We start from the raw sequence: 57671 nt of genomic DNA on the forward strand, positions 1-57671 counted from the left end.
TGACGACGGCCGCGAAGGCATGGGATTCCCTGACAGACAAGTGCGTCAGTTGTCCCACGCGCTGCATCTCCGAACGCGACAAGAAGGCCATGATGTTTGACGAGCCCTTTTATCGATTGTAAGAAATTATAAAACATCACGAAGTGGCGCGGACCGTTCAGGGAACGAGCCCTACGATATATTATTGAAGTCGTAGGGCGTGTTTCCCAAACGCGCCGAACCGCTAATGTATGTTTCGATTTTAACGTGCCGCGGTACTATGCAATTCAGACGCGGGAGGCGGAAAAATGAGGACCGATACGGTTATTAAACACGAAGGTTTTCATGCTTTGTTCGATACGCTCTGGGTCGTGGAGACGGAATGTTTTATCGCTCTTTTGAAAAGAGACAACTTTGATTGTACGGAGTGGAGAAAAGGGCTCTGGGAAAATATAAGCGTTGAGGAACTTTCGGAGAAAGCAATGGAGTATATCAGCAACAAGCAAGGAAAGTAGCGGTTGTATTTTGACTTTTCCCCCATCATGCCGGATCGGAGCCGACATCAGGAATGCTTCGAAAACACTGGATGTCCGCTTTCGGAATGACCGGAAAATCCCGTGAAAAAACTCGAAGCAAAGTGAGCTGGTCCGAGTTGGCATATGATTTGCTAAACGAGATAAGAACGGATTTTCGGAATTATCGGGGCGGTTTCCGTCCCGTCATCTACTGGTTAATCCGGAGTAAATTTGGATATCGCAGAGCGAATATATTCTGAGCTGAAATCAGAAAATGCAAACATCTGGTATATAGCAGATAAATTTGGTTCAAAGGTAATGATCAAAGCGCCCGAGATTTCATTAAAAGCAATATTGCGGGGCTGCAGGTTATCTTTCATTTTTGGTAGAGACGATACTGCAGAGACAGTATTTATTCATGCGGGAATAAAGATTTATGATGATGTGGAGCACCCGCTGATTGTGACGGGCGTACTAAGATTTCGCGATGAGCATCTTTCATTAGAAACGATATTGAAGAATGAATCGACCCCTTTGCAGCTTTTCAATGAACTCGATGTTTGTGTAGCAACCGGTAAAATCACATTCGCAAAAGATGACCCGCAAAGAATATTATCATGGCTAAGTGCTATTGACAGTTTGTATAGTGGCGCGTTTAATCAAAGTGCTATCGCTTCCTTAGATCGCTTTGATGAATCTATAAATAAAGAACATGACGGCAATACTTCTCTATCAATCAATGTAGATGAAATAAAACCCATAATTTCCGAGTGGGTCATAATGAATAACCATTTTTTTGGTGAAAAAGAACATTACCAGATAAATGTTGATAATGCTGATGAGGGTTTTGTTTTAGAAAGTCAGATTTGGTACTCGCTTGATTCAGTTTTTGGCAATTATCTGTACAAAGGACCGCAAATCATTAAAAATGGGAAACCGCGCGAGCTAACAGATGTTCTGGCCTATCATGAATTAGGCCTCTTTCTAATAGAGTCTAAAACAGCTGCTGTCTTTTCCGCGCGAGAGAACAAGTCCGTTGAAAAGAAGATTGCAAGCATTCAAAAGCAGATAGTTAAAGGGATCAAACAAGTTGTAGGAGCCTGTAAAGCGCTGAAAGATAATTACACCGTATATGATTCACACGGTGAGGTAATTGAGCTGAACAGAAAGATAATTCCCCATTGTATAGTCCTTGTTTCAGAAATATTGCATTCAGGTGATTGGACTATCATTGATAAACATATGATAGATGCTGCAAAGAAGAACAACGTGTTTCTTCATGTTATGGACCTAGCAGAATTTATTCTGCTTCTGAAGGCCAGTTCAGGGAAAAAAGAAGTTTTTGATTACAACTTAATGAAGCGTTTCGAACAATGGGTCCAACATAGAACCATACATATGCGTAGTAGATTGAAGACTGATTCAAAATAGACGTTGATCCAACCTGCGCCTCGACTGCGACGCGCTAAAAGCGGCGCGTCAGGCGCGCGTGTTGGGCAGAAGGGTGAAATATGAAGATGAATCATGGCTTCTCTTGGCAATATGACGAATTTAAGCAAGTAGGCACGGACTACAGTAGCAAAGCCGCAGTGGAAATCTACGATTCGAGCCATGCAGACTTCCGCGACATGGAGGCCGAAAGCATAAAAATCCTCGATTCGCTTGAAATCAAGGGAGGCAATGGGCTGATCGATTTTGGATCTGGAACAGGCACTTTTGCCATTCAAGCGGCGCGACGCTGTGCCAGAGTGTATGCCATTGATGTTTCAAAGGCTATGATCGACCGCGCGGCGGCCAAGGCAATCAAGGCTGGAACATCGAATATTGAGTTTCACCATGCTGGGTTCCTGACCTACGAGCATAATGATTCACCAGTTGACGCCGTCGTGACGACGTTTGCCTTCCATCATCTTCCAGATTTTGGAAGGGCATCGCGCTAAAGCGAGTTAATAGCATGTTGAAGCTTGGCGGCCAGCTTTACATCCATGATGTCATCTTGGAGGAGACCAATGCGCTCGAGAATATCGTGGCATTGATTGATAAGCTGGCGATAGCAGGAGGGAAGCTGCTGCGAGAGGATACCGAAAGGCATTTCAGGGACGAGTATTCGACGTATGACTGGGTGATGGACGGCCTTTTGTCACGAGCTGGTTTCATGATCAAGAGTAAGCACATAGATGATGGGATACTCGGGACTTACATATGCACCAAAAACTAAAAATGCCCAACAAAGCACTGCACCGGACGACAATTCCGCTGCGCTCCATTGCCGCCGGTGAGCTTGGTCGTTATAGAAAAGGAGATGAGGACTATGCCTGTAATACGCTTGGATATTGGCAAACAATCAATTAATGCGGAGCAGAAAAAACAGTTGATTGAAAAACTTACCGAGGCAGCGGTTGAGATTACGCACATTCCCCAAAACGCATTTTCCGTGATCATTCACGAACATGATGACGCAAATTATGGGGTCGGCGGCGTCACGCTTGATAAAGTAAGAAAAATATGATATCTCTGATAGTGGGCTCTATTCGACAACGGGACATCAATTCCTATTTCAAGTTCCGGGTCTTGCAGAGGCTACGGTGATAATCGAAAAAGACCCTTTTATCGTTCGTGGGTTGATTGCAAAAAATGGATAAAGGAATGGATACCCGAAAAGTAAAAGACAGTCTAAATCGTTTGCTTCGGTATCTCCCGGTCAGGATGCCGACCACAGGGTGGTCATTTGCTCACAAAGCGCCTGCTTGTGTGGTAAGTCCTGAAAACAGAACATGGACATGCATGTTCGGCTATATAAACAGGATCGTCCGAGGCGAACCAGTCTGTTTTTCCTCTGAAAATACCGGATGCAGTGGTGCATCATGTTACTTAGGATTCAAGACGCCATCGAAGGATGCAGGTAGCTTTCTGGCGCAAAAAGAAAAGTTCAAGAAAGATGCGGCTCTCGGAAATGCTTTTTACGAACATATCGGCGCCCATGCTTCGGAAACTAAATTCATAATTTGGGGTACCATTGACAACAGCGATGAGGATGCGGAAATTGAAGTTGTCAATTTATGGGTGGATGCCGTCAATCTGGCCGGGCTTGTAACATTATCCAATTATGACCGCCCTAATAACGATAACGTAAGTGTGCCTTTTGCATCAGGTTGCCAAAGTATCTGGACTATCCCCTATAAAGAGAAGCACGCGGAAGAATCAAAAGGCATTGTCGGGTGCATGGATCCGGCTATGAGAAAATATCTGCCTTCGGATGTCGTTTCTTTCTCAGTACCAACGAAACGGTTTGTAGAAATGACAGAGAATATATCAGGAAGTTTTCTGGAACAGAGTGGATGGAAAAACTTGATGGATGAGAAAGTTCATAGCTCGGGTAGAGCACGGCGCAACCCGACATAATGATCCCAACCACGCCGTCGAGAGGGTCGCTGAGAAACGCGCCCCTCACGGCGGCGTTATGCCGGCAAGGAGAGGAAAATATGAGTTCGTACGAACAATATGAGAAGGAATGCAATAGAATCAGAGGAAAAAACAAGCTCTTATTAAAGCACTTTCAAAAATGGCTGTCAGGCAGCAAGCTTTCAAGTACGACCGTAAAAAAGCATGTTTCAAACGTCGATTTTTATATTAATGAGTTCCTTTTATATGAAGATACCATTGAAGCCGCCGAGGGCGCCGGCAGCATAGGCATGTTTCTGGGCTATTGGTTCATACGAAAAGCGATGTGGGCGAGCACAGCGGCTATCAAAGCAAATGCCGCGAGTTTGACGAAATTTTATCAGTTTATGCTTGAAACAAACAAAATAACCGGCGAAGCCCTTGAGCAACTTAAATGCAGAATAAAGGATGGCATGCCGGAATGGCTTGGGAGAATGGAAAGATATGATGATCCCAATATAGAAGACCCTGAAGAAATCTGGGGAAGATAGGAAAGACCTGGACCCAACACCAAGCCGGGAATAAGCGCCGCGAAGTTTAAGCAAGGCGCTCCGCGGCGCGTTCGGAGGATTAAACATGAAAGACTATGCAAGCAAAATTGCGGATTTCTGGCCTGCTATAATACGAGCCTGGCAAGAGAACGTGAATAGACATCCGGTTATCGAATGCAACTTGCATGAACGTAAGGTATTGGCATATCCCGCGAAGGAATACATCAATTCACTGTCGGAAAGGACCCGTTTGAAAACATTACGGCAATATGAGCAAATGACCGCCCAAGGCGGAATGATGGTTTTTATAAATGATTATGAAAAGAAAATTCTCCGGTCGTATATTTTCAACTCGGAAGATATAGAGCTGGAAACGCGACCGAATAGGAAGGCTGACAGGAAATGAACGTTAAAAAGGTATACGAAGAGACAAATGCCGCATTGGTGGAGCTCGCTGGTGAAGAAGCTCCGATTGAAATGCCGGGGCAAGGAACGGACCATGATAAGGTTCAATAACTCCTTGATGAGTATGCAAGACGACTCAAGAAGATGCGCTGGCGCTACATACTATACCGTGATAACAGAAGGATACCGGAGTTGATATGCCGGTATCTTGGAAAAATACTTACGGAAGATGAACGCAAAAAATCGAACAAGGGGATATTTCACCGGAAGCATTAGACCTCGCGGACAGTTCCGCATGGCGCGGACCGTTCGGGGAACGGTCCCTACGATAATTATTATGGTGTTGTAGGGCGCGTTCCCCGAGCCCCGTTAGAAGACAGGTCGCGGCCCGCGTCCGCGGCCTCTAACGGGGCGAGCGCGCCGCACGTTTGATTTTATCAGGAGCGAACATTCTCAATGAAAATCCTCGAATACGCCGATCTCGATGTCGCGAAGGTGAAGCGGCAGTACGAAAAAACAATCGACTTTCTCTCGAAGGACGATTTCCGCTCGGCGGATGTGAAGAAACTATCTGAACAGGGGCTGTATCGCGCGAAGCTCGATGATTCGAATCGCCTGCTGTTTAAAATCATGTTCTTTAACGGCGAACGCTACGCCCTGATTCTCGAAACGGTGCTGAACCACGCGTACGAGAAGTCGAAGTTCCTGCGCGGCGTCAGGATCGATGAAACGAAGATATTATCGGTCGATCAGGCGGAAAGCGCTGCCGGGGACGCGCCGAAGCTTCGGTATGTCAATCCCGGCGTGAAGCGTTTCCATTTTCTGGACAAGGCGATTTCGTTCGATCCGGAGCAGCAGGAGGTCTACCGGCTGTCCGCGCCGCTCATCATCATCGGTCCGGCGGGCAGCGGCAAGACGGCGCTGACGCTTGAAAAGATGAAGCGCCTGCATGGCAGAATTCTGTACGTCACGCTTTCCAAATATCTCGCGGACAACTCACGCAGCCTCTATTATTCCCATCATTACGAGAACGAGTCACAGGACTTGTCGTTTCTGTCCTTCCGGGAGCTGATCGAGACCATGCGCGTACCCGAGGGCAGGGAGGTGTCGTACCGGGCTTTCGCGGAATGGTTGTTTAAAATCCCCAGGCAGCAGCGGGTCGCGGACGCGCACCGGCTGTACGAGGAGTTTCGGGGCGTCCTGACCGGCTCGGTCGTGGATGCGGCGTGGCTCGGCAGAGAGGAGTATCTCGGCCTGGGGGTGAAGCAGTCCATCTTTCTCGACGAAGAGCGGGAGCTCGTGTATACGCTTTTTGAGAAATATCTCGCCTGGCTCAAAGCCGCCGGTCTGTACGATCCGAACATCCTCGCGCACGGGTACCTTGCGCACGCGCGGCCGGAGTACGATTTTATCGTTGTTGACGAGGTGCAGGACATCACCAATATCCAACTCCAGCTGATCCTGAAAGGCCTCAAGCGGCCGGAGGACTTCATCCTCTGCGGCGATTCCAATCAGGTAGTGCACCCGAACTTCTTTTCCTGGAGCGGCCTCAAGTCCATGCTCTACCTGTCCGAAGCGCTCGAATCCGGCAAGGTAACGAGGATTCTCCAGTCGAATTTCCGGAACGCGACGACCGTAACGGCGCTGGCGAACAAGCTGCTCATGATCAAGCAGAGGCGCTTCGGCTCGCTCGACCGCGAGAGCAATTACCTCATGAACAGTGTGTCGGACACTGTCGGCGAGGTAGTGTTCGTGAAGGACACGGAGCGGGCCAAACGCGAGCTTTCCCGGACCACGCGGAGGTCCACGAAGTACGCCGTGTTGGTCATGCGCGACGAGGACAAGGCCGCGGCCCGGCAGTTCTTCGACACCCCGCTCCTGTTCAGCATCCACGAGGCGAAAGGGCTGGAGTACGAGAACGTCATTCTGGTAAACTTCATCACCTTTGAGCGCAAGAGCTTCAGCGAGATTGTTGAGGGAATCGGGGAGCAGGACCTCGCCGGCGACCTCGAATACCGGCGGGCCCGGGACAAGACGGACAAAGCGCACGAGGTTTATAAGTTTTTCATCAATTCACTTTATGTCGCCATCACTCGCGCCGTGAACAGGATTTTCCTGATCGAAGGAGATACGGGCCATCCGCTCATCTCTCTCCTCGGTATTCGGAACGCGCGCGAAAACGTCGTGGTCGAGGAGAAACAATCAACGATCGAAGAATGGCAGGCCGAGGCCCGGCGGCTCGAGCAGCAGGGAAGGCAGGAGCAGGCGGACGAGATAAGACGGAACATCCTGAAGACCCAGCCGGTGCCGTGGGAAATCTGCACATCCGGCCGCGTTGAGGAGTTGCTCGTCCGCGCGCGGGACCCGAAGGAGGTCTCTCAAAAGCCGCGGAAGACGCTGTTCGAGTATGCGTTGTTTTATGGCGAGCCGCGCATGATTCTCCTGCTCAAACAATCGGGCTTTGACAAGGCAAAGCCGTTGTATATGGATGAATATGGTCTTCAGAGATTGCAGAGTCAGAACTACAGCCAGCAGCGCAAGGGGTTATATGCGCGGTATTTTCAGGAATACGAGGGGAAATTCTATCAGGGTATCCTGAAGCAGTGCGAGACCTACGGCGTTGATCATCGAACGATGTTCAATACGACGACGCTGATGCTGGCCGCGTCGGCGGGCAACGATTCGCTGATAAGCGAGCTTCTCGCCCGGGGAGCGAACGTCGAGCTTACGGACAACTACGGTCGCACCGCATGGCAGCACGCGCTTGCGCGGGCGGCCTATAAAAAGAATTACGCTGTTGAGCAGTTTCCGCGTGTGCATGAGCTTCTGGCGCCCGGAAGCGTCAGCCTCAAGGCGGAGGACCGTCTGATAAAGATCGACGCAAGCCAGGGAGAATTTTTATTGTATCAACTCTTCTTCTCCGTCCTGCACGACCAATTGCTTTCCTCCAGCTACATCGACTGGGTGGCGCTCACCGCGGTAAAGCTGGCGGAAATGGCCGACTCCTTGCCGGATAGCGTGACCCCGGCATACCGCAGAAAGCGGCAGTATCTCTCGTCTCTCCTGTCAAAAAACGAAACCGACAGCGCGAATCCTTACGGACGCAAACTTTTCAAGAGGTTCAGGCAGGGGTATTATATCCTGAATCCGAAACTTGCCGTTCTTCACAAGGATGAGTGGGCGCCCCTGTACCGGTACGCGGGCCTCGACCTTTTGGAGAAATCGGGTAAAGTTGTGGATGAAAAATTCGGGGTGCTGACCGATATGCTTCACGCGTGGGAAAGCGGACCCGAGGCGGCTCGGTCCGTGGAACAGCAATGACTGAGCTTTGCAGGCGCATGCGGGAAAGGCTAACATGCTTTCAGCGCTTTCAGAACATCAAAAGCGTGATATGTCCCTGAAGAATATGGTTCGGACCGTTCGGGGAACGGTCCCTGCGATTATTATAATGGTGTCGTAGGGCGCGTTCCCCGAACGCGCCGCACCTATTTGCGATAATGGAGATCACCATGGCGGAATTTCCGCAACGCAAACCAATGCGTCTCGCAACGTTTGATTATAAAGGTCCTGACCATGTTTACTTTATCACGGTCTGCGCGTACGACAAACAACCATTTTTCGCGGATCATGGCGTAGCAACAGTCATAGTGGACGAAATCAAACATCGTCAGGCTCTTGGTGAAATTAAAGCATATTGTCACTGCCTGATGCCGGATCATTTGCATCTTCTGTTATCGTTCGGAATGAAGTACGATAAGACTCTTCAAAATTGGGTTTCCGTGTTCAAGCGGTTCACGTCGCGTGAAGTGAAGGTCGCTTTCGGCATCAGCCATCTGTGGCAGCGGAATTTCCATGATCATGTGATACGCTGTAGGAGTTCCCCGAACGGTCCGAACGAACTGACCGATAAGGCGCAGTACATTTTGAACAATCCCGTGCGGAAGATGATGGTTGCCTCGTGGGAGGAATATCCGTATTGCGGGAGGATGGATGCATTGCCGTTGTGATGTGTGTTGATTGAAACGGCATGGTGCGGACCGTTCGGGGAACGGTCCCTACGGGATTGTAATTTTAATTGTAGGGCGCGTTCCCCGAACGCGCCGAACCACGTTGCAGGTTGAGGAAAAACATGACCGGAAAATTGTATGTAATCGGAGTCGGGCCGGGTGATCCTGAACTTATGACGCTGAAGGCTGTCAGAATACTGAAAGAGACGCCGTGTATTTTTGTGCCGAAAGGCCGCGAAGAAGGGTCGAGCCTTGCGCTGTCGATCGTGCGGAAGGAGCTTTCGTTGGAGGGCAAGGAGCTTGTTGAATTACACTTTCCCATGATGAAAACCGCCCCTCATCCTGGCCCTCTCCCCGGCGGGGAGAGGGAAAATGTGGATGGCCCTATCCTACGGGGGGAGAGGGAGTTCTCGCCGGCTCATGAGCTTGATTCCAAATGGAATGAAGCCGTTCATGCCATCGTTTCCGTGCTTGAACAAGGGAGTGACGCGGCCTTCATCACCATCGGCGATCCCGGGATATACAGCACATTCTTTTATCTTTATGATAAACTGCTTGAGCGCATACCCGCGCTTGCCATCGAGATTATTCCCGGCATATCTTCCATAAACGCGGCTGCTGCACGGGCCGGGCTCTCTCTGGGTCTCGGCAATGAACGGATCGCCATTCTGCCGGCAAATTATCTGGATAGCCTGGAGGAAACGCTGGAGAAGTTCGATACCGTGGTGCTCATGAAGGTCAGCAAAGTGTTCAATACGGTCAGGGATATGCTGAACAGGATGAACCGTGCGGCACAGGCGACCTATGTGGTGCGGGCAGGCATGGACGATGAACGGGTGTATAAGGACATTGGTCAGGTGAACGAGGAGGATACGAATTATTTCTCCCTCATGATCGTGAGGAAACGATGAACGCAAAGATCATTTTTGTAGGCGCAGGACCGGGAGACCCGGAACTTATCACCGTGAAGGGCAGGAAGGCGCTCGACAGCGCAGACGTGGTGATCTATGCAGGCAGCCTGGTGAACCCCGCGCTGCTCGACGGCATCAAGGCCGAGATCCACGATTCAGCGAACATGGACCTCGGCGCGATCATTGCGATCATGCGCACGGCCGTGGAGAACGGCAGATCGGTCGTCCGGCTGCATACGGGAGATACGTCGTTCTTCAGCGCCATATCAGAGCAGATCGAACGGCTCCGTGAGCTGAATATACCGTATGAGGTCATCCCGGGAGTGTCATCGGCCATGGCCGGCGCCGCGGTCCTCGGGCAGGAGCTGACCATCCCCGAGATAAGCCAGACCGTCATCTTTACCCGGATGGAGGGCAGGACCCCGGTCCCGGCCCTTGAGCGGCTCGGTTCGCTGGCATCGCACCGCGCAACCATGGCGATCTTCCTGAGCGTCGGCATGATCGAGAAGGTGCGGGACGAGCTGCTGCAGGGGTATCCACCGGATACGCCTGTGGTGATCATCGAGAAGGCAACCTGGCCGGACCAGAAGGTCATCAGGGGCGCGCTGACGGACATTGTTTTTCTGGTGAAGGACGCAGGCATCAGGAAGACGGCGCTGATCTATGTGGGGGAATCACTCCGGGCATCGGAGGCGTCGCTCGGAAAAGAGTCGAAGCTGTACCATAAGGATTTTAAGCATGAGTACCGGAAGTGAAGTGAGTCCGGAGTGATGAGTTCGGAGTGCGGAGTGAGAAAAACAGCGATCATCTATATAACTGATAATGGACTGAAGCTTGCGGAGCGGCTGAAGTCATTCTCACCTGGCGCGGAGATCGCGAAATACGCGCCGGACGTTGTCGAAGACTTGTGGCGGAGGAGCGAGGAGCTGGTGTTCATCATGGCCTCCGGCATCGTTGTGCGGACCATTGCGCCGCTGCTTAAGGACAAGCGGACCGATCCCGCGGTCGTTGTGCTGGATGAGGCGGGGAGATATGCAGTAAGCCTGGCAGGCGGCCACCTCGGCGGAGCGAACGAACTGGCGCGCGAGATCGCGGCGTTCCTGGGCAGCGAGGCGGTCATTACCACTGCGTCGGATGTGAACGGTCTACCGCCGCTCGATCTCTGGGCGCGGGAACATGATTTGGTCATCGAGGACTGGAGCATGCTTCCCCTGATCGGAACGCGGTTCGTGAACAACGGCGCGCTGCGGGTGTATGAGCAGCAGGGATCAGGGGTCGGGGGGCAGGGGTCAGAAATTAAACTACCCGATGAGTTCCTGCGCGTAGCGGAGCCGCGGTTCGCGGACGTGATCATCTCGAACCAACAGAATGCCTATGCAGGGCCTTCGTTATGCGCTGTCGCGGGAGACGACTGTTCCATCGAAACCTGCCGGGTGAAGGGCCAGCTCTATCTCAGGCCCCGAAACCTTGTCGTCGGCATCGGGTGCAACAGCGGAACGTCGCAGGAGGAGATCGAGGATGCGGTACGAAGCGTGCTCGATAGCGGCAATCTGTCGTTCCTGTCCCTGGGCTGTATCGCGACGATCGATATCAAGGGCAGCGAGCCGGGACTCAGTGCGTTCGCTCGAAAATATGACCTCCCGCTGCACGTATTCAGAAGTGCCGAGCTGAACGGCGTGGAAGGGATAGAAAGATCCGAGGTTGTATTCAAAGCGACAGGCGCGAATGCTGTCGCCGAACCTGCGGCGCTGCTTGCCGCCGGGACGAATGACCTGCTGGTGCGAAAGCAGAAGAAAGGAAACGTGACCGTGGCAGTTTCAGCGAAGACGTCAGGAGTCAGGAGTCAGCAGTCAGAAGAAAGAGGCAGGATATTCATTGTCGGGACCGGGCCGGGCAGCCTGGAGCATATCACGCCCGCTGCCAGGGACGCGATCAAAAGGTCTGATGTCATCGTGGGCTACGGAACCTATCTCGATCTCATCAAGGAACTCCTTAAGGACAAGGAAGTCGTGTCTACCGGAATGACGCAGGAAGTCGACCGGTGCCGGAAAGCGGTAGAACTGGCTCAGGCCGGAAAGACCGTTTCCGTGATCAGCGGTGGTGACCCCGGAGTATATGCCATGGCCGGGCTCATTTTTGAGATTCTGAAAGCTGAAGATGGGAAGGTGCGAGGTTGGGAAGATGAGAAAACGGAGCAAAGTAAGACGATCCCAACGTCTCAATTTCGCAACTTCTCAACCTTGCTGCCTTCAGTTGAAGTGATCCCCGGCATTTCCGCGCTGAATGCCGCTGCCTCGCGTCTCGGCGCTCCCCTGATGCATGATTTTGCCTGCATCAGCCTGTCGGACCGCCTGACGCCCTGGGAAATGATCGAGAGGCGTCTTGAGGCTGCCGCAGCAGCGGACTTCGTTATCGTCCTGTACAATCCCCGGAGCAAAGGCCGGGCCGGCCATCTCAACCGGGCGCGGGAGATCATCCTGAAGCACCGGGATGCGAAAACAGCCGTGGGCCTCGTGAAGGGCGCGATGCGGGAGCAGGAGACGGTCATCGTGACGGACCTTGAGAACATGCAGGACACTGACGTCGATATGCAGACGACCGTGATCATCGGCAACTCGAAAACATTTGTGTGGAACGATTTCATGATAACACCGAGAGGGTATGACGTGTGAGTGCGGAGTTCCCCCGATTGAGGCATTCGAGGGCAAGCTGCGTGCGGAGATCGGAGATCGAAGTTTGGAAAAAAAAAATATTGCTTTCCTCTGGGACGAGTCGTTCCTTTGGGGGCTTATGGCGTACAAGGCCCTGATGAGTGCCGGGCTTCCCTTTACCCTGGTAAGGGCGGAAGACGTTAGAAATGGCTGCCTGGACCGGCATACCGCTCTGTTCGTTCCGGGCGGGTGGGCCTCGAACAAGGTGAAGACCCTGGGTCAGGACGGCGTTGAAGCGATTAAAAGGTTCATCCATGACGGCGGCGCGTACCTTGGATTTTGCGGCGGGGCAGGGCTTGCAACCATGGACGGCATCGGTCTCGTGCCGGTCACGAGAAGGCCGACGAAAGAGCGCGTCCCGAGCTTCAGCGGCAGAATCAAATTGAAGGTGAATAACCATCCTCTTTGGGAGGGCATTCCTGAAGGTGAAGGCGTTAATTCCGAACTTGTCTTCCACGCCTGGTGGCCGTCTCAGTTTGTCATCGACGGCCAAAGCGTGAACGTTCTTGCGACCTATGGCGAAGCAATGCCTGATTCCTTCAGCTCTGATGTGAACGTAGGCGACGCTGAAGCCGTCGGCTCTTGGCCTGAACTTGAGCGCGTCTACCAGATCCATCTCGACCCGATGCGCCTGCTTGGTGAACCCGCCGTAATTGAAGGATCGTTCGGAAAGGGAAGGGTTTTGCTTTCACTCGTTCATTTCGATACGCCGTGCGATCTGAACGGTGTAGCGATGCTGCGGAATATCTGGAATTATTTTGGCTGCGAGCAGATCGTTCTCCGCGATATTCCGGCGGCTTACGAAAATGAACCCCGCCCCGTGGTTTTCCATGAGCCTCTTCTGTCGGAGTTTGAGTGGGCGGTGAATGGTCTGATCGAGTTCGGCCAACGGAACTTTCTCTGGTTCTGGAGGAATCCCATGCTTCTGCAGTGGAGGCGTGGGGTGCGGGGGCTCGAATACTGCACGCTCTCTGTCATGGTAAAAGAGCTCGCTGAAATTTTAAGAAGACAGAGGACAGATGACAGGCCACAGACAATCAATGAGCAACTGGAAAGGACCGGAGAATTGCTCCTGCCATTCGTGGATAAGGCGAAACATCTCCTGATACGGGAACGGTTTGCCATGCAGAATGCCCCTATAACCTATGAACGGTGCGATGACCTTGAAATCCAGACTCTCAGGGAAGAACTCTTCTCCCGCTCAAAGAGCCACGGCGGACTGTTTAAAGAGGTCATTGACGAGGTTGATCGATTACTGTATAGCGCGATGACTCTGCGCTGAAAAGTCGGGAGTATGGCAAGGCAGGAGCGGGCAAGGCAGGCGAAGTTACCTGTCCACACCCTTAAAGAGATCCATCCGGCAGTGTGAAAAAAATGAAGTAGTGGAAAGCTCCGGCTACGAAATTTTGGACACCGCTTCGATCCGGGCCGTATACCGCGCCGCGCCCATGCCTTCTGTTCATGGATGGATCGAAGTGCCGATAGCGTATGTTCTGAAGTAAACAGGAAGACAACCAATCCGACTCCGGACAAAAACATGAAAGACCGAACAATCACCTGCCCGATATGTAAAAAAGAAGCACCCTGGAACGGGAATGGATCCAGGCCGTTCTGCTCTGAGCGATGCAGGCTGATCGACCTGGGGAAATGGGCCTCGGACGAGTACCGTATCGCCGGCGCACGGGGAGAAATACCCGACGCAGACCGGGAAGAAAAAAATAATACAGAAGAGTAGATTATTTCTTTAAAATATACTACAATAGAACAAATACAAAGACCAACAAGCGATTTACCAACAGGAGGCTGCGCAGGATGGAAGTCCGGTGTGGAAAGTGCAACAAGCTTTTCCGTGTCTCGGATGATAAGATAACCGGAACAGGGATCAAATTCCCGTGTACGCGTTGTGGCGCATATGTCAGGATCACGCATGAGGATTTTGAGCAGTATATCCTTTCCCATGGCGCTGTTTCCGTTCTCGACCTGTTCGAACAGAAGCCCATACCCGCTGCGGCGCCTTTATCGTCGGAAGCAGCGGAACCTGCTGCCAGGGAAACTGCCCCTCCAGAGAAGGAATCACACACTTTTGACCTTACCGCTCAGACCACCCATGAGGATGCGCTGGAAGAAAATGCCCCGTTTTTTACCGAACCGGATCATGTAGCTCCTGCAGCGGCACCGGAGCCCGAGCCGGCTGTTGAAATTAAGCTTGAGCCTCTGATGCAATCGAAACCAAAGACCGTACCTTCTGTTGAATCTCAACCTGAGCCAAAGCCGGAGCCGTTTTTCGTCCCGAAGCAAAAAGCCAAGCCCACACCTGAAAGAGAAACCCTGCCTGAACCTGACAGACCAACACCTCCTGTTTCACCTCCGCCGGCAACTCCGATCCAACCGGCCGTACCTCAGAAAGAATACACCCGTTCCACTGCTCCGCCGGATTCTCCTGCGACGGAACGAATAGTGAAGGAACCCGTGTATGCTGCGACAACCTCCCATTCGGGAAGAATGTTTTTTATCGTAATCGGAACGTTAATCATACTCGGTCTGGCAGGGTATGGTGTTTTTGTCACTCTTCAACCATCTCCTCAAAAGGTGGAGGTGAAAGACGCGGCGAGTGAGATGGTCTCGATAGAAGGGCTGCAGATCGTAAACCCGGTCGGATCCGTGGACGCGAATGGGGACCTGCTTGTCTCAGGCACCATCGAGAATGCCACGGAAAAGGAGAGGACCGCCTGGCATGTGGTTTTAGAGGTCTATGATGCCCAGGGAGCCGTCCTTTCAAAAATCAGGCTCTTGAACGGCAACCAGATCTACAACCAGCGTGATTACGACATCCTGGCCAAGCGAGGCGCGAACGTTCAGGAATTAAAAGTGAAGATCCTGATGGGGAAAGGCAGTGTCATTCCCCCGAAGGGGAGCGTTAACTTCGAAGTGCGTTATTTACAGCCCCTGCCGGGTATCGCAAGCTTCGTTGCACAGGCGCTCCCATTTGATCCCGTCAAATTGCAGAAAGAAATTGCAGAGGAAACAAAGTAGCATGGATGCATATGACGCCGCATTACGCTCTGAACGGGATCGTTTTTCTTTCCGCTTCTGCCCGTTAACTCATCCCCGGTTATCCTCTCTACCCCCACTGTTTTATTTTTTGCGATAAGAGCAATCATTCAAGCCCGAATATCGGGGGGGCCGGGGCTGCGATGGCGGGCACGTCGGGCAGAGGGACCGGGCGCCTATTCGCGCAAGAAGGTTTTCAAACACGTCATCGCTGAAGCGAGAAGCTGTCCTGACAAAAAACATATTGAAAATTCAGTCAAGTTAATGTATTGTACTACCTTATTTAACGCCATCGAAGCATCGACGATACGGTTATTGACAGCGGTCACCGGCAGCAAAATCGGCAGCTGTGTTATGAAAAATAAATAGTGATGGTCATAATGGCCGGAAGGAGATCAGATGAGCAGCATTAACAAGAATTACCTTTTTACCTCGGAATCGGTAACCGAGGGTCATCCGGACAAAATAGCCGACCAGATTTCAGATGCGGTCCTTGACGCGCTGTTGGAGCAGGACCCGATGAGCCGCGTGGCCTGCGAGACGCTCCTGACCACCGGTCTCGCCATGGTAGCGGGCGAGATCACCACAAAGGGATATGTGGAGATCCCGGACATCGTACGGAAGACCATCAGGGACATTGGCTACACCCGGGCAAAGTACGGGTTCGATTCCGAGACCTGCGCGGTCATCACCTCGGTCCACTCTCAGTCGCCTGATATCGCCATGGGCGTTGACACCGGCGGCGCCGGAGACCAGGGCCTCATGTTCGGCTATGCCTGCGATGAAACGCCGGAACTGATGCCGATGACCATCATGCTCGCGCATAAGCTCACCCGCCGACTTTCGGAAGTGCGAAAGAAGGAGATCCTTCCCTATCTGAGGCCGGACGGAAAGTCCCAAGTGACCATCGAATATCGGGAAGGCAAACCCTACAGGCTTCACACGATCGTGGTCTCATCCCAGCACAGTCCCGATGTCGGGCTCAAGCAACTGCGCAGGGAGATCATCGAGAAGGTGATCCTTCCGGTGCTTCCCAAGAAACTGCTCGATGAAAAAACCATTATCTATCACATTAATCCCACGGGCAGGTTTGTGACCGGCGGTCCCATGGGCGACACCGGCCTCACGGGCCGCAAGATCATCGTGGACACCTACGGCGGCGTCGGCAGCCACGGCGGCGGCTGCTTCTCGGGCAAGGACCCGACGAAGGTCGACCGATCCGCATCATACATGGCTCGTTATGTTGCGAAGAACATCGTGGCAGCCGGTCTCTGCACGGAGGTAGAGGTGCAACTGGCCTATGCCATCGGCGTTCCCCATCCGGTCTCCATCCATGTGGACGATTTCGGAACCGGCAAGATCCATCATGACAAACTGGTCAAGATCATCAGGAAAAACTTTGACATGACGCCCAAGGGTATCGTGAAAACGCTGAACCTCAGGCGGCCAATATATAAAAAGACCGCGGCATATGGACACTTTGGCCGGACCGAGCCTGAGTTTACCTGGGAAAAGACGGACAAAGCGGCGAAACTCAAAAAGGAAGCGGGGCTTTAACGTCAGTTCGGAGTGGGGAGTTCCCCCGATAGAAACATTCGGGGGCAGGCTGCGTGCGGAGTTGAGTCTGGAAAAACATTTGACAAGGCTGTTGCCTTACGCGCAGACGCAGGACTGTAATTCAAACATCAACCCACCCCGTCGAGGGGCGCTGCAGCAGTCACCGCAAGGTGGGTCTGTCAGGCTCGAGGGGGTGATTCAACAGGCAGCAACGGCGCCCATTCATTAACCTGAATGGAGAGCTTTATGTCACCTAAAGACTACGTCATCGCCGACATCAACCTGGCCTCGTGGGGCCGCAAAGAAATCGCCATCGCCGAAACTGAAATGCCCGGCCTGATGGCGATCCGTGAGGAGTTCGCCAAGACCCAGCCGCTGAAAGGCGCGCGCATTACCGGGTCGCTGCACATGACCATCCAGACCGCCGTGCTGATCGAGACGCTGAAGGCGCTCGGTGCGGAAATCCGCTGGGCTTCATGCAACATCTTCTCGACCCAGGATCACGCTGCCGCTGCTATCGCTGCGGGTGGCACGCCGGTGTTCGCGGTCAAGGGCGAAACGCTGACCGAGTACTGGGACTATACGCACCGCATCTTTGAATGGTCGGGTGGCGGTTTGACCAACATGATTCTGGACGACGGCGGCGATGCCACGCTGCTGCTGCACCTGGGCGCACGCGCTGAAAAAGACGCATCGGTGATCAGCAAGCCGACTTCCGAAGAAGAAACCATCTTGTTCGCTTCGATCAAGGCCAAGCTGGCAACCGACAAAACCTGGTATTCCAAGCGCCTCGCCGCCGTGAAGGGTGTGACCGAGGAAACCACCACCGGCGTGCACCGTTTGTACCAGATGCATGAACGCGGCGAACTGAAATTCCCCGGCATCAACGTAAACGACTCCGTCACCAAGTCCAAGTTCGACAACCTGTATGGCTGCCGCGAATCACTGGTGGACGGCATCAAACGCGCCACCGATGTGATGATCGCGGGCAAGATCGCGCTTATTTGCGGTTACGGAGACGTGGGTAAAGGCTCGGCACAGGCCATGCGCGCTTTGTCGGCTCAGGTTTGGGTGACCGAGGTCGACCCGATCTGCGCGCTGCAAGCCGCGATGGAAGGCTTCCGCGTCGTCACCATGGAATACGCCGCCGACAAGGCCGATATTTTTGTGACCTGTACCGGCAACTTCCACGTCATCACCCATGACCACATGGTGAAGATGAAGAACAACGCTATCGTGTGCAACATCGGTCACTTCGATAACGAAATCGACGTCGCCTCGCTGGAAAAATACCAGTGGGAAGAGATCAAGCCGCAGGTAGACCACGTGATTTTCCCTGACAACAAACGCATCATCCTGCTGGCCAAGGGGCGTCTGGTGAACCTGGGTTGCGGCACCGGCCATCCGTCCTACGTGATGAGCTCTTCTTTCGCCAACCAGACCATCGCGCAGATCGAGCTGTGGACTGAGGCGCAGAAGGGCTCCAACAAGTATCCGATTGGTGTGTATACGCTGCCCAAGCACCTCGACGAAAAAGTCGCGCGTTTGCAACTGAAGACGCTGAACGCGCAACTGTCCGAGCTGACCGACCGGCAGGCCGCTTACATCAACGTGCCGAAGCAAGGCCCGTACAAGTCGGAGCACTACCGCTACTAAGCGGGCCGTGGGCATGAAGATCGACAAGCTTACACCCGAGCAGAAACAGTACCTCGCATCGTGGGAAATGGGGACCTAACGAATTAGGAGTGCGGATTGACAAATGCGGAATGAGGGGCCGTTTTTTCGCTTCTTCTTCCGCATTTTTCTTTTCCAGTCCGCAATCTGCACTTCGAATTCCGCATTCGAATGAACAACTACCTTAAAATTATAGCCGCCATGCTGATCTGGAGCACCTGGGGTATCATCATACGCTGGCTTGCCCTTCCTGCAGTCGTTGTTCTCTTTTATTCATCGCTGGTCGCAAGCTTCACGGTGCCTGCGGTGCTGAGCATAAGAGGAGAACTTGATCTTTCAGGTGTTCGCGAGGTCTGGTGGCTTTTTGCCCTGCTTGCTGTTTCGTCGGTCACGAACAATGTCACGTATTTTTATTCACTGGCGCACACCTCGGTGTCGAACGCCGTGTTTACCCACTACACGGCGCCGCTCTTTGTCGCTGTCCTTGCGCCGCTCATCATCGCCGAACGGCTCCTGAAGGTGACCCTCGTTTCCCTTCCCGTCGCAGCCCTCGGCATGGTCTTGATCGTGCTGGCCGGAGGAGGCCTCCGCATAGGAACTGGTGATACGTCCGGGATCATCGCCGGAATGGTTTCCGGAATCGCCTATGCGTTCATTATCATCTATTCGCGAAAACTGAGCCAGATGCTGCTCCATCACAAAGCGGTTGTTATCTTGCTCTGGACCACGACGATCGTGACAGCACCGTGGGCCTTGTTTATGAACTATCATATCGGCTATCGCACAGCGGGTCTTCTACTGATAACCGGCGTGATGCATTCCACGCTTGCCCCGCTCCTCTATTATAGTGCACTCAGAAAAGTGATGGCCCAGCATGCCGCGATCCTCGGTTACATGGAACCGCTCGCCGCGATCCCGCTCGCGTATCTGTTCCTGTCGGAAACCCCATCATTCGTCGCCCTGTTCGGCGGCATCCTCATTCTCTTCTCCGGGTATCTGGTGATCCACTCGCGTTTCAACGCTCAACACGAGACGAACGCGGACCTGCAGTAATAATATAATTGACAGGATTGCAGAATAACGCCGGATAAAAATATGCGCTTGTATTTAATATCCTGTTCATCCTGTTATCCTGTCGAATTGCTGTCCTTAGATTAATTCATTCCATCTTGTTTAGATTTTAATGGTACTGGCTCAGTATCGGTTTAGTTTCTTGCAAGTAAAGTTATTTTAGCTATAATAGTTATATCTCAGACTGATTGGGATCAAAAACAAAGAGGAGAAATACCATGAAAAAAATAATATTGACTATAGCGGTCATATCCATTCTGGGCATCGGAGCGCCTGCGTTAGCGGAAAAGCCGTCAACCGGCAACCCCGGCGAGGAGAAGTTCAAAGAACACTGCGCCCTGTGTCACCCTGCTGGCGCAAATATCATCAATGCAAAGAAAACACTGCACAAAAAAGACCTCATCGCGAGCAAGATTAAAACCGAAGCCGATATCGTCAAAATTATGCGGACACCGGGCCCGGGTATGACCACGTTCGATGCAAAGACCCTCTCGGACAAGGATGCCGGAGAAATAGCAAAATATATACTCAAGACCTTCAAATAACATCATGAAACGATTCATCGTTTTTCTGTCGGGATTCCTGTGTGCGTTGCTGGTTTCTCTTTGCGGCGCGGAGGAGTTACCTCTCTGGGAAGCGGGAGTGGGTGTTACCGGCCTGAGTATTCCGGATTACCGGGGTTCTGACCAGAACCGGGGATATTTCCTGCCCTTGCCTTATCTTGTGTATCGAGGGGAGATCCTGCGGGTGGACAGGAAGGGAATGTACGGTCTGCTGTTCGAATCAGAACGAGTGGTGCTGAATATTAGCGCAGACCTGGGAGTACCGGTAAACAGCGGCAAAAACTCCGCGAGGACCGGTATGCCCAGTCTCGATCCAGCCGGACAGATAGGGCCGTCTCTGGAAGTGTGCCTGTTCAGCAAGTGTGACGCCGACCGGGTAGTGCAGTTCCGCTTTCCGGTTCGCGCCGTGGTGGCCACGGACCTGTCCCAATTCTCCGGAATCGGATTTGTCGCCAATCCACAGCTCAATGTTGATCTCAAGAACATTGGTCCCGGTGGAGAGTGGAATTTCGGCTTTGCACTCGGCCCGCTCTTCGCCACGGAACAATATCATGACTACTACTACCAGGTTTCCCCGCAGTATGCCATTCCCAATATCCGTCCCTCCTATGATGCTCAATCCGGATACAGCGGTACACTGTTGGTTCTCGCGTTAAGCAAACGTTTTGAACATATCTGGTTCGGCGCATTCGCCCGCTACGATGAACTGACCGGCGCAGTATTCGAAAAAAGTCCTTTAGTGAAGACCAAACGTTCTTATATGGGAGGCTTTGGAATTGCCTGGGTATTCGGGAAGTCAAAGACTTTGGTGCATGCATCTCCATAACGATCGAGACGCACTTATCGCAGGGGAGGAGATGCCATATACCATTGGTTGTCAGCACAGTTCTCGAAAAAGGGAGAAATACAACATCTGTCAGAGAATAAGTGATTTATCTGAATTGACAAGGAGGTAGGGAATTACACAACAGAGCCTGCTCCAGCACAGACGGATACGTTCTTGCTTTGATCCGGGCAAGGCTCTAGTGAGCTAACAATGGATGAACATGCGTCAGATGCAGGCTTATCTTATGATAAAAAGCCTAAAGGTAATTCGGTATTTGCATCAGCTTCTCAATGTAACCCTTCCACAATTTTCGGCCATATTTTGATGCTTTCCAGACCATCCAAACAGCGACGACGGCCAAAAAGAACGGCCACGCCATCACAATATAGGCGACTGCTGCGAACACTGCGATGAAAATACTGGCTGCTTTGATAATAAGATCAGACATGGTTTCCTCCCCTGACGCACTCGGCGGATTTTACTCCTCATCTTTCCTGCCCTATAACCCGTTCTCCGATCTCATTATATCCGGAGGGTTGAGATCATCGGCTCTGTTGTCCCATTGATGATATTGCTGATAAATACCAACGGATCTATTTCAGTTTGGGAGCAGGAGAAGTCTTGATAAAGGCTTCGTAAACCGCTACTCCGAACAGAACTACAGCCGCAAGCAAGAAAAGGATGTCGGCATAAGCTGAAATAGAATTGCTTTCAAAAAGCGCAGGCAGCACACCTCTCAGCCCGAATGCCGTCAAACACGCCAGAACTACCACCAATACGATTCTATTAACCATTGTTTTATCCTCCTGTACTGTTAGTTTTCGTGTATACAGGTACTCCGTTTCAAATAAAGGTTGTGAATATGCGGTTGAATTCCGCGCTACTAATTGTATCGAGTTATAGAAATAAAAATATAATAATAACAACAGCAAAAATATCAAATGTAACTAAAGGTAGCATATGTATTTTAGTCAGTAACATATGCTATATAAAGATGTTAACACAAATAAAGTAAATGTCCATAGTTTTTTTCATATGTTTTGGGGCATAATTTTATGCTGTTTTGACGAAGAACGATAAAAGAATTATGGTTATAAAGAGTGCGGTAAAAAGAGAGTAAGAGCATAGTCTTAATGTGTGCTATAGAGAGCACTCTCCGAAGCGGTAGGTGAACAACACCCGAGTTGTCCCCGCCTTTTCCCCAGCGGTTTCTCTTTATTCATGTCACTAAATCATGCGTGACCGCGTTTTTATCTTACCTTGCAATTGATCTTTCTTGAGCTATACTTTAATCTGCACAGGCTGTTTTTTTACGATCCTTTTTGGGTAATTAAGATATCCAAATAGGGACGGTTTTAGATCGAATGGGTATTTCGGATAGGCGTATATACTCGTATACGCCTATTCACTACGGTGCGATGCCTGCAGCCAATAAAGGGATGTTATGATAAAAAATGGATATGTTCTCAGCATGCTTGTAATCGGTTTTTTGATTATTGCCATGAACGGGTGTGAAATGAATTCCCGGGGCGTGCAGATATTTCAGAATAGCCGGTGCCATGAGTGTCACACCATCAAAGGGAAAGGCGGAGCCGCCGGACCAAATTTGACCTTTGTCGGCAGCAAGCGTTCCCGTGAATATATTATCGAGCAGATCAAGAATCCAAAATTTCACAACGCAAACAGCGACATGCCTTCTTTCAGTCACTTGCCGGAGCAGGAAATCAATGACCTGGCTGACTATCTTTCGGGGTTGAAATAAGAAATGACGTTCCGACTATATATAAAATGATGTTGTGTAACAACCTGCTCATCAGCAGTGTCCTGTTGTTCAAATCACTACATGGGCGGAGATGTCATTCCGAGCCCTTCAGAGTGTCATTCTGGTGTGTCGTACAGCATTATAATAGGGGCCAGTCAAAACAACAATAAAACGCTACAAAAGTACACAAATTTCTTGACACCCATTGGTATTTCTGATATTAGTGATATTACTATTAGAACTTTTAATAATTACATTTAGCAGGTAATCTTTTTTTTGGCTATTTACTCTTTCCATTGGTCTCCGGCAAACATAACTTTGGTGAAATTTTCTTTTTCTCGAGGGGGGTAGTATGAAGAATACGGATTTCAAGGCATTGAGCAATCACATGGGTGGTGTTTCACGCAGGGATTTTATGAAGTACTGCAGTGTCATGGCAGTCGGGATGGGATTGCCGATTGGGATGGGAGCCCAGATCGCGGAGGCGGTCACGAAAGCGGCAAAACGACCGCCGGTGATCTGGTTCTCAGCTCAGGAGTGCACCGGTTGCTCAGAAGCCCTTCTTCGTTCCACCCATCCGTCCTTTGAACATTTGATTCTCGACCTGATCTCCCTGGATTACCATGAAACGCTCAGCACTCCGTCGGGCCACCAGGCCGAAGCTGCGCGCGCGGCGTCAATTAAGGAGAACAAGGGGAAATTCATCCTGGTCGTGGACGGCTCGATCCCGATTAAAGACAACGGCATCTACTGCATGATCGGCGGCAAAACAGCGCTGGATATTCTGAAGGAAACATCCAAAGATGCGGCGGCCATCATAGCCATCGGGTCCTGCGCCGCATGGGGCGGTGTTCCGTCAGCAGGCGGAAACCCGACCGGGGCGACACCGGTGCACCAGATCATCAAGGACAAACCGATCATCAACATTCCGGGCTGCCCGCCGAGCCCGTATAACTTCCTCTCAACGGTCCTCTATTATGTCACCTTCGGAAAATTTCCCGAACTCGATAAACTGGGGAGACCCAAGTTCGCCTATGGCAGGCTGATCCACGAGAATTGTGAGCGAAGACCACACTTCGATGCCGGCCGGTTTGCCACCGAGTTCGGTGATGAAAACCACCGCAAAGGATACTGTCTCTATAAGTTGGGCTGCAAGGGGCCGGAGACTTACGCGAACTGCCCGACGATCCAGTTCGGCGATGTAGGCGGCGGAACATGGCCGGTCGGCATCGGTCATCCCTGCTTCGGCTGTACCGAGGGGGGCATTGGCTTTAATAAGCCTCTCTTTACGAAGGCAAATCTGCATCTGGTAACGCCGCCCGACACCTATCCGCATATTGTTGAACAGCAGGGCAAGGGCGTAGGCGCTTCGCTCGGTGGAGTGGCGGTCGCGGCCGCGGCTGCGGGCGCGGCCTATGCAGCCGTCAACGGGGTCGTGAAGAAGCTTGACAAGGAAGAAAAAGGGAAATAATAAGGCCACGGGGAGATATAACCTATGGAGATAAAGAGAAGAGATTTTCTGAAAGTAGCCGCGGCCGGCGGACTGATGGTGGCGGCGAATGCCGGTCCGGCCCTTGCCCGCGACGCGAAGGCCCGCATCACCGGGGCCGTGGGTCTGTTGTATGACTCCACGGTCTGTGTCGGGTGCAAGGCCTGCGTATCGGCATGCAAACAGTATAATGAAACACCACCGAGCTTTTCCTCGAGCGATGAACTCTGGGACAATCCACTCGATAACGATTCAAAGACCTATAACAGCATCAAGTTGTACAAGGACGGCACCGCAGAGGTAAAGGACCGCGAGAAGGACGGCCATGCCTATATCAAGCGCCAATGCATGCACTGCGTGGACCCGGCATGCGCCTCGGCCTGCCCGGTATCTGCCTTGAAGAAGGATGAAAAGACCGGTATCGTGACATACAACAAGGATGCCTGCATCGGCTGCCGGTATTGCCAGCTCGCCTGTCCGTTCAATATCCCGAAGTTTGAGTGGGAGAAGGCGTTTCCAGAGATCCGAAAGTGCGAGCTGTGTTCCCATCGTCTTAAGAAGGGCGAGATTCCCGCGTGCGCGGAATTCTGTCCGACCGGGGCCTGTGTTTTTGGACCGGTGGAGGAACTCCTCGCTGAAGCGAAAAAGCGCCTCACCTACAAGCCAGGCGACTCTGAAATGTACCCGGTTGAACGCGTAAACGGCAGGCAGATGACGGAACGAATGGTTGTTCCCTATATCCCCCGCGTTTATGGCGAGAAAGAAGGCGGAGGCACGCAAGTGCTCTACCTTGCGGGTGTCCCGTTTGACAAGCTTGGCCTGCCGGACCTGGAGGAGAAGCCATCGGCCCAGCAATCCGAGACCATTCAACACACCCTGTACAAAGGAATGATCGCCCCGATCGTTTTCCTGGGCGGACTGGTATACATCGTACACAAGAACACAAAAGACGAATAAATCATCCCTAATCATGGAGAGACCTATGTCAGAGGAAAGCAAACCAATAGGTGGAGAAGTACTCACAAAACCATTTAAAGTGCTGATGGCGTTCGCATTGTTTGCCGCGGCGCTGGTGGTCATCCGTTTCATCTTTGGACTGGGCTCGGTAACGAACATGAACGACGGCTACCCCTGGGGCATCTGGATCGCCTATGACGTGGTCGCCGGCACGGCAGTGGCCTGCGGCGGATACGCCATGGCTATTCTGGTCTACGTGATGAACAAGGGCGAGTACCATCCGCTTGTGAGGCCGGCGCTTCTGGCAAGCATGTTCGGATATACCCTTGCCGGAGTTTCGGTCATGTTCGATATCGGGCGCTATTGGCAGGCCTATAACCTGTTTCTGCCGGCCTTTGCGAATCCGAACTCGATCCTGTTCGAAGTGGCCCTCTGTATCGCCCTGTACTCACTGGTGCTCTGGCTCGAGTTTATTCCGGCCTTCCTTGAAGGTCTGGTCAAGCACAAGCATGGTTTGCCGAAATTTGTCCAAAACTGGGATGTCCGGGGCCTGCAGAAATTCTGGAACAAAATACTGTTCTTCTTCATCGCCGTGGGCATACTGCTGCCAACCATGCACCAGTCTTCCCTTGGCACCATGATGATCATAGCGGGAAAGAAACTCTCGCCGCTGTGGCAGACCGGAATGCTGCCGCTCCTGTATCTGATCTCAGCCGTTACGATGGGATACGGCATCGTCATCTTCGAATCCATCTACTCGTCCCAGGGCCTCAAGCGGCCCATGGAGACGTCCATGCTTGCCAGACTGTCCGGGATCATACCCTGGCTTCTCGGCTCCTTCGTGGTCGTCAGGCTTGGCGATGTCATCTTCCGGGGAGCGCTTGGTTCGCTCTTCCACTTCAACAAGAATACCCTCATGTTCATCATCGAGATTGCGCTTTTTGTCTATCCGCTGGTGGTCCTCATGAACAAGGGCAACAGGACCCGGCCCCGCGCGCTGTTCCTTTCCGCGGCGGCCATCATTCTGGCCGGCTCGCTGTACCGCTTCAATTCCTACTTGATCGCACTCAGTCCGGGACCGGGATGGCATTATTTCCCGTCATTCTCGGAGATCATGATCACGTTCGGGATCATCTCCTTCGAGATCATGGCGTATCTGTATATCGTAAAAAAATTCCCGGTTCTGCCGAAGGCGGAGCACGCATAATTTTATCTTAAGGAGATTCTACAATGTCAAAAAGAATTGTTATAGATCCTATTACCCGTATAGAAGGACATTTGCGGATCGAGTGCGAAGTGGAGAACGGCAAGGTATCCAAAGCCTGGACCTCCGGCCAGATGTGGCGCGGGATCGAGAATATCGTCAAGGGACGCGATGCCCGGGAGGTCTGGCTCTTTACGCAACGTATTTGCGGGGTCTGAACAACCGTCCATGCCCTGACCTCGGTGAGGTCAGTCGAGAACGCTCTGAATCTGGAAATACCGTTGAACGCGCAGTTCATCCGGAACCTGATGATCACCGCACACGGGGTCCACGATCATATCGTCCACTTCTATCATCTCGCGGCGCTTGACTGGGTGGACATCGTCTCGGCATTGAAGGCCGATCCGAAGAAGACATCGCAGCTGGCCGAAAGCCTGTCTTCGTGGGACCAAAATTCAGCGAAGCATTTCAAGGAAGTGCAGGAGAAGCTCAAAACATTCGTGAGCAGCGGCCAGTTGGGCATTTACGCCAATGGATACTGGGGCCACCCGGCCATGAAACTTTCCCCGGAGGTCAACCTGCTCGCGACATCCCATTATCTTCAGGCGCTCCATTTCCAGCGCAGGATCAACATGGTTGTGTCGATCCTTGGCGGCAAGACGCCGCACATCCAGAACCTCGCGGTCGGCGGTGTGGCGAACGCCATCAACCCTGACAACCAGTCCACACTCAACATGGAGCGGCTCTACTACATCAAGACGCTCATTGACGAGGTCGGAAGCTTCGTGAAGAACGCAATGCTCGTGGACGTCGCTGCCGTGGCCGCATTCTATGCGGACTGGACCGGATACGGGAAAGGCGTTACCAATTATCTTTCAGCGCCCGATCTCCCCATGGATACCAAGGGAACGGTCTTCGCGCTGCCGGGCGGCTACATCGCGAACGGCGACCTTGCCAGTTTCACGCCGATCAAGAGCTTCAATGATGAGTACTTCAAGAACGGGGTAAAGGAAAGCATCAAGCATTCCTGGTATAAGGGCGATTGGAACAAGCATCCGTGGGATGAGACCACCGATCCGAACTACACCGGAATGCAGTATGATGACAAGTATTCATGGGTGAAGGCGCCGACGTTCTACGGAAAGCCGGCCCAGGTCGGTCCGCTCGCGAACGTGCTGTGCATGTACGCCGCCGGACATGCCGGTACGAAGAAATACGTCGGGGATATGCTTGCCACGATCAGCAGTCTTGCCAAGACCAAGGTCGGTCCCGCGGCGCTGCATTCCACCATCGGCCGCATCGGCGCCCGCGCCATCCGCTGTGCCGTTCTGTACGATGAGCTTACCACCCAGTGGAATGCACTGGTGGCGAACATCGGCAAGGGTGATGTGAAGACCTTTAACGCGCCCGTGTTTCCGAGCGGGGAGATCAGAGGGGTCGGTTTCCACGAAGCGCCGCGCGGGATCCTGTCCCATTGGAGCGTGATCAAGAACGGAAAGATAAAGAACTATCAGTGCGTCGTACCGTCGACCTGGAACGCGAGCCCGAGGAACGGGGACAGCGCCCCGGGACCGTACGAAGCATCGCTGGTAGGCACGCCGCTGGCGGATCCGGAAAAGCCGCTTGAGGTTTTAAGAACAGTCCACTCCTTCGATCCGTGTCTGGCATGCGCGATACACATGGTTGATGCCAAGGGCAACGATATCGTGAAGGTGAAAGCCCTGTAGCGCGTCGTCAAAAAGTCATCAAACGTAAGCCCTCTCCTCCTTATTTGGCGGCAGCTGCTTCGGGAGGCGGAGGGCTTTTTTTTCGGGAGGAGCATGTACTCTATAAAAGAACCAACAGTAACGATCATGGGACTTGGCAACATCCTGTTGATGGATGAGGGCGTTGGTGTCCATACGGTGAACGCTTTCCAGGAGCGATACTCAGTTCCGGACTACGTCGAGATCATCGACGGCGGGGCCGCAGGCCTCGACCTGCTTCCGTTTATCGACGGGAGGCAAAAACTGCTCATGATCGACGCCGTGAATTTCGATCGGGAACCGGGGTACATCGATATCCTGGAAAATGAAGCGATCCCGGCGAAGTTCAGCACCAAGACATCGCTGCATCATCTGGGTCTCCTGGACGTTTTGTCCATCGTGAAGTTGTCCGACACCTCGCCAAAGGACATCTGTATTATCGGCATTCAGCCAAAGAGCATGGAACTCGGTCTTGACATGACCCCGGAGATATGGGATAAAGTAAATACGCTTGTCGAACGTATGGTGTCTAAACTTCAAGAGTGGAACGTGCCATGTGCCTTGCGGTCCCCGCTAAAGTAATATCGATCAATAGTGAAATGGCAACGATCGACGTATACGGCGCGAGAAAGGACGTGAGCATCATCCTGCTCTCCGAGGAGCCCAGGGTCGGTGATTATGTCCTCGTCCATGCGGGATTTGCCATTCAATCGATCAAGGCAGAAGTGTTCCAGACCGGTGAAATTATGCATGAGTCTTCCCTTGCCCATAGTATCCTGGAAATCGTCGATGAACAGTGCCGCGAGCAGGGCTGTACAACGGTTGAGTCGATCATCGTCAGGCTCGGAAAGGCAACCGGTGTCATGCCCGAGTCCCTTCAGTTCGCTTTTGATGCGCTGAAAGAGCCGACGGTCGCTAAAGACGCAACAATGACCATCGAGATCGTGCAGGTGGGCGGAAGGTGCGGTTCCTGTAAAAAAGAATTTGATGTTCCCGATGCCCAATATATATTTGCCTGCCCTCTCTGCGGATCGAAGGAGTTTGAGATCAGCCGTGGTCGTGAAATGGAGATTTCCGAGATGGAGATGCATTGAAGAACGTGAGACGTGGGACGATGGACGAGGGACGCGAGGGGAACAGATCCTCAAAAAAGAGGAGCCAGTGAAAGTCAAGGTTGTTACGCGCATACTTGAAGCGAATGACAGGATTGCCGAGGAAAATCGGAAGAAGTTCAAGGATGCGGGTGTATTCGTCATAAATCTGATGGGTGCTCCGGGGGCCGGCAAGACGACGTTGCTGGAGCGCACGATCCTGGCGCTCAAGCCGCATAGGAAGATCGGGGTGATCGAAGGGGACATCGTGGGACAGGACGATGCCGACCGCATCGGTGCGCTCGATGTACCTGTTGTTCAGATCAACACGGGTGGGGCGTGCCATCTGGACGCGAATATGATCAGCGAGGTGCTGGACGATCTGCCGCTTCGCGAGCTCGACATGCTGATTATCGAGAACGTCGGGAATCTTGTCTGCCCGGCAGAGTTCAAGGTAGGCGAAGACATGAAGATGATGGTCCTTTCGATCGCCGAAGGACATGACAAGCCGCTCAAATATCCGCTCATGTTCCGCGAGTCATCGGCCCTGGTCCTGAACAAGATGGACCTGCTGCCGTACATGAATACCGACATGAACAAGGTACGAAACGATTCACTGGCGCTCAATCCAAAACTGAAGATATTCGAGGTCTCCTGCACGAGCGGCGCGGGGATCGATGCATGGGCCACATGGTTGAGCGGGTTCAGATCATAATCAAAGGCATTGTGCAGGGCGTTGGTTTCAGGCCCGCTGTCTATACCCTTGCGGAGTCTCTCGACCTCAAAGGATATGTAACGAATACCACTGAAGGCGTTCTGATCGACATCGAGGGAGCACGGGTTGCCGATTTTGTCCAGCGCGTTCGCAGCGAATCTCCGCCGCTCTCCCGGATAACCGACCTCACCATAACTCCGCTGCCCCATCACGGATACACTGATTTTGCCATTCTTGCCAGCACCGATACTGCAGCCGGTCGTCCCTTTACCCTCGTATCGCCCGATGTCTCGACGTGCGATGATTGCCTGAGGGAACTGCTTGACCCGTCTGACCGGCGATACCTTTACCCCTTCATCAATTGCACGAATTGCGGCCCCCGCTATTCCATCACGAGGTCGGTGCCGTATGACCGTCCGAACACCACGATGGCGCCTTTCATGATGTGCCCCGATTGTCTCCAGGAGTATCACGATCCTAAAAACAGAAGGTTCCATGCCCAGCCGAATGCGTGCGCGACCTGCGGACCGCGGGTGAAGTTCGGAGTTCCGAGTTCGGAGTTCGGAGTTGAAGGAACAGAAGCCTTGAAAAAAGCGATACAGATGTTGAAGGACGGAGGTATAGTCGCTGTCAAAGGCCTCGGCGGATTTCATATTGCCTGTGATGCAGGTAACGATGATGCTGTCAGAAGATTGCGGGAAAGGAAAAGGAAGAGCAACAAGCCCTTTGCAGTCATGTCGTATGATATCCAAAGTATAGAACAATTCTGCGTCATCTCTCAAGAGGAGCAGCAGGTCCTGCTGTCGAACAGGCGGCCTATCGTTCTGTTACGCAAGAAGGGTCGTGATGTGCTTGCCGCGGATGTATCGCCGAACAATAATTATATCGGATGTATGCTGCCTTACACGCCCTTGCATAACCTGTTGTTCACTCATCCGGGCGAATCCGGAGTTCGATTCAAAGAACCTCATTTCAAGGCCCTGGTGATGACGAGCGGCAATTTGTCGGAAGAACCGATCGTACGCGACAATGATGAAGCCATCCTCAAGCTTTCCGGCATTGTTGACGGTTTCCTCCTGCATGACCGCGACATCTTTATGCGGGTGGATGATTCGGTGATGCGATTGCGGAATGCGGATTGCGGATTGCGGAGTGAAAACAACTCCGAACTTCACACGCAGCCTGCCCTCGAACGTTTCTATCGGGGGAACTCCGAGCTGTCTTTTATACGTCGTTCCCGCGGATACGCGCCTGACCCCATTGCCCTTCACGACGAAGGACCGGAGGTGCTCGGCTGCGGCGCCGATCTCAAGAACACCTTCACGCTGACCAAGGGGAAGTTCGCTATCGTGAGCCAGCATATCGGTGATATGGAGAATTACGAGACCATAAAGTTCTTTGAGGAATGCCTCGCGAATCTAAAAGCAGTCTATCGTGTCAATCCGATCGTAATCGCGCATGATCTGCATCCAGGGTACCTTTCCACACAATGGGCGCTATCTCAGGCACCCTCTCCCCTTGAGGGAGAGGGCAAGGGTGAGGGGGGGCGGCAATCCGAAATTATTCGGCATTCCATCCAGCACCACTATGCCCATATCGGATCCGTGATGGCCGAGCATGGACTGACAGCAAAGGTCATCGGCGTGGCGTTCGACGGCACCGGGTATGGCATTGATGGCAATCTCTGGGGCGGGGAATTTCTTATCGCGGATATCACGGGATTCGACAGGGTTGGACAGTTCAAGTATGTCTCGCTGCCGGGCGGAGAGGCCGCGATCAATGAGCCATGGAAAACAGCGGTGAGCTATGTTATGGACGCGGCAGGAGACCAAGCCTGGGATTGTCTGGAACGCATAGGGTTTACCTCAAGGTATGGCAAGGAAACGATCGAGAATCTTATGATAATAGCGCAATCGCGGGAATTTTCACCTCTCGCATCGGGTGCGGGACGGCTGTTCGATGCCGTGTCCGCGTTGCTCGACATCTGCGATCGGAATACGTTTGAAGGTGAAGCGGCAATGGCTTTGGAAGCTGTTGCGAAGGAGGGGGTAGATGATGAGTATCACGTTGAGTTCAAGAAAGAAAATGAGTATACTATCATCGATTTCTCTCCCATGATACTGGTGATCATCAATGACCTCGTACAAGGCATGGCAACAGATATTATCGCAGCAAAGTTTCATAATACCGTAGTATCGGTTATCTGCACAATGGTCAGGGGATTGAGTGAACAGTACGGGTTCAAGGATGTCGCCCTGAGCGGCGGCACGTTCCAGAACCTTTTTATCCTGAACCGGCTGATCAATGCGCTGTCCGTGGACGGCATGAACGTTTTTATAAATCATAAAGTACCGTGTAATGACGCGTGCATTTCTCTGGGGCAGGCGTATATCGTCAGGGAAAGGCTTAAGAAGCTTGGTTTTTAAAATCCTCTCCCCATTGGGGAGAGGGTAGGGTGAGGGGGATGAAGCGGCCTGCTATCGACAAATCGCGACTGCTGAGAAAAAATCAAACAGATGCAGAACGGAAGCTCTGGTCTCTCTTGAGAAATCGGCAAGTCGCAGATGCGAAATTCAGGAGGCAGTTCCCGGTCAGCGGGTATATTCTCGATTTTTATTCACCGAAATATAAACTGTGTATTGAGGCTGACGGCGGTCAACATTACGAGGAAACAGGGCTAAAAAGAGATGCAATGAGGACACAAATGCTGGCGAAGGCAGGTATCAAGGTAATCCGATTCAGCGACAGAGACATATTGAATAATATTGAAGGAGTCGGGGAAGTAATTTGTCGAACATTGCATGACATGAACACCCCCTCACCTCAGTCCTCTCCCCCTCGGGGAGAGGAAGTAACGTCGGGAATGCCATGAAGAAAATGCTCATGGAGCTGGATGCACTTATGGGCAACATCAACCGGCCGCTCAAGCTCATGGAGGTCTGCGGGACCCATACCGTCGAGATCTTCAGGCACGGAATTCGCGATGTTATCCCGAAAAACATCACGCTCCTGAGCGGGCCGGGTTGCCCGGTATGCGTTACCTCGGTGCGTGACGTGGATGCGGCGATCTCGATCTCGAGGAACCCCGGGGTCATTCTGGCGACCTTTGGCGATATGATGCGGGTCCCGGGCGGGGAAGGGTCGCTTCTTGAAGCGCGGTCCGAGGGTGCTGATGTGCGCGTGCTCTATTCTCCCATTGATGCGCTGACGCTTGCTCAACAGTCGCCGAAGAAGGAGATCGTTTTTTTTGCAACTGGGTTTGAAACGACTTCGCCGCTCATTGCGGGCACCATCGCCCATGCTGAGTCGGCGGGAACAAAAAACTTTACTATTTTCACCGCGCACAAGCTTGTACCGCCGGCGTTGAAAGCGTTGCTCGATTCGCCGGATGTTCACGTGGACGGCTTCATCCTGCCGGGTCATGTCAGCACGATCATCGGCACACTACCGTATGAGTTTGTTGCCGAACAGTATAAAAAGCCATCCGTGGTGACCGGATTCGCGGCAGGGGAGATCATAGAAGGCATTCTCATGATCGTTCGGCAGATCGCCGGGAAAAGGGCGGCAATCGAGATTCAATATGCGAGTGTTGTTCGACCGGAAGGAAACCCCCGGGCCGTTGCCTTGCTCGAGAAATATTTTGAGCCTGCAGACGCCTACTGGCGGGGGATCGGTGTTATTCCCGGGAGCGGGCTGAAGCTCAGAGATCAATATGCGACATATGACGCCAACGTAAAGTTCCATCCGCCGGTCTCTGATGCCAAAGAACCGGAGCTCTGTTCCTGCGGCGATATCCTTCGGGGGGTAAAAGTCCCGACGGAATGCGCGCTTTTCGGGACCGGGTGCACGCCGGAAAATCCCATAGGGCCGTGCATGGTCAGCACCGAGGGGAGCTGTGCGGCATATTATAAATACGGGAGTGAGCATGGATAGAATTCTTCTCGGTCACGGAAGCGGCGGCAAGCTGATGCACGAACTTATCCGGACGTATTTCGGGCCTGCGTTTGGTATTCAAGGAACAGGCGATTCAGCGCTCGTGACTGTCCCATCACACCGGCTTGCCTATACCACCGATTCCTACGTGGTCACCCCGTTGTTCTTTCCCGGAGGCAACATCGGCGATCTTGCCGTGAACGGTACGGTGAACGATCTCGCTGTTTCCGGGGCGGAACCTTTGTATCTCACTGCGGGATTTGTGATCGAAGAAGGGTTCCCGATCGCTGATCTGAAAGCAATCATTTCATCCATGGCTGTTGCTGCTCAAAAATCCGGGGTAAAGATCGTCGCAGGCGATACCAAGGTAGTGAACAAAGGCAAAGCGGACGGGATATTCATCAATACCTCGGGCATCGGCGTGGTGCCTGAGGGACGGGACATTTCCGCGTCGAGTATCAAAAAAGGCGATAAGGTCATTATCAGCGGCGATATCGGCAGCCACGGTGTTGCGGTCATGTCGGAACGAAACGGGCTCACCTTTGATCCCCCGGTCACGAGCGATACGAGGGCGCTGAATGGTCTTGTCAATGCGATGTACGCAGCACCGAACGCGATACGTTTTATGCGCGACCCCACGCGTGGCGGACTGGCCACGACGCTCAAGGAAGCGGCACTGGAGTCGGGCCTCTGCATACGTATCCAGGAACCGTCCCTTCCAATACCTCCGGGCGTGAAAGGCGCCTGCAGTCTCCTCGGTCTCGATCCGATCTTTGTGGCGAATGAGGGCATACTGATCGCGATCGTCGAAGCATCCGTCGCGGAGGCTGTCGTGACTGCAATGCATCAGCACGAGTTTGGCCGTCATGCCGCGATCATCGGTGATATTGCGGAAGGTCCTTCCGGAGCTGTTCTTCTCGAAACCGCAATCGGCGGAACCCGTATCATTGATATGCTCCAAGGCGAGCAGTTGCCGAGGATCTGCTGAGAAGAACCGAGGCTGACGGTCGCTATAACAGCTTCTTTCAGACAGGAATGACCGGTTTCACCAAATAACAACTATGAGGGATTTGTGGCCGGGTTTTGTGTCAAGATTACCCCGGATAGATAGCCGGGTGCTTAAATAAGAAAGCCCGTCTTGTTCAGGCGGGCGCCATTTCCGATGCTCTTTTCCAGCCGACATCTTTGCTTTATATTCCGCTGAAGGCTCGCTCTCATGTTCCTGCGGAGTATCACGCGCGGGGAGAAGGATTTAAAATAACCAGCCGCCGCCGAAATAGACAAGCGCCGTGTTGCTCTGTTTCACAATGGGGCTGTCGGTAATGCCGTTGCCGAAATGGACGGCGTAGAGACCTCCGAGTAGAGACCAGTTACGATTAATAAGATAAAGACCTCCCAGTCCGGCGCTGATATTCATCGTGTCACGACCGGAATAGGACGGCCTATTGGGAATGACCTCAGACAGACGTACACCATAATAATAGTCGACGAGCTTGGCGTTCTGCCATTCAGCTCCGATACTCGGCGTCAAGCGGAACTTTCGGTCAAACCAGAAGTTGTGCGAAACTCTGGCAGACGCGGAACTGCCTTTGCTGACATTGCCGATATCATGGTAGAAAGCCGCGCTGATATTGACGATGGGCGATTTCGCCAGCGCGTTAATGTAGCCGTCAACAGAGTTCTTGCGTTCAGTCATATCCGTGAGAAGGGGATCGTCCCCCGATTTCCATCCTGGATGCGCTTTAATGCCCAAGCCGAGCTTTGCCGCGTAATAGTCCGACTGGAGCAGCCATACTCCGCCGCCGCCGAGAGTCCAATAGGCCAGGTCTTTATACGTAATAATGATAATGGGAAGCGGAAATGTTATGCGGTCGCTGTCGCCGACCATTTTCTTGAAATTGAACACCCCGAGGCCCAGGATGCCGTGAAAGTTTGAAAGAGCTGCTTGTTCCGGAGACGGGACGCCAGCCGCAACATTGTCTTCCGTCAGATCGGCCGTCGTATCCGCATAAGCCGGGCAGCAAACCAACACCAGAACGCCGCATAAAAGGCCGCACAATAGTATTTTCAATATTTGTTTCTCCTCTCATCAGTAAGATTCTCTTAATTGAATAGGCATGAACCTTTTACTCTTTTAGACTTATTTATAAGATTAAGCAGGGGAAAGCTGAATTTTTCCGCGCTAAGTCAGGAGAACACAAATCGGCAAGGACAATACAGATTTTATATCATAAGGCAGGTAATAAGTCAAACTGCAGGGAAAGCTAGCACGCATCTACTTGACAATGAGGCATAGAGGATGTCCCCCAAATTATCATGAAATAAGAAAAGACGCGCTTGAAAAGATTCACCTTTATGCTCTCATCCCTTCTTCGCTTTCATAGTCACGCCGTTTTTTAAATCTCCTCTCTTTTCCTTGCGGACGGGCGGCTCAGGGATTTAGTAGATAAAGTGAAAGCAGAGGAAAAGGGAGAAGAAGGAAAAATAAAAATGAAGATGGTAAAATTGTAACTATATAAAATTGTAACTTTGTAAAATGATAACTATTTATAACAATAGAGTTTTTTTACGTTTTTATTATTTATTTATCAGAATTGACCGTGTATTAATGAAAAAAGCAAATATAAAAATAATGTGTAACTATATATTTATTAACATAAAAATATGAAATTATTTACAATGTTAGTATGACATAAGTATTAGACAAACCATGTGTAGTTTTTTTTTACATAATACCAGTTGTATCAACATAGACATTAAAATTACATTTAAAAACAAATAGTTTTAAAAATGGCATGTAAAATGCTATGTTATAATGTAACTAAACTGATTTAGTTACCTTATTAGGAGGATAAAATGAAAAAAATATTGGTGTCTATCGCAGGAATACTAATGGCCGTTTTGGTGATGGCCGGCAGCGCTACTGCGAGTATCATCGGCGGTCCATCTCCAATCAGCGGATTTGGAAATGACAACGGTACGGAACTCTTTGTCCCTGAGCAGTCAGTGCTGAATCTCGAACTCTACGATTTCGGTAGCATTTCAACCGGTTCTGCGTTCGGATTCTACTTCCAGGGCACTGATGTGAACACCGCGGCAAACCGCATAACCATTTTCGACTCAGGCGACGAGACCATGGCGGATAATCTACAGTATGCCAGTATTAATTTCAACACCGGTGTTGTATATGACCTCGACGCTCCGGGAGTTCAATCGATGTTCACCCCGTTGGGAAAGGACATAGGCTTTTTCTTCTCCATTCTTGGCGACCAGATATATACACAGTCAATACTAAATGGTGATTTAGACTTGAGTGCGACATTCCCGAGCTTGACGGATCCTGCAACTTATCTGATAGGTTTTGAGAGCAAGCAGGGCGTGACCCTCGCCCTCGAGGTCACCAAAGGCATCAAGCCGGTTCCTGAACCCTCGTCGATGCTGTTGCTTGTCTCCGGCCTGGTCGGCTTGGCATTTTTCAGAAAGAGGATGAGGCACCACCCGAGAGGGTAAACCAGATAAAGGGTATTTTTTCAGTGTCCGTAGCCATCCTGGGTCGAGAAACAGAATGTTTCTCGACCCAGGCTTTTTCGTTATCTTCATTACTTGCCATTGTCTCTCCATGGCGGGATCACCCATCAGGATTAAGGTTATTGGTGAAAACCCTGTCCGCCTTTTGGCGGACCAGAAAAACTTCGGTTCCTGAGACGTGTCCACGTGTTTGTACAAGTTTTATGGTTATTAATCCCGCCAAGGCGGGACTTGCGGTACGGGCGGAAAAGACACTGATAACGGGGTGGGACGAATTACCAAACCCTAAGGAAGATTCTCCAGCCAAGCCAGCCTATGTCATTTCATTTTGTGAATATCTTCTTCGGCATACATGGCACGTTATCTCGCATGGTGTAGTACGCCGCGCGCGCCAGTTTATGCGACAGGTCTTCCCTCCTAAACCGCTACCTTTCACCTATTTAAGACAAATGAGATACGGGATAACAAAAAGGGTAAAAAAGGGGAATTAAATGGGTATATATTATTTATCAAAATGGGTATTTACTTTATTGTCAAGTTAGGGTAAATTATCGCGCTTATTACCTGTTGATGACATGTGTAATGCCTGTTTACCATTATAGGAATATTTTGGTAGTAAAATCGCATCCGGATGGACTCAGCGCAGACTTGGGTTCGATTCTCAGTGCAGTCCTGTATGCTTTTCGGCTTTGTCTGTCAACGAATTCAAATATACAATGTCTCCGTCCGGATTAAACTTCCGATGCCTTTGAAAGTTGTTTCTTTTGAAGTGGGGGCGCCGGTCATTATCAATTTGATTCGAATGCGTTCGTAATCATTATCAGCTTTACAGGGTTGAAGTATTAAGGAGGGGTATATGGATATCCGGGAGAAAAGCGTCCTCAAAAACATGAGTCTTGATCAGAATATCGAACAATCCAAAAAGATTATCCGGGAAGCGCTCGACCGATTCGGCCATGAGAATGTAGCCGTCGCATGGACCGGAGGGAAGGATAGCACCACGATGCTCTGGCTGTTCAGAGAGGTATGCCGTGAGATGTCTCTGCCTCTTCCCAAATGCATGTTTATCGATGAAGGAGACGTGTTTGACGAGATATGGGCCGTTGTGAACAAGCTTAAATCAGAATGGAACGTGAACGTCATCGTCAATAAAAATACGGATGTAGCGAGCAGGGCCAAGAAGCTCGGCGATGTCATAAAAACGAAGGACCTCAATGAGCGGAACAAAAAGGAATTGGCTACATTAAAATTCAGCGATGAAGAATTTTCTTTTGAGCCCGAATCCTTTGTGGGGAACCATCTTATGAAAACCGTACCGATGAAGCTCTTTATCGAAAATAACGGTATTCGAGCCCTTGCGACGGCGATTCGATGGGACGAACAGGATGCCAGGGTGGAAGAAACGTATTTCAGCCCGAGAGCAAACCCTGAACATACGAGAATTCATCCTATCCTCCACTTCAGTGAGAGGGATATCTGGACCAACATCCAGAAGAAAAAAATACCGTTCTGCAGCCTGTATTACCAGGGTTACCGTTCACTCGGCGCCCGATGCTCAACAAAAAAATTCTCGGACATTCCCGCATGGGAACAGGACCTCGAAAATACGACGGAACGCGGCGGCAGGGGACAGGACAAGGAAGCGATCATGGGCCAGTTGAGGGAACTGGGCTATATGTAGCCCCGGTGAAAGGCTAAGAGTCAGAGAATGAAGAAAAAGGTTGTGATTATCGGCCTGGACGGTGTTCCGTATAGCCTCGTGGACCTGTTTACCAGTCAGGGAATAATGCCTCAATTCCGGGAAATAATAAGCAATGGTTTTTTCCGGAAAATGGAGACGTCTTTGCCCGAAGTGTCCTCTGTCGCGTGGGCTTCGTTTATGACGGGGAAAAATCCGGGAGAACACGGCATCTTCGGGTTTTTTGAGCTTAAAGACGGAACTTATGATATATATTTTCCCAATTACAACGATGTCAAGTCTGCCCCGTTCTGGGAAGATACGGGCGTCCCTTCGGTCGTTCTAAATGTACCCCAGACATATCCTGCTCGACCGCTGAACGGCGTGATGACCAGCGGATTTGTAGCGCTTGACCTGAAAAAGGCCACTTATCCGGACAGCGCATACAAATATCTGAGCGAAATCGGGTATAAAATCGACGTCAATTCGACACTCGCGAAGAATGATATTCCGGCATTCTTTAATGATCTGGACAAGACTTTCGAGAAAAGGCGGCAAGCCATCAACCATTTTTTCGATAACGAAAAATGGCAGATATTCGTGGGCACGATAACGGAGACCGACAGGCTCCACCACTTTTTCTACGACAGCGCAGTGGAACAGGGGAAATTCCACCGTGAATTCATTCATTTCTACAAGCAGATGGATGAATTTCTCGGAGAGATATACAGGAAGGCAAAACAAGAGAACGCTCTTTTCATCACCTGCTCCGACCATGGCTTCACCCCGATAAAAACCGAGGTGTATCTCAACCGATGGCTGATGCAGGAAGGTTATCTTGAAATCGCGGACAAGGAAAAGGGGATCGAGAGCATTACCGGGACATCCGCTGCATTCTGTCTTGATCCCTCCAGGATATATATACATCTTCAGGGAAAGTATCCGAAGGGTTGTGTGGCTACGGGGGGGTACGAGCAGATGCGCCGGGAGCTGAAGCAGAAACTGCTGGCCCTGTCCTACGAAGGTGATCCTGTCGTAAAAGAGGTTTACTTCAAGGAGGAGATATTCAGGGGACCGTACGCGGGGAAAGGCCCCGATCTCTATGCTCTTCCGCACTACGGTTTCGATCTGAAGGGCGCCTTCAACAAAACGGCTCTGTTCGGCAGGAGCCACTTCACGGGGATGCATACGCACGATGACGCTCACTTCTTCAGTTCGGAAGAAGCTTACTCAGACATCATGAAAATCGAAGAAATTGCACCGGCTGTATGCCGGTATATGAACGGGAACTGATTCCCGATCTTATTGCCATAACCATGGTGATTCAAATGAACCCGGACAGTGGAAAAAGTAGAACCTTTCAAATCATCGCCCTTACCCCCCCGGGAACGGCTGATCCGTCCGTCGCGATTGCCGCGAGCAGGGCCGGGCACCTCGGGATACTGGATCTTGAGTTCGTTGAAGACCCGGTGGTCGCTCTTGAAGCCATACGGAAAATGTCGCGTCATGCCGGAAAAAGCATCGGCATTAAATTGAACGCGGACGATGACCGGCTTATAAGGGCGATATCCGTAAACATACCCGACAATGTGTCGGTTGTAGTCCTGACGACCGCAAAAACGGAGGGCCTGCGCGCCTGTATCGAGACGTGCTGTGCGAACAACCGCTCGGTGGTCCTCGAGGTGACCTCTCTTGCGCAAGCAATGGCTGGTTCAGAAGCAGGCGTGGACGGGCTGCTCGTAAAGGGTAATGAAGCGGGAGGGTTTGTCGGGGAAAAGACGGCCTTCGTACTCATGCAGCAGATCGTCAAGGCTCTGACCCTGCCGGTCTGGGTTCAGGGTGGGATCGGTCTGCATACGGCGGCTGCCTGTTACAGTGCTGGCGCCAACGGCGTAGTGCTTGACTTCCAGCTTTCCCTGTTGCGGGAGTCTTCCTTGCCTGAAAGCGTCAAGCGAGTTATCACCCGAATGGACGGTACCGAGACGGTGTGCATCGGAGATAAAGATTCCTTCTTTCGACTCTATAAGCGTCCCGGAGCCGCACCTCACCAGGTTCAGAAGGTAGCTTCTTCTGTTGATCGTGACGTCATGGAACAGGAATCCGTTACCGCCCTGCGTTTCTCGTCCCGCGGCCGTATTTCATGGAATGAGACCGCCGAGGCAGTCTGGCCGATCGGGCAGGATGCCGCGTTTGCGGCGCTGTTCGCAAAAAAGTATGGATCCGTCGGCGCTCTTTTGAAAGCACTCGCAGAATCCGTTCGCGACCATGTCCGAGCGGCAAAAATAGCGGGCATTCTTCAGGAGGGATCACCGCTGGCCAAGTCCCATGCGACGGCGTATCCGATCGTGCAGGGTCCGATGGCGCGCGTAAGCGACAACGCCGCCTTCCTGGCAAAAGTCGCCGATGCCGGCGCCCTGCCTTTCGTGGCCATCTCTCAAATGCGGCCACAGGAAATCTCTTTTTTGCTGGGCGAGGTCAGCGGTCTTTTCGGGGATCGTCCCTGGGGAGTCGGGCTGCTCGGGTTCATCGAGAGCGAACATTTCAACGCACAGTTGAAAGCAATTGAGCCTTTTTCTCCGAAATTCGCCGTTGTTGCCGGCGGACTCCCGAACCAGGTCGCATTGCTCGAATCAAAAGGGATGCGGACCTACGTCCATGTCCCGTCTCCCGCCATTCTGGAAATGTTTATCGACGCCGGAGTGCGGCGGTTCATTTTCGAAGGGAATGAATGCGGCGGGCACATAGGGCCCAGGTCCGGCTACGTGCTATGGGAGACCATGATCGAAAACCTGCTGGACAAATTCAAGGAAGGCCGCACGCCCGGGGAATTCCATCTCCTCTTTGCCGGCGGTATTCACGATTCAGTGTCCGCTGCGGCCGTTGCTGCAATGGCCGCGCCGCTTGCCAGGTCCGGGGCAAAGGTCGGCATCCAGATGGGAACTGCCTACCTTTTTACCAAAGAGATCACCGAGACGGCGGCCATCGCGAGCGGGTACCAGAAGAACGCCCTCCGCTGTTCCGGGACCCGGGTGCTTGAAACCAGCCATGGTCATGCCCTGCGCTGCTGCGATACCCCGTTTGCCGGAGTGTTCGCGGAGAAAAAGAAACAGCTCGCCGACGAAAAACAGCCGCAGGAACAAATGCGGTCCGGCCTTGAAAAGCTTGTTGTCGGAAGATCGCGCGTTGCTGCAAAGGGCCTTATTGTGAATCCGGCCTACGGGAAGGGGACAGGCGAGAACTATCTCATCAGCGTGAACGATGACCAGCAGAAGGCAGAAGGTCTTTATCTTATCGGTCAGCTCGCAGCGCTCCGGGACGAAGTATTCACGATCCGGGAACTGCACCGGGCGACAACCGGCGAAGCGGTGCAGCGATTGCAAACCCTTGAAGAACCAGAAGCGATCCCTGTAAATCGGGACCGGAAATCCGTCGATGTCGCGATTGTCGGCATGTCCTGCTGCTTTCCGAAAGCGAAGAACCTCCGCGAGTACTGGGAAAATGTGCTCCGCAAGGTCGAGGCGATCAGTGAAATACCTTCAAATCGGTGGGACTGGAAGGCCTACTTTGACAAGGACAAAAAAGCCCGCGACAAGATATATGCTCGCTGGGGCGGCTTTCTCGACGACATGCCCTTCGACCCGACTAAATACGGGATTCCACCCAGCTCGCTTAATGCCATCGAGCCGGTGCATTTGATGACCCTCGAGATGGTCGGCGCTGCATTGCGGGACGCGGGTTACGAGGGGAAAGAATTTACCCGCGACCGGACGTCGGTCATAATCGGGACCGGGGCCGGCATCGGGGAGTTGGGCCAGAAGTACGTCATGCGTTCCACGCTGCCGATGGTCTTCGAGATAGATTCCGACGAGGTCATGAACCGGTTCAAAGAATGGACCGAAGACACCTTCCCGGGCATCCTGATGAACGTTCTGGCCGGACGCGTTGCCAACCGTTTTAACCTCGGGGGGGTCAACTATACGATCGACGCTGCCTGCGCCTCGTCCCTTGCCGCGCTCTACGATGCATCAAGGGAATTGGAGACCGGAAGCAGTGATATGGTGATCGTCGGAGGAGTGGACGCCTGCCAGAGCCCATTCACGTACACCTGCTTCAGTAAGACCAACGCTCTTTCCCCGACGGGCAAATGCAAAGTATTTGATGAAAAGGCGGACGGGACGGTAATCAGTGAGGGACTTGCTTTCCTGATACTGAAACGACTTGAAGACGCGGAACGGGACGGGGACCGCATTTACGCGGTGCTGAAATCCGTCGCCGGTTCCAGCGACGGACGCGGCATGGGCATGACCGCTCCCCGGGTCGAAGGACAGATGCTGGCCATGAAGAGGGCCTATGACAAGGCCGGATTCTCGCCGGCAACGGTTGAGCTTTTTGAGGCCCACGGAACGGGCACGGTCGTCGGCGACCTCGTGGAGGCTGAATCGGCAACGCGGTTGCTTCAGGAGAGCGGAGCGGCTCCGCAGAACTGCGCGATTGGATCGGTAAAATCGATGATCGGTCATACCAAAGGGGCTGCGGGGCTTGCCGGAGTTATCAAAGCAGCCCTCTCTCTCTACCACAAGGTGCTCCCCCCGACGATGGGAGTCGACAAGCCAAATCCCAAGCTCGATTTTCTGAACGGGCCTCTTTATATCAATACTGAAGTCCGCCCCTGGGTCGGGGATGGCAGCAGCGTGCGCCGTGCTGGCGTAAGCGCGTTCGGTTTCGGAGGAACCAACTTCCATGCTGTTCTCGAACAGTATAAAGGCCGGATCGAATCCGACCGGTCTGCCGCCGACGCCTGGCCCGCAGAGCTTTTTCTCTGGGAGGGACAATCGAAAGACGAGATCATTGCCGCGGTGCAATCCCTCGAACAGGCCCTCGCTGCGGGAGCCCGCCCTCTCCTGCGCGACATCGCCTTCACCCTGTGGGAGCTGTTCAGGGAAAAGACAAAAAAGAGAGGTAGCGATACATCGCGTCTTGCGATTGTGGCTTCATCTCCCGATGACCTGAAAGAGAAACTCTCAGCCGTTGCCCGGTCCCTGAATGACGTCAACTGCGCCGCTGTTTCCGACCAGAAGGGGATTTTCTATTCCAGCGGACCGTCCGTCGGTCCGGGTAAAATAGCATTCCTTTTCCCCGGCCAGGGTTCCCAGTATCCGAACATGCTCAAGGAAGTCTCGGTACTTTTCCCCGAGGTGCTCGACGCCTTTGAACGGGCAAATGCGGCGCTGAAGGAACGGTTCCCCGGGAAGCTGAGCAGCCTTGTGTTCCCCCCTCCGCGCTTCAGTTCCGAGCACGAAGCAGAGCAGAGAAAAAACCTGGCGGAGACGAACGTCGCGCAGCCCGCGCTCGCTGCGGCAAGCCGCGGGATGCTGAACCTCCTCAAAAAAATGTCTTTGCGGCCCGATATGACAGCCGGTCATAGTTACGGTGAGTATCCGGCCCTGTCCGCAGCCGGCGTCTTTGGCGAGGACACACTGTACACCCTTTCGGAAGCGCGGGGTCGTTTCATCATCGAGGCCGCAAAGGGGAGCGACCTGGGCGCCATGGCCGCGGTGAAGGCAAACGCCGCACAGTTGAAAGATATTATCGCGGCCATTCAGGGCGTTGTGATCGCAAACATCAACTCTCCCCGCCAGACCGTTATCTCCGGGGAAAAGGCCGCAGTCGAGAAGGCGATCTCCGTTCTGAAAGACCGGCAGATCCACGCTCAGCTTCTGCCTGTTTCAGGTGCGTTTCATTCACCGGCAGTCGCCCCGGCAAAAGAACTCTTCTCGAATTATCTGGAAACCGTCGAATTATCTTCCCCTGCCATCGAGGTTTTTTCCAATACATCGGCGGCGCCTCACGGCTCCTCCGTTCAGGAAATCCGAGCTTGTCTTTCCGAGCATATGGTAAAGCCCGTCGAATTTGTCCGCGAGATAGAGGCAATGTACGAGAGAGGCGCGCGGACCTTCATCGAAGTGGGACCCGGAAGCGTTCTCACCAACCTGGCGAAACAGATCCTTGACAACAGGACGTTCCTGGCAGTGGCGACCGACGCCCAGGGGCAGCCCCCTCTTGCCCAGCTGCTGAAAACACTCGGACAGCTTGCCGTTAATCGCGTGCCCCTGACCATTGGACCGCTCTTCCGGGGCCGTGCTACCCGACACCTTGCTCTCAATGACCTTGAGGCCGAAGGCAGGGAAGAATATTCCGCCACAACCTGGCTGGTCAATGGAGCGGGAGTCAGGCAGCCGTCGACGCAGATGAAAAAGCGGGAGGAAAGAACGTACGATGGGATCTATAGGCTGCGCGAGAGACGGCTTGGCCGCGGAATGCAAAAGGAGGCATTACGACACATGCCCATGAAAGAATCCTCTCAAGCACTGCCACAGAATTCTGAAGTGCAAACGAATACGTCGACTATACCCGCAGCGAATGCAGCGTTCAGCGATCAACTTTCCGCGGGCGGCGCTGACGAAATGGTGATGCGCCAGTACCAGGAGCTGATGACGCGTTTTCTTGAAACGCAGAAGAGCGTGATGATGGCCTATCTCCAGGGCGCGTCGACGGCCCTTCCCGCGCCAGCCCCGGGTCTGACTGCCATTCAACCTGACAACGGAGATCAGACGCTTCTGCAGTCTGCCGCGGCAAGATCCAAGGCTCCGGAATTCATCCCCCGTCTGGTTCAGTCGCCGGATGTGCACGGATCTTTTTCTCCATCGGTAAAGGAACCTGTGGCTGCCGCAGCCCCGGGAAACGGCGGGTCTGCCGGGAGCGCTGCAGCGAACGGCAATCTCGAGAAAGAACTGCTCCGGGTTGCCGGGGAGAAGACCGGTTATCCCGCGGAGATGCTGGACCTCGACCTCGATATAGAAGCGGACCTGGGGATCGATTCGATCAAGCGCGTCGAAATCATGGGCGCGTTCATCAAGAGCCTGCCGCAGGCCGAGCAGGAGAAGCTGCAGCCGGTCATGGAAGAACTCACCAGGCTCAAGACCTTCAGGACGATCCTGGAAAAAGCATCACAGGCGGCAGTTGCAGACCGGGTCCAATGCAACACGCGTACAGTCGTTGCGCCGAATAACGGTGAGCCGAGTTATTCAATGCCGGATGAACGCGGCAACGAATTCGTTCCGAGATGCATTCTGGAAATGGTTCCGACCCCCGCTTCGAAACAGACACTGAATGTTCCCGCCGATGGTGTATTCATAGTGACCGGGGACAGCCGCGGTGTGGCCGGAGTTCTGGCGGGAGAGATAAAAAAAGCGGGAGGCCGTGCAATCGTCCTGCGGCAAGCGGGCGGAGAGTGGAAAGACGACGGACAGTCAATGACTGCGGATCTGACCGACCCGTCCGCGGTCCGGGAAGCAGTAGAATCCGTCCGCCGCGAATTCGGACGGGTCGTCGGTCTCATCCACGCGGCACCTCTCGGCACATCGTCGGCTCTGGGCGCACTGAGCCTGAAGGAATGGAAGGCCGGCCTGAAGAATGATGTCAAGAGCTTCTTTTACCTGGCAAAGACCCTCGGCCCGGACCTCAGGTATGCGGGGAAAAAGCAGGGGGCCTGGATCATGGCGGCCACGGCTTTGGCCGGATACCCGAAAGAGAATGGCACCTCGTCCGCGGGCCACGCCGGACTGGCGGGCATGCTCAAGACCCTGGCCCAGGAATGGCCGGAAGTCTTATGCAGGACAGTTCATCTCGACGCGTCCGCGCCGGCTGCTGTTTTGAGTGATTGGCTGCTGCAGGAGATGACTGTGCGGGAAGGCGCCGTGGAAGTGCTGTACCGCGGCGACGAGCGCATGACGTACCGGTCCGTGGCCGCGCCGCTGCCGGAAAAATTAGACGATCGGATGCAGATCAAAAAAGACTGGGTCATCCTGATCACCGGCGGCGCTTCGGGTATTACGTCGGAAGTTGCACAGGAAATCGCGGTAAACTATAAACCGACGCTGCTTCTCGCGGGAAGATCGGCTCTCCCGGCTGATGAATCGCGGGACACGGCCGGGCTGACCGCGCCGCGGGATATAAAAGAGGTGCTCATACGCCGGGTGGAGGCGTCGGGGAAAAAAGCAACGCCCGCCGAGATCGAAGCGGCATATGCCCGCCTGATGAAGGACCGGGAAATCCTGAGAAACCTTGAGACGCTTCGAGAGACGGGCTCGACCGTGCATTACTTTCAGGTCGACGTACGGGATGAAGAACGATTCAGCAACCTGATAACGAAAATCTACCAGACCTTCGGGCGTCTGGACGGGATCGTCCACGGCGCCGGGATCGTGGAGGACAAGCTTCTCGAAGACAAACAGCCTGATTCGTTCGACCGCGTCTTCGACACGAAGACGGAAAGCGCTTTTATCCTGAGCCGCGCGATCAGGGCCGAGTCATTGAAATTCATCGTCTTCTTCACGTCGGTGGCGGGTTGTTTCGGGAACCGGGGGCAATCGGACTACGCAGCGGCCAACGAAATCGTGAACAAACTTGCGATCTACTTCGACATGCAGTGGAGCGGCCGCGTCGTGGCAATCAACTGGGGGCCGTGGAGAAAAATCGGTATGGTCAGCCCGGCGCTGGAAATACAGTTCGCGGAACGCGGCATCCAGTTGATTCCGCCTGCAATAGGGTGCCGGATGCTGCTTGACGAGTTGAAGTACGGGCAAAAGGGAATTGCCGAGATCGTTATAGGGAACGGGCCGTGGATGAAATAGCGATCATAGGGATGTCCTGCATTTTCCCCGGTGCGGGCACGGTCGGGGAATACTGGCAGAATATCCTGTCCAAAGTGGACGCGATCAGCGATCCCCCGGAGGATTGGGAAGCCGCGCGTTTTTTTGATCCGGCGTCCCGGACGAACGACCGCATTTACTGCAAGAAGGGCGGATACCTCGGTGAACTGGCCCGCTTCGATCCCCTCGAATTCGGGATCATGCCATCGTCCGTCGACGGCGGCGAGCCGGACCATCTCATTTCGCTCAGGGTTGCAAAGGAAGCCCTCGACGACGCGGGATACCGCGAGGACATGATCGACGCCGAACGGACGGAAGTGATCGTCGGCAGGGGGACGTACATCAACCGGGGAGTGATCAACACCTTTCAGCACGGGGTAGCGATCGACCAGACGCTCGAGATTCTGAAAGAGCTTCACCCGGAATATACGGACGATGAGCTGCAAAAAATAAAAAAACGCCTGAAGGAAAGCCTCCCGCCATTCAACGCGGAGACGGTGTCCAGCCTCGTACCCAATGTGTTGGCGGGCCGGATTGCGAACAGGCTGAACTTCATGGGAGCCAACTACCTGGTCGACGCGGCATGCGCTTCTTCCCTGGTTGCTGTCGAGCACGGGATGCGCGACCTCCAGGCCGGGAAATGCGACCTTGCGCTTGTGGGAGGAGTGAATGCTTCCATCCCTCCACCTATTCTCATGATCTTCTGCCAGATCAACGCATTGTCAAGGAAGCAGAAAATGAGTCCATTCGACGAGTCCGCCGACGGAACGATGCTGGGCGAGGGCCTGGGGTTTGTGACGCTCAAGAGAAGGAGCGACGCCGAGCGGGACGGGAACAGGATTTACGCGGTCCTCAAGTCCGTTGGCATCGCCAGCGACGGACGTAAACTGGGACTGCTGACACCGCGTCTCGAAGGGGAGGCATTGGCGATCCGACGCGCTTACGAGACGGCAGGTATATCACCTTCAACTATCGGGCTGGTCGAAGCCCACGGAACTGCTACGACCGTGGGCGACCTCACCGAATTCCAGGCCCTGAAGAGCGTTTTCGGCCCGAGCGCGCCGGGACGTCCAACGTGCGCCGTAGGCACGGTAAAGTCCATGATAGGGCACCTTATACCGGCTTCGGGAATGGCCGGCCTCATAAAGACCGCTCTTGCCCTTTACCACAAGGTGCTGCCGCCGACCCTGAACTGTTCAAAGCCGAATCCGGCCCTCGAACTGGACGGCTCGCCGTTTTATATCAACACCGAGACGCGGCCGTGGATACACGGCACGGAAGGCGTTCCCCGCAGGGCGGGCGTGAACGCATTCGGCTTCGGCGGGATCAATGCTCACGCGGTGCTCGAGGAATACACCGGCGCACGAGAGGTCGTTGCCGGCCACCTGCATCAGAAATGGGACACGGAGTTTCTGCTTTTCCAGGGGACTACACGGGACGATCTGATCAAGGCCATGGGCCGGACAGCGGACTTTGTAAAGGCGAACCCGGAAGTCAATTTGAAGGATCTCGCTTATTCCCTGAACAAGGATTGGCAGATGTCGGAATCGCGTCTCGCGATCGTGGCAAAATCCGCCGAAGACCTGTCGAAAAAAATCGAGTATGCCGCAAAGGCCCTCGGGGACCCATCCTGCTCCCGGATCCGGGACAGGCAGGGCATTTATTTCTTCGAGAAGCCCTTGGGCAGGGATGGTAAGACCGCGTTCCTTTTTCCCGGCGAGGGATCGCAGTATCCGACGATGCTCGCCGACCTCTGCATCCATTTCCCGGAGGTGCGAACCGCTTTCGATCTGCTCGACCGCGCGTTCGCGCGGCACGAGAGGGGTTATCTCCCGAGCGATACGATCTTTCCTCCGCCCCTGGCCGGAAAGAATGGCAAACGCGACCTCTGGGCCATGGACAGCGCGGCGGAGGCGGTATTTGCCGCAAACCAGGCGTTGCTCGCGCTCCTGTCCTGCCTCAAGATCAAGCCGGACGTATTGCTCGGCCACAGCACCGGCGAGTACAACGCGCTGCTTGCGTCGGGGATGATAAAGATTGAAAGCAGCGAAGGGTTCATCGAATTTGTACTCGGGGTGAACAGGGTTTATGAGAAGTTCGCGAAAGAGGGCGGCGTTGCCGAAGGAGTGCTGCTGTCCGCCGGAGCGGTAAAGAGAGAAGACATCGATGCGCTCATCGCTCGGAGTTCCGAACCGCTCTATATCGCCATGGACAACTGCCCGAACCAGGTTGTCCTGTGCGGATCGGACAGCGCCATAAAGATCGTCGAGAAATGGCTCAGAAAGAACGGATCGCTGGCCGAACGTTTTCCGTTCGGCCGCGCCTATCACACCCCGCTGTTCGAGGCGATCTGCGGGCCGCTCCTCGATTATTTCAAGGGAATGGACGTGCACGCCCCCGCGATCAGAACGTATTCGTGCGTGACCGCGGCTCCCTATCCCGGCGATCCCGCCGCCATACGGGAACTTGCGACATCCCAGTGGGCTAGGCGAGTGCGCTTTACCGAGACCATCGACGCGATGTACAACGACGGGGTACGCGTTTTTGTCGAGGTGGGGCCGAGGGGCAATCTGACCGCGTTCGTCGATGACATTCTGCAAAAAAGACCGCATCTTGCCGTGCCCAGCAACCTGCACCGGAAATCCGGAATCTCGCAGCTCAATCACCTGCTCGGCATGCTTGCGGCGCACCATGTACCCTTTGATCCCGCGCTGCTGTATCAATATCGTTCGCCGGTCGATCTTTTTTCCGCAGTGACCGGGGAAGGATCGGTAAAGCGAAAAAAGCTGCGAGTGGCGGCGAAGGTAGAGCTGACACTGCCGCGGCTCGGCCTGAAGGACGCCGACCAGCTGAGACGGCCTGCATCGCAGACCGCCGAGGAAAGAAGGCCCGGGCTGTCACGGCCGACGGCAGCAAGAGATACTGCCCGTGCCGTTGCGCCGGACGCCAGATCGCTCATCATGATGAACCATCTGAAGACCATGGAGCAGTTTTTGCAGGCCCAGCAGGAGGTCTTCCAGACCTTCCTCGGAAGCAGGGGCGGCAACACCTTAATTCTGCCGGAAAAAATCGGGAGCGAAGTCCGGTGCAGCGCTCGGGAAAAGCGTACCGGGATTTCGGCAGCGGGTATAGACGCTTCCTCCCGGAAGCTTCCCTTTGTCAGGGAGATCGTTTCGCTTGAAGCCGGGAAAGAAGCGGTGGTTTTGTGCAGGGTCACTATCGACGAAGACCGTTTCCTGCTGGATCACGCCATAGGCGGAAAAGTCTCGGAAACGGACCCGCATCTCGCCGCGCTTCCCGTCATGCCTCTTACCTTCAGCATGGAGATCCTGGCGGAGGGCGCCGCTGTTCTGATGCCGGGGAAAAAACTGGTCGGCATGAGGGAGGTCCGCGCATATCGCTGGATCGGTCTGGATAATGCCGCCCGCGTCTTGAAGATCACCGCAAAGACCAGGGCCGGAGCGCCGGGCGAAGTCGAGGTGCAGGTTCGGGAGGCCGAAGACGCGGATGTCCGCAGCGGCAGGCCGCGAATGCCGATCATCGAAGGGATTATGGTGTTCAACGACGCCTATTCCGCACCACCCGAGGCGGCGCCCCACGTCCTTAAGGACAGCCGGCCGTCGAAGTGGTCCGGGGCCGGTCTGTACGACGGCTTCATGTTCCACGGTCCGTCTCTCCAGGGGGTCGCTGCTATGGAACTCTGGGGCGAGAACGGCACGACGGCGGTACTGAAGGGCATGCCCACGAACGGTCTTTTCGCCTCGCGCCCGGCCGTCGCATTTCTATGCGACCCGATCGTGCTCGACGCGGCGGGGCAGGTGATTGCTTACTGGACCTCGGACCACCTGAGAAAGGCGTATCACATATTCCCCTTCAGACTGGAGGCGCTCCATCTTTTCGGCCCGGCGCTGGAAGTGGGCGAATCGGCGGAGTGCAGGGCCAGGATAGAGCTGATCGAGGATACCCTGGTAAGGTCGGATATTGATATCGTGGGGCCGGATGGACGGATCAGGGCGAGCATGAACGGGTGGTGGGACCGGAGATTCGACCTGCCCGACGAGTTTTTTTCCCTTCGCAGCTCTCCGGCAAAAGGAATGATGAGCAGGGAGTTTCCGGTTCCCGAAGGTGCAGGTTTCTCCGGCTTGTCCTGCGCGATCCTCGACATGCCCACGGAATTTCTGACCGCGCACGATATGATCTGGCTCCGTGTTCTCGCTCATCTGGTACTGAGCAAAAAAGAGCGGGCCGCGTGGTCCGGCATCAAAGGGACGGACCAGCGCGTCATGGAATGGCTCCTCGGCCGTGTGGCGGCCAAGGACGCGGTCAGACTGCTTCTCAGGAAACAGGGAAAAATCGGGATCTGCCCGGCCGACGTTGAAATCGGCGTTGACGCGAACGGCAGGCCGTTTGTCGAAAGCATTCGGGGGGAAAAGGGGATACAGCCGCCGCTGTCTATTTCCCACACCAACGGCATTGCCATAGCGGCGGCGGGCGGCTCCGGTTCCGGGCTCGGCATTGACGTGGAACTGCTCCGGCACCTGGATACAGGTTTCGACGATGTCGCCTTTACGGAGGAGGAAAAAGAGATCCTGCGAGGCATTACCCCTTCCGGCGATCACGAGTGGCTGCTTCGTTTCTGGTGTGCTAAGGAGGCTGCGGCCAAGGCGCTCGGCAAGGGGCTTATGGGAAATCCCAGGAACATGACCATACGGGCCGTCGAACAAAAGACGGGCACGCTCAGGGTGGACGCAGCGGGAAAAATGATGTCGCACCTCCCGGCCGGGAACGGCAGGCAACTGGATGCAAATACTTTCCGCGAGGGTGATTTGATCGTTGCAATATCGACATATCAAGCGAGGTGAACATGAACGAACATCAAGCGGCAGGCGCAATAAGCGCGGAAACGATTCAATCCGGACTTACCGGCATTCTGAAGGAGATGACGGCCGACTGGGACCTTTTTTATTCAGGCGATATCGGCGCCGACACGAAATTGATCGAGGAACTCGGGTTTGAATCGATCGACATCGTCCAACTCGTGGTTGCCATCCAGGAGCATTTCAAACGCCGGGATTTTCCGTTCGAGGAACTTCTGATGGCGGACGGAAGGTACGTTGACGAGATCACGGTGCGCGATACGGTGTCGTTTCTCCATGGCCATCTCAATTCCCATTAAGGAGATTTTTTTATGACTTCGACATTATTCATCGGTCTTGATGGGGCCACCTTCACGGTCCTGGATCCGCTCATGGAGAACGGCACCATGCCGTTCCTCAAAGAATTCGTGAAGGGCGGGACGCGCGCCGACCTCTTGTCGACCCCGAATCCGCTCACCCCGCCGGCGTGGATTTCATTAATGACCGGGCGCACCCCCGGCAATCACGGGGTCTTCGATTTCATTTGGGCGGAGGAACGGAAGAGCGACCATTACTTCACGCTTTACAACTTTCGCGATATCCAATGCGAAACCATATGGTCCATTGCGAGCAGGCAGAACAAACGGGTGTGTTCGCTCAATTTCCCCATGATGTCGCCGCCCCCGGCCGTAGCGGGATGCATCGTGCCCGGGCTGGTATCGTGGAAGCATCTGCGCCGCAATGTTCATCCGTCCGACCTCTATGACAAGCTCAAACAACTGCCGGGTTTCAATTCCAAGGAACTGGCCTGGGATTTCGACCTGGAAAAAAAAGCGGAACGGGGCATCCCCAAAGAAGAGTACGAGCGCTGGGTGCAGTTTCATATGCGGCGGGAAAGATTGTGGTTTGATATAACACGGCATATAATGCGGACCGAGCCCTGCGACCTGACCGCCATTCTTTTTGACGGGCCGGACAAACTCATGCACATGGGTTACCGCTTCCTGGACCCGAAGGTATTTCCCGAAAAACCGTCGGCGTGGGACTTGAAGATGCGCGATCTCTGTCTGGGATTCTTCAGGGAACTGGACGGGTTCATCAAGGAACTGGTTGAAATTGCGGGCCCCGATGCCAGGACCTTGATCGCTTCCGATCATGGATTCGGTCCGACCTGGGAGGTGTTCCGGGTAAACACCTGGCTTAGCAACAAGGGCTATCTCACCTGGAAGGATCTGAACGGCCTGGACCGGGAGGGCAAGGAAAAAGCGCAAAAAGTGATAGACCACCATTTCGTCCTGCTGGACTGGGACAAAACGACGGCTTATGCGCGCTCCGTCACATCGAACGGCATTTATATCCGCGTTGCAAAGTCTCCCGGCCAAAGCGGCGTGCCCGCGGAACAGTATGCTGCATTTCGCTCCCGCCTGATCGAGGAATTGCTCGATGTGCGCGATCCCGGGACGAATGAGCGCATTATCAAACGTGTCATGACCAGAGAAGAGGCCTATCCGGGAAGCTGCAACGCGCAGGCGCCCGATCTCACGCTCGTGATGCGCGATCATAGTTTTATATCCATTCTGAACAAAGAGCCCGTGGTGTACCGGCGTCCCGACGTCGACGGCACGCACTATCCCAAGGGTATATTCCTGGCCAAAGGCCCCGGTATCCGTGCCGGAGAAACCGCCTCGCAGATGTCGATCGCAGATGTGGCGCCAGGCCTCTTATTTAGCCTCGGTCTCGACATTCCCGGAGATTTTGAAGGCCTAATGCCGTCTCACGTGTTCGAACACGCTTACCTGGACGCGCATCCCTGTAAGACCGGGAAGCCCACCGTGTGTGTCAACGGCGACGGGAAAGCGGCCGCGCCTATGGGGGAAGAAGAAAAGAAGGAGATCTTCGAACAGCTCAAGGCGCTTGGATATATGGAATAATACTGCCATGTCTATGAAAAAGATAAAATGTAATGGTATAGTCCTGAATTGCTGGAGCGTAGGGGAAGGAGAGGACGTCGTCCTGATTCACGGGCTCGCTGCGAACCACGCCTTCTGGAGGCTCGACGTGCTTCTCTCATTTGCGAAGAGTCACCGGGTGACCATATACGACCAGAGAGGGCATGGATACAGCGAGATGCCGCCGGAAGGGTATACTTCCGGTGATATGGCGGAAGACCTTCACGACCTGCTCCGGCATCACGATATCTCGCACGCCCACCTTATCGGGCACAGCCTCGGCGGACTTGTAGCGCTCCACTATGCCGCCATCCATCCCGAGCGGGTGAGCAGCCTGACCATTGCCGATTCCCGGGTTCGCGCGTTTCAATCGAACAACTATGCAACGGATTGGCCGCACTGGGAAACGGCGACCATGAAGCTCAAGGAAATAGGACTCTCTGTCCGCGAAGAGGAGGCCGAAGCCGGCCTCTGGCTTCTTGAGCAGCTTGCATCGACAGAGTGGCAGCAAGCGAGAGACAAGCTGAAGGGAAGCCAGCTATTCATTCCCTTCGGCGGGTGGAGTGGCGGAAATAAATCCGCCGACCGCTGGCTCAAACTCATGAAGACAACGACCGCCAAAAAGGATTTGACATCGCTGGCTGGCCTGACCGTAGAAAAGTTGTCGATGATCCAGGTCCCCACGCTGGCGTTGTATGGAGAACATTCTCCGACCCTGCAATCTATGCGGGGATTGATGGAGCACCTTCCGCACTGTAAGACCGTGATTGTGCCGGGGAAGGGACATTTTTTCCCATTGACGCAGCCGAAACTATTCTTCGACATAGTCAGTCAGTTTTTAAATTCACTACAAGAGGTGAAATTACGATGAAGATAACGATGTTTATGTTTTTGTTCCTTACGATTCTGCTTTCTCCCGCCTTTCTGCGTGCTGAGGTGCGGCGTTCCGAACGGGGCAGGGACGTGCGGACTCCCGTCGAAATGCAGAAGGAATCAGACGGAACCGGGTTTAACCACCCCGGAGACTACGGACGGGAAATTAAATTCGAAGGGAGCGCCCGTTACTACGAACTTCATGTACCTGCTTTGTACGACAAGTCAAAACCGACACCCGCAGTACTGGTATTTCACGGCGGCGGCGGCGATCCCGGCGCGGTACGATATGAATCCGGAATGGACAAAACCTCCGACGAAGGAGGGTTCATCGCGGTCTATCCCGGCGGTCACCCGTCAAAGTGGTTCACGAAGAGCCGCTTGCTCCTCTGGAACGACGGCAGGCCCGATAAGGACGGAAAATTCAGCAAGGTGGACGATGTCGGCTTCGTGATGGCCGTGCTCGACGACCTTGCGAAACGGCTCAATATTGACAAGAAACGGATCTACGCGGCCGGTTATTCGAACGGGGCCCAGTTCACTTACCGGCTGGCAAAAAGACTTTCGGACCGCATCGCCGCGATCTCAACAATCGCGGGAAACCGTCCGCCGAAGGATGAATTCGATCCGGTCCCCTCGCGGCCGATGCCCGTAATGCAGTTTTCCGGCAAGGAAGACCCCATCTCTCCCTATAATGGCGGACGTCCTCCGGGTGCAGCCGCGCTGTCGGCGGTCATACAGCCGGTGAATGAGACCGTAAAGTCATGGGTGGAATTCGACAAGTGCCCGCCTGAACCGTCAGCGACCAAGAGAGTCGGACAGACCGAAATGAAACGCTGGGGGCCGTGCCAGTGCGGCACCGAAGTCGTTCTTTGGACCCTGGAGACCGGTGGTCACACCTGGCCGGGAGGCAGGGTGATGCCGAATGTGGAAGCGCTGGGGCTGGGCAAACTGGGGAATATAGACCGCAATATCAACGCGTCCGATCTCATGTGGGATTTTTTCAAGAACCATCCCCTCGACGGCTGTGGGAAGTAAAGAATGACAAAGAGGGCATTATCCGGTCTCAGGATAATCGACCTGAGCCAGGGCATTGCAGGGTCGTATTGCACGAAACTTCTGTCGGGTTTCGGCGCCGACGTGATAAAAGTGGAGCGGCCCGGGACAGGCGACAGAATGCGGGCTCTCGGGCCCTTCTGCAGGAACGAGGAAGGCTTGGAAACGAGCATTCCTTTTCTCTGGTTCAATACGGGCAAAAAAAGTGTCACGCTGAACTTCGAAACGGAAAAAGGCGTGGAACTGCTGAAGCGTCTGTCCGAAGTTGCCGACGTGATTGTTGAGGATGTTTCACCCGGCATCACGAGCAGCCGCGGATTAAATTACGAAGTTCTTCGAAAGACGCATCCGGGACTTATCATGACGTCTATTTCTCCTTTTGGTCTGACGGGGCCCTACAGTAATTACAATGCTGAAGAAATCGAGCTCAATGCCCTGAGCGGCGGAATGTATATGACGGGGGACCCGCAAAAAGCCCCGCTCGCGGCAGGCCCGGCCCTTTACCAGTATACGGCGGGCCAGCATGCTTATATTGCTACGCTCATGGCCCTGTTTCAGCGCGGCTCCCGCGGAGAAGGGCAGCAGGTGGACGTGTCTACCCAGGAAAGCGGCCTTGAGCATATAGAAATAACGTTGTCCTATCAGCTGCAGCAGAAGAAAAATGGTAAAAGGGGCGGACACCTGTTTGTTCCCTGGGGAACGTACGAGTGCAGGGATGGATATGCCACCGTAATCTCGATGCCCTATCGCCACTGGCACCGGAGCGCCGACTTGTTCGAAGATCCCCGCTTATTCGGAAAAAAGTATGCCGGACTCAGAGACCGGATGGCTCTTCGCGAGGAGTACGAGGAGATACTTAAGCCTTGCGTGAAAGCACGCGGGAAAAGGGAGCTTTTTCATGAAGGACAGGCGCGCAATCTTG

At 53.5% G+C, this 57671-nt stretch carries 46 protein-coding genes and 1 riboswitch (1 of these 47 running past the window's edge); of the genes, 43 read left to right on the forward strand and 3 right to left on the reverse strand.

The genetic code is table 11. The features are described 5' to 3' along the window. Nucleotides 1–287: 287 nt before the first annotated feature. From M0R70_09195 to M0R70_09295, 21 genes are all read left to right on the forward strand, one after another. The gene (locus tag M0R70_09195) at nt 288–494 is read left to right on the forward strand and encodes a hypothetical protein (protein MCK9419538.1); all 207 of its coding nucleotides are present in this window, start codon (nt 288–290) and stop codon (nt 492–494) included. Between the two features lie 231 nt (nt 495–725). Continuing rightward, nucleotides 726–1925 carry a hypothetical protein gene (locus M0R70_09200; protein ID MCK9419539.1) on the forward strand — a complete coding sequence of 400 codons (1200 nt, stop codon included), beginning with the start codon at nt 726–728 and terminating at the stop codon, nt 1923–1925. Nucleotides 1926–2005: 80 nt separating this feature from the next. Further along, entirely contained in the window at nt 2006–2434 is a 429-nt protein-coding gene (locus M0R70_09205) for a class I SAM-dependent methyltransferase (GenBank protein ID MCK9419540.1), read from the forward strand. 14 nt (nt 2435–2448) lie between these two features. Next, complete coding sequence (locus tag M0R70_09210; protein MCK9419541.1) at nt 2449–2712, forward strand: hypothetical protein; 264 nt, start codon at nt 2449–2451, stop codon at nt 2710–2712. A gap of 93 nt (nt 2713–2805) precedes the next feature. Further along, entirely contained in the window at nt 2806–3003 is a 198-nt protein-coding gene (locus M0R70_09215) for a 4-oxalocrotonate tautomerase family protein (protein MCK9419542.1), read from the forward strand. Nucleotides 3004–3140: 137 nt separating this feature from the next. Next, nucleotides 3141–3896 (forward strand): DUF169 domain-containing protein, encoded by a 756-nt coding sequence (locus tag M0R70_09220; protein MCK9419543.1) that lies wholly within the window; start codon nt 3141–3143, stop codon nt 3894–3896. An 80-nt stretch (nt 3897–3976) separates the two neighbouring features. Further along, the gene (locus M0R70_09225; GenBank protein MCK9419544.1) at nt 3977–4426 is read left to right on the forward strand and encodes a recombinase; all 450 of its coding nucleotides are present in this window, start codon (nt 3977–3979) and stop codon (nt 4424–4426) included. An 85-nt stretch (nt 4427–4511) separates the two neighbouring features. Next, complete coding sequence (locus M0R70_09230) at nt 4512–4832, forward strand: hypothetical protein (protein MCK9419545.1); 321 nt, start codon at nt 4512–4514, stop codon at nt 4830–4832. Nucleotides 4833–5287: 455 nt separating this feature from the next. Continuing rightward, a complete protein-coding gene (locus M0R70_09235) occupies nt 5288–8152 on the forward strand; it encodes a PhoH family protein (GenBank protein ID MCK9419546.1) in 2865 nt (954 codons plus the stop codon). Between the two features lie 188 nt (nt 8153–8340). After that, nucleotides 8341–8838 (forward strand): transposase, encoded by a 498-nt coding sequence (locus M0R70_09240; GenBank protein ID MCK9419547.1) that lies wholly within the window; start codon nt 8341–8343, stop codon nt 8836–8838. A gap of 122 nt (nt 8839–8960) precedes the next feature. Continuing rightward, nucleotides 8961–9749, forward strand: a complete 789-nt coding sequence (gene cobI / locus M0R70_09245; GenBank protein MCK9419548.1) for a precorrin-2 C(20)-methyltransferase — start codon at nt 8961–8963, stop codon at nt 9747–9749. Beyond that, a complete protein-coding gene (cobM, locus tag M0R70_09250) occupies nt 9746–10504 on the forward strand; it encodes a precorrin-4 C(11)-methyltransferase (protein MCK9419549.1) in 759 nt (252 codons plus the stop codon). Before cobI ends, cobM begins: the two co-directional genes overlap by 4 nt. A 33-nt stretch (nt 10505–10537) precedes the next feature. Then, complete coding sequence (locus M0R70_09255; protein MCK9419550.1) at nt 10538–12421, forward strand: cobalamin biosynthesis protein; 1884 nt, start codon at nt 10538–10540, stop codon at nt 12419–12421. A 64-nt stretch (nt 12422–12485) separates the two neighbouring features. Then, complete coding sequence (locus tag M0R70_09260) at nt 12486–13742, forward strand: BPL-N domain-containing protein (GenBank protein ID MCK9419551.1); 1257 nt, start codon at nt 12486–12488, stop codon at nt 13740–13742. Nucleotides 13743–13997: 255 nt separating this feature from the next. Beyond that, nucleotides 13998–14195 carry a DNA gyrase inhibitor YacG gene (locus tag M0R70_09265; GenBank protein ID MCK9419552.1) on the forward strand — a complete coding sequence of 66 codons (198 nt, stop codon included), beginning with the start codon at nt 13998–14000 and terminating at the stop codon, nt 14193–14195. 77 nt (nt 14196–14272) lie between these two features. Beyond that, entirely contained in the window at nt 14273–15493 is a 1221-nt protein-coding gene (locus tag M0R70_09270) for a zinc-ribbon domain-containing protein (GenBank protein ID MCK9419553.1), read from the forward strand. Nucleotides 15494–15910: 417 nt separating this feature from the next. Continuing rightward, nucleotides 15911–17068 carry a methionine adenosyltransferase gene (metK, locus tag M0R70_09275; protein ID MCK9419554.1) on the forward strand — a complete coding sequence of 386 codons (1158 nt, stop codon included), beginning with the start codon at nt 15911–15913 and terminating at the stop codon, nt 17066–17068. Nucleotides 17069–17205: 137 nt separating this feature from the next. Beyond that, nucleotides 17206–17295, forward strand: a riboswitch (S-adenosyl-L-homocysteine riboswitch). Nucleotides 17296–17302: 7 nt separating this feature from the next. Further along, nucleotides 17303–18724 (forward strand): adenosylhomocysteinase, encoded by a 1422-nt coding sequence (gene ahcY, locus M0R70_09280; GenBank protein ID MCK9419555.1) that lies wholly within the window; start codon nt 17303–17305, stop codon nt 18722–18724. Between the two features lie 189 nt (nt 18725–18913). After that, nucleotides 18914–19795 (forward strand): DMT family transporter, encoded by an 882-nt coding sequence (locus tag M0R70_09285; protein ID MCK9419556.1) that lies wholly within the window; start codon nt 18914–18916, stop codon nt 19793–19795. Between the two features lie 236 nt (nt 19796–20031). Continuing rightward, on the forward strand, nt 20032–20358 hold the full coding sequence (locus M0R70_09290) for a c-type cytochrome (protein MCK9419557.1): 327 nt from the start codon (nt 20032–20034) through the stop codon (nt 20356–20358). A gap of 4 nt (nt 20359–20362) precedes the next feature. Next, the gene (locus tag M0R70_09295) at nt 20363–21202 is read left to right on the forward strand and encodes a MipA/OmpV family protein (protein ID MCK9419558.1); all 840 of its coding nucleotides are present in this window, start codon (nt 20363–20365) and stop codon (nt 21200–21202) included. Between the two features lie 256 nt (nt 21203–21458). Here M0R70_09295 and M0R70_09300 read toward each other — a convergent pair whose 3' ends face one another. Continuing rightward, nucleotides 21459–21650: a hypothetical protein gene (locus M0R70_09300; protein MCK9419559.1), complete on the reverse strand. Its 192-nt coding sequence runs from the start codon at nt 21648–21650 to the stop codon at nt 21459–21461. 145 nt (nt 21651–21795) lie between these two features. Then, nucleotides 21796–21996 (reverse strand): hypothetical protein, encoded by a 201-nt coding sequence (locus tag M0R70_09305; GenBank protein MCK9419560.1) that lies wholly within the window; start codon nt 21994–21996, stop codon nt 21796–21798. Between the two features lie 650 nt (nt 21997–22646). Here M0R70_09305 and M0R70_09310 point away from each other — a divergent pair. The 12 genes from M0R70_09310 to hypE all read left to right on the forward strand — a co-directional run bounded on the left by M0R70_09310 (nt 22647) and on the right by hypE (nt 35086). Continuing rightward, nucleotides 22647–22964, forward strand: coding sequence for a cytochrome c (locus M0R70_09310; GenBank protein ID MCK9419561.1), 318 nt, complete (start codon nt 22647–22649; stop codon nt 22962–22964). Between the two features lie 352 nt (nt 22965–23316). Further along, complete coding sequence (locus M0R70_09315) at nt 23317–24435, forward strand: hydrogenase small subunit (GenBank protein MCK9419562.1); 1119 nt, start codon at nt 23317–23319, stop codon at nt 24433–24435. Between the two features lie 30 nt (nt 24436–24465). Next, nucleotides 24466–25410 carry a hydrogenase 2 operon protein HybA gene (hybA, locus tag M0R70_09320; GenBank protein ID MCK9419563.1) on the forward strand — a complete coding sequence of 315 codons (945 nt, stop codon included), beginning with the start codon at nt 24466–24468 and terminating at the stop codon, nt 25408–25410. A gap of 25 nt (nt 25411–25435) precedes the next feature. Further along, entirely contained in the window at nt 25436–26617 is a 1182-nt protein-coding gene (gene hybB / locus M0R70_09325) for a Ni/Fe-hydrogenase cytochrome b subunit (protein MCK9419564.1), read from the forward strand. Between the two features lie 23 nt (nt 26618–26640). Then, nucleotides 26641–28341: a nickel-dependent hydrogenase large subunit gene (locus M0R70_09330; GenBank protein MCK9419565.1), complete on the forward strand. Its 1701-nt coding sequence runs from the start codon at nt 26641–26643 to the stop codon at nt 28339–28341. A gap of 93 nt (nt 28342–28434) precedes the next feature. After that, on the forward strand, nt 28435–28941 hold the full coding sequence (locus tag M0R70_09335; GenBank protein ID MCK9419566.1) for a HyaD/HybD family hydrogenase maturation endopeptidase: 507 nt from the start codon (nt 28435–28437) through the stop codon (nt 28939–28941). Then, on the forward strand, nt 28914–29453 hold the full coding sequence (gene hypA, locus M0R70_09340; protein MCK9419567.1) for a hydrogenase maturation nickel metallochaperone HypA: 540 nt from the start codon (nt 28914–28916) through the stop codon (nt 29451–29453). The genes M0R70_09335 and hypA overlap by 28 nt, the downstream gene beginning before the upstream one ends. A gap of 67 nt (nt 29454–29520) precedes the next feature. Further along, a complete protein-coding gene (hypB, locus tag M0R70_09345) occupies nt 29521–30165 on the forward strand; it encodes a hydrogenase nickel incorporation protein HypB (protein ID MCK9419568.1) in 645 nt (214 codons plus the stop codon). Beyond that, nucleotides 30132–32591 (forward strand): carbamoyltransferase HypF, encoded by a 2460-nt coding sequence (hypF, locus tag M0R70_09350; protein MCK9419569.1) that lies wholly within the window; start codon nt 30132–30134, stop codon nt 32589–32591. Before hypB ends, hypF begins: the two co-directional genes overlap by 34 nt. 38 nt (nt 32592–32629) lie before the next feature. Further along, a complete protein-coding gene (locus M0R70_09355; GenBank protein ID MCK9419570.1) occupies nt 32630–33037 on the forward strand; it encodes an endonuclease domain-containing protein in 408 nt (135 codons plus the stop codon). Then, nucleotides 33034–34098 carry a hydrogenase formation protein HypD gene (hypD, locus tag M0R70_09360; protein MCK9419571.1) on the forward strand — a complete coding sequence of 355 codons (1065 nt, stop codon included), beginning with the start codon at nt 33034–33036 and terminating at the stop codon, nt 34096–34098. Before M0R70_09355 ends, hypD begins: the two co-directional genes overlap by 4 nt. Further along, nucleotides 34091–35086: a hydrogenase expression/formation protein HypE gene (gene hypE, locus M0R70_09365; protein ID MCK9419572.1), complete on the forward strand. Its 996-nt coding sequence runs from the start codon at nt 34091–34093 to the stop codon at nt 35084–35086. Before hypD ends, hypE begins: the two co-directional genes overlap by 8 nt. A 264-nt stretch (nt 35087–35350) precedes the next feature. Here hypE and M0R70_09370 read toward each other — a convergent pair whose 3' ends face one another. After that, nucleotides 35351–36169 (reverse strand): MipA/OmpV family protein, encoded by an 819-nt coding sequence (locus M0R70_09370; GenBank protein ID MCK9419573.1) that lies wholly within the window; start codon nt 36167–36169, stop codon nt 35351–35353. A 785-nt stretch (nt 36170–36954) separates the two neighbouring features. Between M0R70_09370 and M0R70_09375 the strand changes: the two genes are divergently transcribed. The 10 genes from M0R70_09375 to M0R70_09420 all read left to right on the forward strand — a co-directional run. Continuing rightward, nucleotides 36955–37608, forward strand: coding sequence for a PEP-CTERM sorting domain-containing protein (locus M0R70_09375; GenBank protein MCK9419574.1), 654 nt, complete (start codon nt 36955–36957; stop codon nt 37606–37608). 874 nt (nt 37609–38482) lie between these two features. After that, nucleotides 38483–39307 carry a phosphoadenosine phosphosulfate reductase family protein gene (locus M0R70_09380; protein ID MCK9419575.1) on the forward strand — a complete coding sequence of 275 codons (825 nt, stop codon included), beginning with the start codon at nt 38483–38485 and terminating at the stop codon, nt 39305–39307. 27 nt (nt 39308–39334) lie between these two features. Beyond that, complete coding sequence (locus tag M0R70_09385; protein MCK9419576.1) at nt 39335–40597, forward strand: alkaline phosphatase family protein; 1263 nt, start codon at nt 39335–39337, stop codon at nt 40595–40597. Then, nucleotides 40573–47997, forward strand: a complete 7425-nt coding sequence (locus M0R70_09390; protein MCK9419577.1) for an SDR family NAD(P)-dependent oxidoreductase — start codon at nt 40573–40575, stop codon at nt 47995–47997. Before M0R70_09385 ends, M0R70_09390 begins: the two co-directional genes overlap by 25 nt. Next, nucleotides 47985–52877 carry a polyketide synthase dehydratase domain-containing protein gene (locus tag M0R70_09395; protein ID MCK9419578.1) on the forward strand — a complete coding sequence of 1631 codons (4893 nt, stop codon included), beginning with the start codon at nt 47985–47987 and terminating at the stop codon, nt 52875–52877. The genes M0R70_09390 and M0R70_09395 overlap by 13 nt, the downstream gene beginning before the upstream one ends. 2 nt (nt 52878–52879) lie before the next feature. Beyond that, nucleotides 52880–53191, forward strand: a complete 312-nt coding sequence (locus tag M0R70_09400; protein ID MCK9419579.1) for an acyl carrier protein — start codon at nt 52880–52882, stop codon at nt 53189–53191. Nucleotides 53192–53203: 12 nt separating this feature from the next. Continuing rightward, nucleotides 53204–54802, forward strand: coding sequence for an alkaline phosphatase family protein (locus M0R70_09405; protein ID MCK9419580.1), 1599 nt, complete (start codon nt 53204–53206; stop codon nt 54800–54802). Nucleotides 54803–54815: 13 nt separating this feature from the next. After that, the gene (locus M0R70_09410; protein MCK9419581.1) at nt 54816–55691 is read left to right on the forward strand and encodes an alpha/beta hydrolase; all 876 of its coding nucleotides are present in this window, start codon (nt 54816–54818) and stop codon (nt 55689–55691) included. After that, nucleotides 55688–56731, forward strand: a complete 1044-nt coding sequence (locus tag M0R70_09415; protein MCK9419582.1) for a hypothetical protein — start codon at nt 55688–55690, stop codon at nt 56729–56731. The genes M0R70_09410 and M0R70_09415 overlap by 4 nt, the downstream gene beginning before the upstream one ends. Nucleotides 56732–56734: 3 nt before the next feature. Continuing rightward, nucleotides 56735–57671 carry the 5' portion of a CoA transferase gene (locus tag M0R70_09420; GenBank protein ID MCK9419583.1) on the forward strand. 254 nt of this gene lie beyond the right edge of the window, so 937 of the gene's 1191 nt are visible here — the first part of the coding sequence; its start codon is at nt 56735–56737; its stop codon lies beyond the right edge, outside the window.

It is taken from the genome of Nitrospirota bacterium (genome assembly GCA_023229435.1).
Classification (GTDB): domain Bacteria; phylum Nitrospirota; class UBA9217; order UBA9217; family UBA9217; genus JALNZF01.

Coding starts and splice junctions, on each gene's coding strand:
- M0R70_09195 (MCK9419538.1), top strand. CDS start 288: ATGAGGACCGATACGGTTATTAAACACGAAGGTTTTCATGCTTTGTTC.
- M0R70_09205 (MCK9419540.1), top strand. CDS start 2,006: ATGAAGATGAATCATGGCTTCTCTTGGCAATATGACGAATTTAAGCAA.
- M0R70_09210 (MCK9419541.1), top strand. CDS start 2,449: ATGTTGAAGCTTGGCGGCCAGCTTTACATCCATGATGTCATCTTGGAG.
- M0R70_09215 (MCK9419542.1), top strand. CDS start 2,806: ATGCCTGTAATACGCTTGGATATTGGCAAACAATCAATTAATGCGGAG.
- M0R70_09220 (MCK9419543.1), top strand. CDS start 3,141: ATGGATACCCGAAAAGTAAAAGACAGTCTAAATCGTTTGCTTCGGTAT.
- M0R70_09225 (MCK9419544.1), top strand. CDS start 3,977: ATGAGTTCGTACGAACAATATGAGAAGGAATGCAATAGAATCAGAGGA.
- M0R70_09230 (MCK9419545.1), top strand. CDS start 4,512: ATGAAAGACTATGCAAGCAAAATTGCGGATTTCTGGCCTGCTATAATA.
- M0R70_09235 (MCK9419546.1), top strand. CDS start 5,288: ATGAAAATCCTCGAATACGCCGATCTCGATGTCGCGAAGGTGAAGCGG.
- M0R70_09240 (MCK9419547.1), top strand. CDS start 8,341: ATGGCGGAATTTCCGCAACGCAAACCAATGCGTCTCGCAACGTTTGAT.
- cobI (MCK9419548.1), top strand. CDS start 8,961: ATGACCGGAAAATTGTATGTAATCGGAGTCGGGCCGGGTGATCCTGAA.
- cobM (MCK9419549.1), top strand. CDS start 9,746: ATGAACGCAAAGATCATTTTTGTAGGCGCAGGACCGGGAGACCCGGAA.
- M0R70_09265 (MCK9419552.1), top strand. CDS start 13,998: ATGAAAGACCGAACAATCACCTGCCCGATATGTAAAAAAGAAGCACCC.
- M0R70_09270 (MCK9419553.1), top strand. CDS start 14,273: ATGGAAGTCCGGTGTGGAAAGTGCAACAAGCTTTTCCGTGTCTCGGAT.
- metK (MCK9419554.1), top strand. CDS start 15,911: ATGAGCAGCATTAACAAGAATTACCTTTTTACCTCGGAATCGGTAACC.
- ahcY (MCK9419555.1), top strand. CDS start 17,303: ATGGAGAGCTTTATGTCACCTAAAGACTACGTCATCGCCGACATCAAC.
- M0R70_09285 (MCK9419556.1), top strand. CDS start 18,914: ATGAACAACTACCTTAAAATTATAGCCGCCATGCTGATCTGGAGCACC.
- M0R70_09290 (MCK9419557.1), top strand. CDS start 20,032: ATGAAAAAAATAATATTGACTATAGCGGTCATATCCATTCTGGGCATC.
- M0R70_09295 (MCK9419558.1), top strand. CDS start 20,363: ATGAAACGATTCATCGTTTTTCTGTCGGGATTCCTGTGTGCGTTGCTG.
- M0R70_09300 (MCK9419559.1), bottom strand. CDS start 21,650: ATGTCTGATCTTATTATCAAAGCAGCCAGTATTTTCATCGCAGTGTTC.
- M0R70_09305 (MCK9419560.1), bottom strand. CDS start 21,996: ATGGTTAATAGAATCGTATTGGTGGTAGTTCTGGCGTGTTTGACGGCA.
- M0R70_09310 (MCK9419561.1), top strand. CDS start 22,647: ATGATAAAAAATGGATATGTTCTCAGCATGCTTGTAATCGGTTTTTTG.
- M0R70_09315 (MCK9419562.1), top strand. CDS start 23,317: ATGAAGAATACGGATTTCAAGGCATTGAGCAATCACATGGGTGGTGTT.
- hybB (MCK9419564.1), top strand. CDS start 25,436: ATGTCAGAGGAAAGCAAACCAATAGGTGGAGAAGTACTCACAAAACCA.
- M0R70_09335 (MCK9419566.1), top strand. CDS start 28,435: ATGTACTCTATAAAAGAACCAACAGTAACGATCATGGGACTTGGCAAC.
- hypA (MCK9419567.1), top strand. CDS start 28,914: ATGTGCCTTGCGGTCCCCGCTAAAGTAATATCGATCAATAGTGAAATG.
- hypF (MCK9419569.1), top strand. CDS start 30,132: ATGGGCCACATGGTTGAGCGGGTTCAGATCATAATCAAAGGCATTGTG.
- M0R70_09355 (MCK9419570.1), top strand. CDS start 32,630: ATGAAGCGGCCTGCTATCGACAAATCGCGACTGCTGAGAAAAAATCAA.
- hypD (MCK9419571.1), top strand. CDS start 33,034: ATGAAGAAAATGCTCATGGAGCTGGATGCACTTATGGGCAACATCAAC.
- hypE (MCK9419572.1), top strand. CDS start 34,091: ATGGATAGAATTCTTCTCGGTCACGGAAGCGGCGGCAAGCTGATGCAC.
- M0R70_09375 (MCK9419574.1), top strand. CDS start 36,955: ATGAAAAAAATATTGGTGTCTATCGCAGGAATACTAATGGCCGTTTTG.
- M0R70_09380 (MCK9419575.1), top strand. CDS start 38,483: ATGGATATCCGGGAGAAAAGCGTCCTCAAAAACATGAGTCTTGATCAG.
- M0R70_09385 (MCK9419576.1), top strand. CDS start 39,335: ATGAAGAAAAAGGTTGTGATTATCGGCCTGGACGGTGTTCCGTATAGC.
- M0R70_09390 (MCK9419577.1), top strand. CDS start 40,573: ATGCCGGTATATGAACGGGAACTGATTCCCGATCTTATTGCCATAACC.
- M0R70_09400 (MCK9419579.1), top strand. CDS start 52,880: ATGAACGAACATCAAGCGGCAGGCGCAATAAGCGCGGAAACGATTCAA.
- M0R70_09405 (MCK9419580.1), top strand. CDS start 53,204: ATGACTTCGACATTATTCATCGGTCTTGATGGGGCCACCTTCACGGTC.
- M0R70_09410 (MCK9419581.1), top strand. CDS start 54,816: ATGAAAAAGATAAAATGTAATGGTATAGTCCTGAATTGCTGGAGCGTA.
- M0R70_09415 (MCK9419582.1), top strand. CDS start 55,688: ATGAAGATAACGATGTTTATGTTTTTGTTCCTTACGATTCTGCTTTCT.